The organism is Sphingopyxis italica, from assembly GCF_011926545.1.
GTDB classification, from domain to species: Bacteria; Pseudomonadota; Alphaproteobacteria; order Sphingomonadales; family Sphingomonadaceae; genus Sphingopyxis; species Sphingopyxis italica.
On record NZ_JAATIT010000004.1, the window covers coordinates 1 to 56,703 of the forward strand.

At 65.2% G+C, this 56,703-nt stretch carries 53 protein-coding genes and 1 tRNA gene (1 of these 54 only partly in view); 22 read left to right on the top strand and 32 right to left on the bottom strand.

What is annotated here, in order from left to right; all coding sequences use genetic code 11:
* On the top strand, positions 1 to 489 hold a 489-nt coding region (locus GGR90_RS19295; protein WP_209023784.1), incomplete at its 5' end, for a hypothetical protein.
* Positions 490 to 565: 76 nt separating this feature from the next.
* Here the strand turns inward: GGR90_RS19295 and GGR90_RS14420 are convergent.
* Entirely contained in the window at positions 566 to 2,659 is a 2,094-nt protein-coding gene (locus GGR90_RS14420; protein ID WP_167922174.1) for a RelA/SpoT family protein, read from the bottom strand.
* Positions 2,660 to 2,785: 126 nt separating this feature from the next.
* On the opposite strand from GGR90_RS14420, the gene GGR90_RS14425 reads away from it, so the two are divergent.
* The 4 genes from GGR90_RS14425 to GGR90_RS14440 all read left to right on the top strand — a co-directional run bounded on the left by GGR90_RS14425 (position 2,786) and on the right by GGR90_RS14440 (position 6,281).
* The gene (locus GGR90_RS14425; RefSeq protein ID WP_167922175.1) at positions 2,786 to 3,670 is read left to right on the top strand and encodes a glycosyltransferase family 2 protein; all 885 of its coding nucleotides are present in this window, start codon (positions 2,786 to 2,788) and stop codon (positions 3,668 to 3,670) included.
* A gap of 98 nt (positions 3,671 to 3,768) precedes the next feature.
* Complete coding sequence (locus GGR90_RS14430) at positions 3,769 to 4,287, top strand: winged helix-turn-helix transcriptional regulator (RefSeq protein WP_167922176.1); 519 nt, start codon at positions 3,769 to 3,771, stop codon at positions 4,285 to 4,287.
* A 66-nt stretch (positions 4,288 to 4,353) separates the two neighbouring features.
* Positions 4,354 to 5,478, top strand: a complete 1,125-nt coding sequence (locus GGR90_RS14435; protein WP_167922177.1) for a sensor histidine kinase — start codon at positions 4,354 to 4,356, stop codon at positions 5,476 to 5,478.
* Positions 5,475 to 6,281, top strand: coding sequence for a LytR/AlgR family response regulator transcription factor (locus GGR90_RS14440; protein WP_167922178.1), 807 nt, complete (start codon positions 5,475 to 5,477; stop codon positions 6,279 to 6,281). The genes GGR90_RS14435 and GGR90_RS14440 overlap by 4 nt, the downstream gene beginning before the upstream one ends.
* A gap of 182 nt (positions 6,282 to 6,463) precedes the next feature.
* Here the strand turns inward: GGR90_RS14440 and ribA are convergent, their stop codons facing one another.
* From ribA to GGR90_RS14460, 4 genes are all read right to left on the bottom strand, one after another.
* Positions 6,464 to 7,531, bottom strand: a complete 1,068-nt coding sequence (gene ribA / locus GGR90_RS14445) for a GTP cyclohydrolase II (protein WP_167922179.1) — start codon at positions 7,529 to 7,531, stop codon at positions 6,464 to 6,466.
* Positions 7,528 to 8,322, bottom strand: coding sequence for an exodeoxyribonuclease III (locus GGR90_RS14450; RefSeq protein ID WP_167922180.1), 795 nt, complete (start codon positions 8,320 to 8,322; stop codon positions 7,528 to 7,530). Before GGR90_RS14450 ends, ribA begins: the two co-directional genes overlap by 4 nt.
* A gap of 447 nt (positions 8,323 to 8,769) precedes the next feature.
* Complete coding sequence (locus GGR90_RS14455; protein WP_167922560.1) at positions 8,770 to 9,396, bottom strand: LolA family protein; 627 nt, start codon at positions 9,394 to 9,396, stop codon at positions 8,770 to 8,772.
* 125 nt (positions 9,397 to 9,521) lie between these two features.
* Entirely contained in the window at positions 9,522 to 11,831 is a 2,310-nt protein-coding gene (locus GGR90_RS14460; protein ID WP_167922181.1) for an FtsK/SpoIIIE family DNA translocase, read from the bottom strand.
* A gap of 125 nt (positions 11,832 to 11,956) precedes the next feature.
* Here GGR90_RS14460 and GGR90_RS14465 point away from each other — a divergent pair, with 125 nt between their 5' ends.
* Together GGR90_RS14465 and GGR90_RS14470 are read left to right on the top strand one after the other, a co-directional pair.
* Positions 11,957 to 13,198 (top strand): FAD-dependent monooxygenase, encoded by a 1,242-nt coding sequence (locus GGR90_RS14465; RefSeq protein ID WP_167922182.1) that lies wholly within the window; start codon positions 11,957 to 11,959, stop codon positions 13,196 to 13,198.
* Positions 13,199 to 13,314: 116 nt separating this feature from the next.
* Positions 13,315 to 14,013, top strand: coding sequence for a sigma factor (locus GGR90_RS14470; RefSeq protein WP_167922183.1), 699 nt, complete (start codon positions 13,315 to 13,317; stop codon positions 14,011 to 14,013).
* 7 nt (positions 14,014 to 14,020) lie between these two features.
* On the opposite strand, the gene GGR90_RS14475 is transcribed toward GGR90_RS14470, so the two are convergent.
* Both GGR90_RS14475 and GGR90_RS14480 read right to left on the bottom strand, forming a co-directional pair.
* Positions 14,021 to 14,671: an LON peptidase substrate-binding domain-containing protein gene (locus GGR90_RS14475; protein WP_342449947.1), complete on the bottom strand. Its 651-nt coding sequence runs from the start codon at positions 14,669 to 14,671 to the stop codon at positions 14,021 to 14,023.
* Positions 14,672 to 14,680: 9 nt separating this feature from the next.
* Positions 14,681 to 15,592, bottom strand: a complete 912-nt coding sequence (locus GGR90_RS14480) for a tetratricopeptide repeat protein (RefSeq protein WP_167922184.1) — start codon at positions 15,590 to 15,592, stop codon at positions 14,681 to 14,683.
* Positions 15,593 to 15,782: 190 nt separating this feature from the next.
* Between GGR90_RS14480 and GGR90_RS14485 the strand changes: the two genes are divergently transcribed.
* Positions 15,783 to 15,857: transfer RNA gene (locus tag GGR90_RS14485), tRNA-Gly, on the top strand.
* A gap of 218 nt (positions 15,858 to 16,075) precedes the next feature.
* On the opposite strand, the gene arsH is transcribed toward GGR90_RS14485, so the two are convergent.
* From arsH to GGR90_RS14540, 11 genes are all read right to left on the bottom strand, one after another.
* On the bottom strand, positions 16,076 to 16,834 hold the full coding sequence (gene arsH / locus GGR90_RS14490; RefSeq protein WP_054731800.1) for an arsenical resistance protein ArsH: 759 nt from the start codon (positions 16,832 to 16,834) through the stop codon (positions 16,076 to 16,078).
* A complete protein-coding gene (gene arsB / locus GGR90_RS14495; protein WP_054731799.1) occupies positions 16,831 to 17,907 on the bottom strand; it encodes an ACR3 family arsenite efflux transporter in 1,077 nt (358 codons plus the stop codon). The genes arsH and arsB overlap by 4 nt, the downstream gene beginning before the upstream one ends.
* Before the next feature lie 9 nt (positions 17,908 to 17,916).
* Positions 17,917 to 18,348 (bottom strand): arsenate reductase (glutaredoxin), encoded by a 432-nt coding sequence (arsC, locus tag GGR90_RS14500; RefSeq protein ID WP_054731798.1) that lies wholly within the window; start codon positions 18,346 to 18,348, stop codon positions 17,917 to 17,919.
* Positions 18,345 to 18,866 (bottom strand): arsenate reductase ArsC, encoded by a 522-nt coding sequence (locus GGR90_RS14505; RefSeq protein WP_054731797.1) that lies wholly within the window; start codon positions 18,864 to 18,866, stop codon positions 18,345 to 18,347. Before GGR90_RS14505 ends, arsC begins: the two co-directional genes overlap by 4 nt.
* A 30-nt stretch (positions 18,867 to 18,896) precedes the next feature.
* A complete protein-coding gene (locus GGR90_RS14510; protein ID WP_054731796.1) occupies positions 18,897 to 19,226 on the bottom strand; it encodes an ArsR/SmtB family transcription factor in 330 nt (109 codons plus the stop codon).
* A gap of 55 nt (positions 19,227 to 19,281) precedes the next feature.
* Positions 19,282 to 19,878, bottom strand: a complete 597-nt coding sequence (locus tag GGR90_RS14515) for a cation efflux transmembrane domain-containing protein (protein ID WP_054731795.1) — start codon at positions 19,876 to 19,878, stop codon at positions 19,282 to 19,284.
* A 116-nt stretch (positions 19,879 to 19,994) separates the two neighbouring features.
* Positions 19,995 to 23,156 carry an efflux RND transporter permease subunit gene (locus GGR90_RS14520; RefSeq protein WP_167922185.1) on the bottom strand — a complete coding sequence of 1,054 codons (3,162 nt, stop codon included), beginning with the start codon at positions 23,154 to 23,156 and terminating at the stop codon, positions 19,995 to 19,997.
* 17 nt (positions 23,157 to 23,173) lie between these two features.
* Entirely contained in the window at positions 23,174 to 24,436 is a 1,263-nt protein-coding gene (locus tag GGR90_RS14525) for an efflux RND transporter periplasmic adaptor subunit (RefSeq protein WP_054731794.1), read from the bottom strand.
* A complete protein-coding gene (locus tag GGR90_RS14530) occupies positions 24,433 to 25,656 on the bottom strand; it encodes a TolC family protein (protein ID WP_245198714.1) in 1,224 nt (407 codons plus the stop codon). The genes GGR90_RS14525 and GGR90_RS14530 overlap by 4 nt, the downstream gene beginning before the upstream one ends.
* Before the next feature lie 77 nt (positions 25,657 to 25,733).
* On the bottom strand, positions 25,734 to 26,072 hold the full coding sequence (locus GGR90_RS14535) for a hypothetical protein (RefSeq protein ID WP_054731792.1): 339 nt from the start codon (positions 26,070 to 26,072) through the stop codon (positions 25,734 to 25,736).
* A 49-nt stretch (positions 26,073 to 26,121) separates the two neighbouring features.
* Positions 26,122 to 26,502, bottom strand: a complete 381-nt coding sequence (locus tag GGR90_RS14540; RefSeq protein ID WP_054734101.1) for a DUF3703 domain-containing protein — start codon at positions 26,500 to 26,502, stop codon at positions 26,122 to 26,124.
* Positions 26,503 to 26,940: 438 nt separating this feature from the next.
* Between GGR90_RS14540 and GGR90_RS14545 the strand changes: the two genes are divergently transcribed.
* The 12 genes from GGR90_RS14545 to GGR90_RS14600 all read left to right on the top strand — a co-directional run bounded on the left by GGR90_RS14545 (position 26,941) and on the right by GGR90_RS14600 (position 42,123).
* Positions 26,941 to 27,303 (top strand): hypothetical protein, encoded by a 363-nt coding sequence (locus GGR90_RS14545; RefSeq protein WP_054731791.1) that lies wholly within the window; start codon positions 26,941 to 26,943, stop codon positions 27,301 to 27,303.
* A gap of 188 nt (positions 27,304 to 27,491) precedes the next feature.
* A complete protein-coding gene (locus GGR90_RS14550; protein ID WP_234715994.1) occupies positions 27,492 to 28,676 on the top strand; it encodes a TolC family protein in 1,185 nt (394 codons plus the stop codon).
* Between the two features lie 109 nt (positions 28,677 to 28,785).
* A complete protein-coding gene (locus GGR90_RS14555) occupies positions 28,786 to 29,955 on the top strand; it encodes an efflux RND transporter periplasmic adaptor subunit (RefSeq protein ID WP_054731789.1) in 1,170 nt (389 codons plus the stop codon).
* 3 nt (positions 29,956 to 29,958) lie between these two features.
* Positions 29,959 to 33,201, top strand: a complete 3,243-nt coding sequence (locus tag GGR90_RS14560) for an efflux RND transporter permease subunit (protein ID WP_137890098.1) — start codon at positions 29,959 to 29,961, stop codon at positions 33,199 to 33,201.
* 12 nt (positions 33,202 to 33,213) lie between these two features.
* Positions 33,214 to 33,558: a DUF190 domain-containing protein gene (locus tag GGR90_RS14565; protein ID WP_054731788.1), complete on the top strand. Its 345-nt coding sequence runs from the start codon at positions 33,214 to 33,216 to the stop codon at positions 33,556 to 33,558.
* 81 nt (positions 33,559 to 33,639) lie between these two features.
* The gene (locus GGR90_RS14570; RefSeq protein ID WP_054731787.1) at positions 33,640 to 34,110 is read left to right on the top strand and encodes an SRPBCC family protein; all 471 of its coding nucleotides are present in this window, start codon (positions 33,640 to 33,642) and stop codon (positions 34,108 to 34,110) included.
* A gap of 181 nt (positions 34,111 to 34,291) precedes the next feature.
* The gene (locus GGR90_RS14575; protein WP_054731786.1) at positions 34,292 to 36,832 is read left to right on the top strand and encodes a heavy metal translocating P-type ATPase; all 2,541 of its coding nucleotides are present in this window, start codon (positions 34,292 to 34,294) and stop codon (positions 36,830 to 36,832) included.
* 44 nt (positions 36,833 to 36,876) lie between these two features.
* Complete coding sequence (locus tag GGR90_RS14580; protein ID WP_054731785.1) at positions 36,877 to 40,056, top strand: efflux RND transporter permease subunit; 3,180 nt, start codon at positions 36,877 to 36,879, stop codon at positions 40,054 to 40,056.
* Between the two features lie 13 nt (positions 40,057 to 40,069).
* Complete coding sequence (locus GGR90_RS14585) at positions 40,070 to 40,555, top strand: SRPBCC family protein (protein ID WP_054731784.1); 486 nt, start codon at positions 40,070 to 40,072, stop codon at positions 40,553 to 40,555.
* Positions 40,552 to 40,986 carry a disulfide bond formation protein B gene (locus GGR90_RS14590; RefSeq protein WP_082396002.1) on the top strand — a complete coding sequence of 145 codons (435 nt, stop codon included), beginning with the start codon at positions 40,552 to 40,554 and terminating at the stop codon, positions 40,984 to 40,986. The genes GGR90_RS14585 and GGR90_RS14590 overlap by 4 nt, the downstream gene beginning before the upstream one ends.
* On the top strand, positions 40,983 to 41,627 hold the full coding sequence (locus tag GGR90_RS14595; RefSeq protein ID WP_054731782.1) for a DsbA family protein: 645 nt from the start codon (positions 40,983 to 40,985) through the stop codon (positions 41,625 to 41,627). Before GGR90_RS14590 ends, GGR90_RS14595 begins: the two co-directional genes overlap by 4 nt.
* Before the next feature lie 190 nt (positions 41,628 to 41,817).
* Positions 41,818 to 42,123 (top strand): hypothetical protein, encoded by a 306-nt coding sequence (locus GGR90_RS14600; protein WP_054731781.1) that lies wholly within the window; start codon positions 41,818 to 41,820, stop codon positions 42,121 to 42,123.
* Between the two features lie 27 nt (positions 42,124 to 42,150).
* On the opposite strand, the gene GGR90_RS14605 is transcribed toward GGR90_RS14600, so the two are convergent.
* From GGR90_RS14605 to GGR90_RS14620, 4 genes are all read right to left on the bottom strand, one after another.
* Positions 42,151 to 42,810: a class I SAM-dependent methyltransferase gene (locus tag GGR90_RS14605; protein ID WP_054731780.1), complete on the bottom strand. Its 660-nt coding sequence runs from the start codon at positions 42,808 to 42,810 to the stop codon at positions 42,151 to 42,153.
* Between the two features lie 46 nt (positions 42,811 to 42,856).
* Positions 42,857 to 43,546 carry a helix-turn-helix transcriptional regulator gene (locus GGR90_RS14610; protein WP_054731779.1) on the bottom strand — a complete coding sequence of 230 codons (690 nt, stop codon included), beginning with the start codon at positions 43,544 to 43,546 and terminating at the stop codon, positions 42,857 to 42,859.
* Between the two features lie 418 nt (positions 43,547 to 43,964).
* The gene (locus tag GGR90_RS19645) at positions 43,965 to 44,279 is read right to left on the bottom strand and encodes a GDCCVxC domain-containing (seleno)protein (RefSeq protein ID WP_483414529.1); all 315 of its coding nucleotides are present in this window, start codon (positions 44,277 to 44,279) and stop codon (positions 43,965 to 43,967) included.
* On the bottom strand, positions 44,185 to 44,442 hold the full coding sequence (locus GGR90_RS14620) for a mercuric ion transport protein, MerT (protein ID WP_234782530.1): 258 nt from the start codon (positions 44,440 to 44,442) through the stop codon (positions 44,185 to 44,187). Before GGR90_RS14620 ends, GGR90_RS19645 begins: the two co-directional genes overlap by 95 nt.
* Before the next feature lie 174 nt (positions 44,443 to 44,616).
* Here GGR90_RS14620 and GGR90_RS14625 point away from each other — a divergent pair, with 174 nt between their 5' ends.
* Positions 44,617 to 45,018, top strand: coding sequence for a MerR family transcriptional regulator (locus tag GGR90_RS14625; protein WP_054731776.1), 402 nt, complete (start codon positions 44,617 to 44,619; stop codon positions 45,016 to 45,018).
* A gap of 245 nt (positions 45,019 to 45,263) precedes the next feature.
* On the opposite strand, the gene GGR90_RS14630 is transcribed toward GGR90_RS14625, so the two are convergent.
* Both GGR90_RS14630 and GGR90_RS14635 read right to left on the bottom strand, forming a co-directional pair.
* Entirely contained in the window at positions 45,264 to 47,210 is a 1,947-nt protein-coding gene (locus tag GGR90_RS14630) for a cytochrome c/FTR1 family iron permease (protein WP_054731775.1), read from the bottom strand.
* Between the two features lie 5 nt (positions 47,211 to 47,215).
* A complete protein-coding gene (locus GGR90_RS14635; RefSeq protein WP_054731774.1) occupies positions 47,216 to 47,866 on the bottom strand; it encodes a cation efflux transmembrane domain-containing protein in 651 nt (216 codons plus the stop codon).
* A gap of 105 nt (positions 47,867 to 47,971) precedes the next feature.
* On the opposite strand from GGR90_RS14635, the gene GGR90_RS14640 reads away from it, so the two are divergent.
* A complete protein-coding gene (locus tag GGR90_RS14640; protein ID WP_054731773.1) occupies positions 47,972 to 48,385 on the top strand; it encodes a MerR family transcriptional regulator in 414 nt (137 codons plus the stop codon).
* A 100-nt stretch (positions 48,386 to 48,485) separates the two neighbouring features.
* Here the strand turns inward: GGR90_RS14640 and GGR90_RS14645 are convergent, their stop codons facing one another.
* The 8 genes from GGR90_RS14645 to GGR90_RS14680 all read right to left on the bottom strand — a co-directional run.
* Positions 48,486 to 48,857 carry a copper-binding protein gene (locus tag GGR90_RS14645; protein ID WP_054731772.1) on the bottom strand — a complete coding sequence of 124 codons (372 nt, stop codon included), beginning with the start codon at positions 48,855 to 48,857 and terminating at the stop codon, positions 48,486 to 48,488.
* A complete protein-coding gene (locus GGR90_RS14650; RefSeq protein WP_054731771.1) occupies positions 48,854 to 51,988 on the bottom strand; it encodes an efflux RND transporter permease subunit in 3,135 nt (1,044 codons plus the stop codon). The genes GGR90_RS14645 and GGR90_RS14650 overlap by 4 nt, the downstream gene beginning before the upstream one ends.
* Positions 51,985 to 53,217 carry an efflux RND transporter periplasmic adaptor subunit gene (locus GGR90_RS14655; protein WP_054731770.1) on the bottom strand — a complete coding sequence of 411 codons (1,233 nt, stop codon included), beginning with the start codon at positions 53,215 to 53,217 and terminating at the stop codon, positions 51,985 to 51,987. Before GGR90_RS14655 ends, GGR90_RS14650 begins: the two co-directional genes overlap by 4 nt.
* Positions 53,214 to 54,440, bottom strand: a complete 1,227-nt coding sequence (locus tag GGR90_RS14660) for a TolC family protein (RefSeq protein ID WP_054731769.1) — start codon at positions 54,438 to 54,440, stop codon at positions 53,214 to 53,216. The genes GGR90_RS14655 and GGR90_RS14660 overlap by 4 nt, the downstream gene beginning before the upstream one ends.
* A 63-nt stretch (positions 54,441 to 54,503) precedes the next feature.
* Positions 54,504 to 54,770, bottom strand: coding sequence for a hypothetical protein (locus GGR90_RS14665; RefSeq protein ID WP_054734095.1), 267 nt, complete (start codon positions 54,768 to 54,770; stop codon positions 54,504 to 54,506).
* 62 nt (positions 54,771 to 54,832) lie between these two features.
* Entirely contained in the window at positions 54,833 to 55,198 is a 366-nt protein-coding gene (locus GGR90_RS14670; RefSeq protein ID WP_054731768.1) for a hypothetical protein, read from the bottom strand.
* A 129-nt stretch (positions 55,199 to 55,327) separates the two neighbouring features.
* Positions 55,328 to 55,786: a YybH family protein gene (locus GGR90_RS14675; RefSeq protein WP_054731767.1), complete on the bottom strand. Its 459-nt coding sequence runs from the start codon at positions 55,784 to 55,786 to the stop codon at positions 55,328 to 55,330.
* A gap of 53 nt (positions 55,787 to 55,839) precedes the next feature.
* Positions 55,840 to 56,703 carry the 3' end of a heavy metal translocating P-type ATPase gene (locus GGR90_RS14680; protein ID WP_054731766.1) on the bottom strand. 1,458 nt of this gene lie beyond the right edge of the window, so 864 of the gene's 2,322 nt are visible here — the last part of the coding sequence; the start codon falls outside the window, past its right edge — the gene reads right to left on this strand; its stop codon occupies positions 55,840 to 55,842.

A 56,703-nucleotide genomic window follows, 5' to 3' on the forward strand; every position in this document is an offset into this window, starting at 1 on the left:
TCGTTGTGCCGCCGAGTAATAAATCCGCTGACGCTGCTTCATCCTCACACTCCTCCTCAAAGAATGAAGTGTTGCGGCGATCCGTTGAACCCACCATCGATTGCGGACATTGGCCCTTCATTTTTTGCTCGCTATAGTCGATCTGGGTATTCGGGAGTGTTACAGATGGGCTTGTCCCGAGCGATAATTGACTGGACGGACGGTATCGCGGCCCAGGGAGTCAGTTCGAGGGGGCTTTTATTTTTCCCGATGCTTCCTTGGATGCTGGTCGCTGCTCACCGAAGTATGATGACCATCATAGTCGCAAGCATTTTGTCACTGGCGACGCTCGCCTTTGTCACTTGGCGCTATTTTGTCGTGATGAAGGCGCAAGCGGTCAAAAATGACCGTGCATACGACGAAGATGGGAAATTCAAGTTGGCATCCGAATATCACCAGTCCGAAAGTGCAACGGCGGCGGCCGAAAGGAAACGCGAAGGGCGACATTAGGTTTGCCGCCCGCGGTCTCAGCAGACCGGCTACTTCCGGATGACCGCTTCCCACCCCAAAACGGTCGCTGTCCCGCCTAAAGCCGCTCGGCCTGCACTACCGTGTCCGACGCGCGCAGCGCCGACAGGATGCGCATCACATGCTGAACGTCGCGCACCTCGACGACGACGTCATAGGTGTGAAAGCCGCCCTCGCGGTTCGACAGCCGCAAATTTGTTATGTTCGCCATATTGGCCGCGAGGATCCCCGACATTTCGGCGAGCGTGCCGGGCTCGTTCAATATGACGATGCACAGCCGCGCATTGCCGCCCTCGCTATCCTCCTGCCATCGAAGGTCGATCCAGTCGGCGTCGATGCCGTCGGCGAGGCTGGGGCAGTCGATGACATGCACCTCGATCCCCTCGCCCGGCCGCGCGAGCCCGACGATGCGGTCGCCGGGCACCGGATGGCAGCAATCGGCGAGCTGATAGGCGACGCCGGGCGTCAGCCCCGCGATCGACACCGCCGCGCCCTGCACAAGCTTGCCGGGCTTGGTCTTCATCTCGGCGGTGATGCCGGGGACGAGCGCCTCGAGCACCGCATTGTCGGTGAGCCTTTGCTTGGCGATCGCGACATAGAGCGCGGCATCGTCGTCGAGCTTCAGCCGTTCGCGCGCCGCGGCGCGGGCCTTGTCGCCGACCTTGTTGGGCAGGCGGGCGACCATCTCGTCATACATCGTGCGGCCCAGCGCGGCGAGTTCGACCTTTTCCTTCGAGCGGACATGGCGGCGGATCGCGGCGCGCGCCTTGCCGGTGACCGCGAAGCCGAGCCACGCGGGCTGCGGTGTCTGTTTGTCCGACGACAGGATTTCGACGGTGTCGCCGTTCGACAGCTGGGTGCGCAGCGGGACGAGCCGGCCGTTGACCTTCGCGCCGACGGTGCGGTCGCCGAGCCCCGTATGCACGGCATAGGCGAAATCGACCGGGGTCGCGCCCTTCGGCAGCTGGTGCAGGCTGCCCTTTGGCGTGAAGGCGAAGATGCGGTCCTGATACATCGCGATGCGCGTGTTTTCGAGGAACTCCTCGGGATCGTGCGTCTGTTCGAGGATTTCGATGAGGTCGCGAATCCACCCCGCCTGCCCGTCGGGCGCGGAGCCCCCCTGCTTGTACGCCCAATGCGCGGCAAAACCGAATTCGGACTGCTGGTGCATGCCGAGGCTGCGGATCTGGATTTCGATCCGCATATTCTGCTGGTGCATGATCGTCGTGTGCAGCGACTTGTAGCCGTTGCGCTTCGGCGTCGAGATATAATCCTTGAAGCGGCCGGGGACCATTTTCCATTTGCGGTGGAGCAGCCCCAGCGCGGCATAGCAGTCGGCATCGGTCGGGGTGACGATACGAAAGGCGATGATGTCGGTCACCTGCTCGAAACTGACGTGGCGCTCCTGCATCTTGCGCCAGATCGAATAGGGATGCTTCTCGCGCCCCGACACTTCGGCCTCGATCCCCGCGCCGGCGAGCAGCTCCTTGAACTCGCGGCTGATCGCCGCGACCTTGTCCTTGCCGCCCGCGGTCAGCTTGGCGAGGCGGCCGGTGATCGTCGCATAGGCTTCGGGCTCGAGCTCGCTGAACGCGAGCAGCTGCATTTCGCGCATATATTCATACATGCCGATCCGCTCGGCGAGCGGCGCATAGATATCCATCGTCTCCTTGGCGATGCGGCGGCGCTTGTCGGGATTCTTGATGAAGTGCAGCGTGCGCATATTGTGCAGCCGGTCGGCGAGCTTGACGAGCAGCACGCGGATGTCGTCCGACATGGCGAGCAGGAATTTGCGCAGATTTTCCGCGGCGCGCTCATTCTCGGTCTGCGCCTCGATCTTCGAAAGCTTGGTCACGCCGTCGACCAGCCGCCCGACGTCGGCGCCGAACAATCGCTCGATCTCCTCGGGCGTCGTCAGCGTGTCCTCGAGCGTGTCGTGGAGCAGCGCGGTGACGATCGTCTCGCTGTCGAGGTGAAGATCGGTCAGGATGCCCGCGACCTCGACCGGATGGCTGAAATAGGGGTCGCCCGACGCGCGTTTCTGGCTGCCGTGCTTCTGGACGGTGAAGACATAGGCGCGGTTGAGCAGCGCCTCGTCGACGTCGGGATCATAAGCGCGCACGCGCTCGACAAGTTCATATTGCCTCAGCATCGGGTCCAATGTCGTTGATGGCAGGCTAATTGCAATGCGAAATTTGTGTGCGCGGCGCCGAAGTCGTTAGCAACTTTGGTAAAGCCCGTTGGAAGCATCGTTCGTCGCGGGTAGGACGGCGCCAAGATGGGGACCGAAACGCTCGATTCGACCACGCCGCCGCGGGTGTCGATGGTGATGCCCGTGCACAATGGTGCGCGCTGGCTTGCCGAGGCGATCGAGTCGGTCCTGACGCAGGATTTCGGCGATTTCGAGCTGATCCTGGTCGACGATGCGTCGCTCGATGGCTCGCCCGCGATCATGGCCGACGCGGCCGCGCGCGACCCGCGCGTGCGGCTGTTGCATCTCGACACCAATGTCGGCCTGCCCGCCGCGCTCAATCACGGCTTTGCGGCGGCGCGGAGCGAGCTGCACAGCTGGACCTCGGACGACAATCTGCTCCGGCCCACGATGCTGGCCCGCCTTGTCGCGGCGCTCGACGCGCGGCCCGATGCCGACATCGTCCATGCCGATTTCCTGTTGATCGACGATGCGGGCAATCAAATCGGCCGCACGCGCGTCGGCCCGGTCGATCGGCTGCTTCATGGCAACAATGTCGGCGCCTGTTTCCTCTATCGCGCGCGCGTGACCGAGGCGCTCGGCGGCTATGACACCGGGCTGTTCGGGGTCGAGGATTATGATTTCTGGCTGCGCGCCGCGCGGCAGTTCACCTTCGTCACGTTGCACGAGGATCTCTACCTCTATCGCAAGCATGGCGGCAGCCTGACGAGCCGGCGCGCCGAACATATCCAGGCGCTGACCGCCGCGATCGTCGAACGCGCGCTTCCCGACGCGCTTCCCGTGCGCAGCCGCAGCGAAATCCTGCTCGGGCTCGCGCTGCGCAGCCAGCACCGGTGGCGGTTCGACCTGGTGCGCCGGGCGTTTCGCGCCGATCCGGCGCATGTCGCGGCGCAGCTGCCCGCGATCGCGCGCTGGTCGCTCGTCGTTGCGCGCAACCGCATCGCCGCCTGAGCGGCGCACCGAAACGCCCTGCGCATTTGCGTTGCGAAATGCAACGGAGGCTCTATATTTTTTTGGCACGCGGGGGATTTTACGTTAGGGCATCGGTTATGGGAAAATTACGCGAACTTCTGAACGACCTCGAGGGGGGCAATTGCGCCCTGCCGCTCGCGCTGGAGGCGATGGGCGAGCGATGGTCGTTCATGATCCTGCGCGCGGCGTTCAACGGCGTGCATCATTTCGAGGAATTTCAGCAGGAACTGAACATCGCGCGCAACATCTTGTCGAACCGGCTGTCGAAACTGGTCGACCATGGCATCATGGCGCGCGAGGTGATGGCCGAGGACCGGCGCAAGGTCCGCTATCAGCTCACCGAAAAGGGCATCGAACTGCTGCCGGCGATGATCGCGCTGCGCCAATGGGGCGAGAAATGGGGCGCGGGCGTGCCCTCGACCCCGGTGCTCGTCGATGCGCGCGACGAACAGCCGATCGGCCCCGTTACGCTCACCGCGCACGACGGCCGGGTGATCGGTTACAAGGAATTGCTGTGGAAGCATCGTTCGGAACTGCAACCGCTGGGGCAGGCGCGCGTGCGCGCGGACAATCCGGCGGCGGTCGCGGCCGAATGACGCCCCCCACCGCCGTCCGCGATCATGCGCGCGGCCACTGACATCGCCAAAAACGCACGGACTCTCATGCCGCTGTTTCGCCTGACGTCGCCGGGGCCCTTTTTTGATAATAAGGTCCGCGCCTTCTGGAATCTGCAGATATTGGGCTGGGCCGCGTGGCTCGGGCTGCGCGGGGTGTCGGGGCTCGCCAATGGGCAGGCCTTCACCTTTTTCATTCCGCAGACGATTTCGGCGATCACCGGCTTTTCGCTGACGCTGATCCTGTCCGTCTGTTACCGCACGCTGATCAGTCGCCGCCCGCTCTTGATGTGGGGGGTCAGCTTCGGCCTCGCCGGCGTCGCGACCGCGCTCTGGGCCTTTATCGACGCGTGGGTCGCGCAGATCCAGAACCCGGCGAGCGAGGCGGGCTTCACCAGCCTTCTGCTCGGCGCGATGTATATCGACGCGACCTCGCTCGCGGCCTGGTCGGCGCTCTATTTCGCGATCAACTATTTCCTCCAGCTCGAGGAACAGAATGACCGCGTGCTGCGGCTCGAGGCGCAGGCGGCGTCGGCGCAGCTCGCGATGCTGCGCTATCAGCTCAACCCGCATTTCCTGTTCAACACGCTCAACAGCATTTCGACGCTCGTGCTCCTGAAACAGGCCGAGCCCGCCAACGCGATGCTGTCGCGCCTCTCGGCGTTCCTGCGCTACACCCTCGCCAACGAGCCGACCGCGCAGGTGACGCTGGCGCAGGAGATCGAGACGCTGAAGCTCTATCTCGACATCGAGAAGATGCGTTTCGAGGAGCGGCTACGCCCCCATTTCGCGATCGACCCCGCGGTTTCGCGCGCGCGTTTGCCGTCGCTTCTGCTCCAGCCTTTGATCGAAAACGCGATCAAATATGCGGTGACGCCGCAGGAGGACGGCGCCGATATCACGATTTCCGCACAGCTGGCCGGTCAAAATGTCCGGATCACCGTGTCCGACACCGGCGCGGGATTGTCAGCCGACCCCTCGGACCCCACCACTGGCGTTGCAACGGAATCGACCGGTGTGGGTTTAGCCAACATCAGGGACCGGCTGGCGCAGGCTTTTGGCGACCAGCAACGGTTCGACGTCCATATGGGCGCTGATGGCGGATTCACGGTGGTGATCGAGTTTCCGTTCCAGCCCGACGGGCAAATGACGATTGGAACCGAACGCACATGACGATCAGAACCATCCTGGTGGATGATGAAAAATTGGCGACCCAGGGCCTGCAACTCAGGCTCGAAGCGCATGGCGATGTCGAAATCGTCGACACCGCGCAGAACGGCCGCGAGGCCATCAGAAAGATCAAGACCCACAAACCCGACCTTGTTTTCCTCGACATCCAGATGCCGGGGTTCGACGGCTTTTCGGTGATCCAGGGGCTGATGGAGGTCGAGCCGCCGCTCGTCGTCTTCGTCACCGCCTATTCCGACCATGCGATCCGCGCGTTCGAAGCGCAGGCGGTCGACTATCTGGTGAAGCCGGTCGAGCCCGAGCGGCTGGCCGACGCGCTCGACCGTGTCCGCCAGCGCCTCACCGAAAAGCGCGGCGCCGCCGAGGTCGAACGGCTGAAGACCGTGCTCGCCGAAGTCGCGCCCGAAGCGGTCGAGGATTATGACGCCGAGACGCAGCCCGACGCGCACGCCGCCGACCGCTATGAAAAGATGATCAACATCAAGGATCGCGGCCAGATCTTCCGCGTCGACGTCGACAGCATCGAACGGATCGACGCCGCGGGCGACTATATGTGCATCTATACCGCCGACAACAGCCTGATCCTGCGCGAGACGATGAAGGACCTGGAAAAAAGGCTCGACCCGCGCAATTTCCAGCGCGTCCACCGCTCGACGATCGTCAATCTCAGCCAGGTCAAACAGGTGAAGCCGCACACCAACGGCGAATGCTTCCTCGTGCTGGGCTCGGGCGCGCAGGTGAAGGTCAGCCGCAGCTATCGCGACGTGGTGGCGCGTTTCGTGCATTAAGAAATCGGCTCGCACGAAGGCACGCCCCTTTCCAAACCCCGTTTACCCTGAGCTTGTCGACGGGCCGTTCTTTCCTTCGTGACGGCAAAGGAAGGACGGTGCTTCGACAAGCTCAGCACTAACGGGATGAGAGGGTTCTTTGTGGCTTCGTGGCTTTGCGCGAGTCCAATCAGGAAGCGTATCTAAAGCTGGTGCCCGGTCCTATCGCGCTTTGTCGCGAGATATTGTTCGTTATATTTGTTCGTCGGCAGCGCGAGCGGGATGCGCTCGACCACCTCGACGCCTTGCCTTTCCAGCCGCGCGACCTTTTCGGGATTGTTGGTCATCAGCCGGATGCGCGGAATCGCCAGCAGGTCGAGCATCCGCCCGGCGATCGCGAAATCGCGCGCCTCGACCGGAAAGCCGAGCCGCAAATTGGCGTCGACCGTGTCATAGCCCTGATCCTGCAACGCATAGGCGCGCAGCTTGTTGACGAGCCCGATCCCGCGGCCTTCCTGCCGCAGATAGAGCAGCACGCCCCACGGCGCGTCCCCCATCGCATGGAGCGCGGCGTGGAGCTGCGGCCCGCAATCGCATTTCAGGCTGCCGAGCACGTCGCCGGTCAGGCATTCGCTATGCAGGCGCACGACGGGCGGGCTCGCGTCGCGCTTGCCGATGATCAGCGCGACATGGTCCGACGCTTCCTCGGGCGAGCGGAAGGCGACGATTTCGGCGCTTTCGCTCGCTTCGACGGGTAGACGCGCGCGCGCCGCGACTTCGAGCCGCGCGGGATCGAGCAGCGCGGCGACGTCGCCCGCGCTGCATTCGGTCTCGGCATCGCCGGCCGCTTCGCGCACGAAGAAGGCGGGGAGCAGCCCGGCGTGGCGCGCCATCGTCATCGCCGCCGTCGCCGCCGCGTCGCCGCCGGTCGCGATCGTATGAAAGGGCCCCTTGAGCGGATTGGCGAGATCGAGCGCCGGGTCGGCGATCGCGAGCGCCGCGGCGACCGTGCCGCCCGCGCCCGCGAGCCGCACCGGCCCCGGCGTCGCGGCGACGCGCTGGTTGGTGAGCTTGAGCGTCACCGCGCGCTCGCCCGAGAGGAGCATGTCATGGCCGGCGAATTCGGCGAGCGCCGCATCGCGCGCGCTTTCGACCGCGAGCAGGTCGAGCGCGCCTCCCGCGCCGCTCACCCGGAAGGGCCAGCCGCGCCGCAGCGCATCGATCGCGCGCGCCGCTCGCCGGGCGCCGCGATCCTCCGGCGCATCGCTCAAAAGTCGAACTCGGTGATCAGCGGGATATGGTCCGACGGCCGTTCCCAGCTGCGCGCCGGCTGGACGATGCGGTGCGACACCGCTTTCGTCATCAGGTCGGGGGTGACCCACATATGGTCGAGCCGGCGCCCGCGGTTCGACGCCTGCCAATCTTTCGCGCGATAGCTCCACCAAGTGTAGAGCGGCGTCGGCGCTTCGATGAAATGGCGCCCGAGATCGACCCAGTTCGACGCCGCCTGAAGCCGCGCGAGCGTTTCGACCTCGATCGGCGTGTGGCTGACGACGTCGAGCAGCGCCTTGTGGTTCCACACGTCGCTTTCGAGCGGCGCGACGTTGAAATCGCCCGTCAGCACGGTCGGCGTGCCGTTGAGCGCCCCCGACCATAGGGTCATGCGGCCGAAGAAATCGAGTTTCTGGCCGAATTTGGGATTGAGATCGCGGTCGGGAATGTCGCCGCCCGCGGGAATATAAACATTGTCGAGCCGCACGCCCGACGGCAGCGTGACCCCGACGTGGCGCGCCTCGCCATTCGCCTGCCAATCATATTTGCGCACCTCGGCCAGCGGCAGCTTGCTGACGATCGCGACGCCGTGGTGCATCCGCTGGCCGTGGGTGACGATATGCTCATAGCCCAGCCGCCGGAACATTTCGGGCGGAAACAGGCCGCATTCGACCTTGGTTTCCTGAAGGCAGAGAATGTCGGGAGCTTCTTCGCGCAGGAATTTCTCGACGATGCCGATGCGGGCGCGAACGCTGTTGATGTTCCACGATGCGATGCTGGTGCGAGTCATGCGGTCGGCTCTATCGGCGCGGAAGATTGTTCGCAATGCGATTGCGGCACCAGCCCGCTCCCCCACCCAGCCTCCCAACAGCATATCCTGAAATGGGAGGCTGGGTGGGGGAGCGGGCTGGTGCCGCCTGCCGCGTCAGCGGCAGAAAACGACACCGGACAAATTAAACCCCCGTCCCAGGGGCGGTGGAACGGGGGTTCAAGGTCAGCGTTCGTCACGCTCTTGAATGAAGGTGCCGGGCAGCCCGGGAGGGGCAACAGGGGGAAACCCAAATCCGGGAGCCGTGTTGGCGCCTTCGAGAGTTGGAATAGACGGTCTTCCCTGTCGCCAAGCTGAACAAATGGCCGCCTTGAGCACCGCCCTTGCAGTTCGTCGATAGACGGCGACGGTTGGTCCGGAAAGTGGCGCCGCCCCTCGCAACGAGCGGCGCCCATGCCGGCGAGCCGCTTAGCGACCGCGCCGTTTCGGGCGGGGGTCGGTCCAGCGGAACGCCGAATCGGCGACCGCGACGTTGAACTTCTGGTTCGACAGGTCGATCCGCGTGCGGTTGTTCTGCGAATCGAGCGCGACCCAGCCGCGCAAACGCAGCCCGCCGGGCGCCGCGCCGTCGCGGACGAACACCATGGTGATCGTGCCATATTCGGGGCGCTTCGGATCCTTGACCTCGACGCTCAGCACATCGTCATTCCCCGTCGGCAGGACCTTGGCATATTTCGACAGGTCGCGATCGGGGTCGAGCAGCGCGCCGAGCGGCGAATTCTTCACCGGCCAGCTCTGCACCTGATTGACCTCATAATCGATCATCGTCAGCCGGCTGCCGTCGCCGACGATCAGCAGCGGCACGCCTTTTTGATATTGGAAGCGGATCTTGCCGGGGCGTTTGAGGGTCAGCTTGCCCGACAGCCGCTGGCCGTTGCGGTCGGTCTGCACGAAGTCGGCGGTCATCGAGCTGGTCGATTTGAGGTGCGACTGCACCGACGCCAGCGCGTTCGCCGACTGGGCGATCGCAGGCGCGCCGATCGCAAAGCCGACGGCGGCGACGGGGGCGAGCGTCCAGGCGGCAAGGCGGGTCATCGTCTTTTTGGTCATTTGGCTCTCATTCTCGTTTTTGCAGCCGGCTTTTCGCATCCGGGCATTGAACCCGCGCTGAACCCGGCCGTTAGACGCTGTTCAAGTCGCTGCCCGGACAAAAGGTTCCGTCAACGCTGCTGCCCATATTGGTCGGTGAGCACGTCGCGGCGGCCGACATGGTTGGGGGGGCTGACCAGTCCTTCCTCCTCCATCCGCTCGATCAGGCGCGCGGCGCTGTTGTATCCGATGCGCAATTGCCGCTGCAGCCAGCTCGTCGAGGCCTTCTGGCTTTCGACGACGATCTGGCAGGCCTTGGCGTACATGCGGTCCTCGGCGCTGTCGCCGCCGGCGGGGGCGCCCTCCATCGCGAAACCGCCGTCCTCGGGATCCTCGGTGACGCTTTCGATATAGTCGGGGCGGCCCTGACCCTTCCAGTGATCGGCGACCGCGCGCACCTCGTCGTCGGAGACGAAGGGGCCGTGGATGCGCGTGATCTGCTTGCCGCCGGGGACGTAAAGCATGTCGCCCTTGCCGAGCAATTGTTCGGCGCCCGCCTCGCCCAAAATCGTGCGGCTGTCGATCTTCGACGTGACGTTGAAGCTGATGCGCGTCGGCAAATTCGCCTTGATCACGCCGGTGATGACGTCGACCGACGGGCGCTGTGTCGCGAGGATCAGGTGGATGCCCGCGGCGCGCGCCTTTTGCGCCAATCGCTGGATCAGGAATTCGACCTCCTTGCCCGCGGTCATCATCAGGTCGGCAAGCTCGTCGACGACGATGACGATTTGCGGCAGCGGCGCATAGTCGAGCGTCTCTTCCTCATAGACCGGCTGGCCGGTATCGGGGTCGTAGCCCGTCTGAACGCGCCGCCCGAGCGATTTGCCCTTGGCGAGCGCACCGCGCACCTTGTCGTTGTAGGACGCGAGGTTGCGCACCGACAGCGACGACATCATCCGGTAGCGGTCCTCCATCTGCTCGACCGCCCATTTCAGCGCCCGGATCGCCTTCTTGGGTTCGGTGACGACAGGCGCGAGCAGATGCGGAATATCGTCATAGACGCTGAGTTCGAGCATCTTGGGATCGATCATAATCATCTTCACCTGGTCGGGACCCAGGCGATAGAGGAGCGAGAGGATCATCGCGTTGAGGCCGACCGACTTGCCCGAGCCGGTGGTGCCCGCGATCAAGAGGTGCGGCATCGGGGCGAGGTCGGCGATCATCGGATCGCCGCTGATATTCTTGCCGAGGATGATCGGCAGTGCGCCGGTCTGGTCCTGGAACAGCGCGCTGCCGATGATTTCGTGCAGCACCACCGACTCGCGCTGCGCGTTGGGCAGCTCGATGCCGATGACGGTGCGCCCCGGGATCGGTGCGATGCGCGCCGACAGCGCCGACATGTTGCGCGCGATGTCGTCGGCGAGGTTAGAGACGCGGCTCGCCTTGGTCCCCGGCGCGGGCTCGAGCTCGTACATGGTGACGACCGGGCCGGGGCGCACCGCGGTGACGACGCCCTTGACCTGAAAATCCTCGAGCACCGATTCGAGCAGCCGCGCATTGCGTTCGAGCGCCGCCTTGTCGATCTGTCCCGCCGGCCGGTCGGGCGCGGGCGCGAGCAGGTCGATCGAGGGCAGCTGATAATTGGTGAACAGCTCGGTCTGCGGCTTGGGCCGGGGTTTCGAGGGCGCGGTGCGCTGCGCGGGGTCGGCGATCTCGGGCGGAGCGCGGTCGACCGGCTCGGCCACGGCGCGCGGCCGCACGGTGGGCTCCATCAGGGTCGGCGCCCGTTCGTCGCGCGCGGCGCGCGCGGGCTCGACGATGCGGCTGTCTGTCGCGGCGGGCAGCCTGAACCGCGACGCCCAGCCTTTTTCGAGCCGGAGCGCGCGCCACGCGAGCCAAAGCCCGAGCCCGACGAGCAGCAGGATCGTCGCGAAGCGGATCAGCGCCGCGGCGGGCTCGCCCGCCTGCGCGAAGAGGGGTGCGATCGCGCCGCCGAGCAGCAGCGCGATGATCCCGCCCCAGCCTGCGGGCAGCGGCGCGTTCGTCGCCGGCGACCAGAGTTCGGCGCCCAGCCCGACGAGCAGGATGCCGATGAAGCTGTAGGCGAGCTGGCGCGGCCAATAGGGCTGCGCTTCGCCGATCCACAGCCGCCACGCGATGATGCCGAGCAGCGGCACGAGCAGCGCGACGCCGACGCCGCCGATCGACAGGCCGAGGTCGGCGAACCAGGCGCCGGCGCTGCCCATCCAGTTGGCGGCGGTGCCGTGCGCCGCGGTGTTGAGCGCGGCGTCGGTGCTGTCATAGGTGACGAGCGCGAGCGCGAGGAACAGCGTGAAAAGGCCGAGCGCCACCGCCGCCGCGATCACCAGCGATCGCGCGATGCTTTGGCGGAAAACCGTGCGCCAATCGGCCTTTGCGGGTGCGGCCTTGCGGCTTGCCATGCTCTTTGTCCGGTCCCTGTCAGTTAACCACGGCGATATGCGCATGGGGCGGACTCGCCGTCAAGCGCGGCTCCGCGCGTGCCCACAGCCTTTCCAACCGTCCTGCCGCGCGCTAGGGCGAAGCCATGAGCGAAACGCTGCGCAGCGATGTCCTGATTTCGGGTGGCGGCCTGGTCGGCCAGGCGCTCGCCCTTGCCCTCGCCCATCACGGCCTGTCGGTCCGGATCGTCGATCCCGCCGATCCGGTGGCGACGATCGCCCCCGGCTTCGACGGCCGCGCCTCGGCGATCGCGAGCGCGACCTGGCAAATGTTCGAGGTGCTGGGTATCGCGGGCCGTCTCGCCGGCCACGGCTGCCCGATCCGCGCGATCAAGGTGGGCGACGGTGCGCCCGACAGCGGGCGCGGCGGCGAGCTCGACTTCGTCACCGCCGATAGCGACCCGCCGCTCGGCACGATGGTCGAAAACCGCCAACTGCGCCTCGCGCTCGCCGCCGCGCTCGCCGATGCGCCGCTCGCCCGGCTTTCGATGCCCGCCACCGTCGTGTCGCGCGCGATCGACGCGCATGGCGTCACGCTGACGCTCGCCGACGGCACGCGGCTCGCGGCGCCGCTGCTCGTTGTCGCCGAAGGCCGCCGTTCGCCGACGCGCGATGCGACGGGGTTCAGCATCGCGAACTGGTCCTACCATCATCATGCGATGATCGGCGCGGTCGCGCACGAAAAGCCGCACGGGAAAGTCGCGCACGAAATCTTCTATCCGTCGGGGCCCTTCGCCTTGCTCCCGCTCGTCGACGACGAACAGGGGCGGCACCGCTCGGCCTTCGTATGGACGGTATCCGAAAGGGACGGTCCCGGCTTTGCCAAGCTCGGGGAGCGTGGCTTCGTCGCCGAACTGCAAAAGCGCGCCGGCGGCGTGCTGGGCGCGATGGAGCTGGTGGCGCCGCGCATGACCTATCCGCTCGGCTTTCATCACAGCGCGTCGATCGTCGCCGACCGCATCGCGCTCGTCGGCGACGCGGCGCACGGCATTCACCCGATCGCCGGACAAGGCCTCAACCTCGGCCTCCGCGACGTTGCGGCGCTGACCGAAGTGCTCGTCGAGGGGGCGCGGCTCGGCCTCGACCTTGGCGATGCGGCGCTGCTCGCGCGCTATCAGCGCTGGCGCGGGCTCGACAATATGATGGTCAGCCTCGCGACCGACGGGCTGACGCGGCTGTTCGGCATCCCGGGGCGCACCGCCGCCGCGATCCGCCGCACCGGGCTCGGCGCGGTGCAGCATATGCCGATGCTCAAGCGCTTCTTCATGGACGAGGCGCGCGGCGAGGCGGGCGACCTGCCGCGCTTGCTCGCGGGGACGGAAATCTAAGGTCGGCCTTCCCCGGTAAGTAATAATGCGTAGGTGGCCGGCAGCCCGCCGCTAAGCATGACCTCCTATCCCGGAACGCGCGGCAACGATGCCGCGACTGGAGGGGGGCAGGGGTCATGTCGGCGAAAAGCGATGCGCTCGAAACGGCGGTGACAGACTATATCCGGGCGCGCACCGCGCTCGACGGGGCGCCGGGCGCGCGGGCACGGGCGCTTGCCGATCGCAGCTTCGCGCGCCTCGCAGCGCTGGCGGCGCCGCGGATCCGCTATTTCACGCGCAGCTACGGGCTCGCCGACGTCGCCGACGATGCGGCGCAGGTGTGCGCGATCGCGCTCCACCGCGCCGCCGAACGCTATGATCCGGCGCGCGCTCGCTTCACCACCTATGTGAACTGGCAATTCCGCGCCGAGCTGCAGGCGCTGCGCCACCGTCTTCACGGCGACCAGCGGTGCGCGGGACGGCGCCACGTCACCGCGACGCTGTCGCTCGATGCCTTGCAGGCGGAGGGGGCCGAGGACTGGCTGGCCGATCCCGCCGCCGAAATCGAAACCGAGCAGGGGGCGGCCGACAATCTGGCGGCGCTGCTGGCCGACCGGCTGGTCGAGGACTGGGCGGCGCGCCGCCGCGCCAGGCTATCCGCGCCGCGCGGCGGCGAACGCGGGCGCGATGCGCGGCTCGCGGCCGAGAAGGCGCTCGTTCGTCATCATCTGACGGTGAGCGATGCCGCCGCGCGCCTGCGCGAAAGCGACCGGCATATCGTTCGCCGCGCGCTCGCCGACATCGTGCATCACGCGTCGGCGCGCAAACTTCACTGAGCGATGCTTATTGCAGCGTCGCGCGCCCGTCGTCGCCGTCGAAGCGGCCGAAGAATTGCATCAGCTGGACGACCAGCTCGGCGCGCGCGTCGATCGGGGTCGCTTCGAGCAGCGCCTGTTTCGCCGCGGCATCGAACGGTGCGACCTGCGCGATGCCGTTGACCAGCGTCGCGTCGTCGAGCTGGCCGACCGAATCCCAGTCGACGACATAGCCCTGCCGCGCCGCAAAACGCTTGGCTTCGCGCTCGAGGCTGGCGCGCTCGATGCTTGCGAGCACGGCATCGCGCTCGTTTTCGACCTCGATTTCGGCCTCGACCTGCCGGAACGGCGTCGTGACGTCGAGTTCGCGGCGGACGCGAAAGCGCGCGACGCCTTCGAGCACGAGGTTGAAGCGTCCCTCGTCGAGCGCCTCGACATCGACGATGCGCCCGACGCAACCGACGTCGTAAAGCGCCGGCGGCTCGCGGTCTTCCTCGCCGGGAAGCTGGCGCGGCTGGATCATCCCGATCTGCCGGTCGCGCGCCAGCACCTCCTGCACCATCGCCGAATAGCGCGGCTCGAAAATGTGCAGCGGCAGATGCAGCCCGGGAAACAGCACCGCGCCGGTGAGCGGAAAGATCGCGATCCGCTGGATGGTCAAAGGCGCGGTCTGGCCCACGGCCTATCCTTAGCCGAACAGGATCAGCGACAGGCGGCGGCGCTGGCCGGCGACCCAGGCGTCCTCCAGCCCGACGGCTTCGAACAGCGACAAGAGCTTCGCGCGCGCGGCATCGTCGTTCCATTCGCGGTCGGCGGCGACGATGTGGAGCAGATTGTCGGCGGCCGCATCGCGCTGCCCCGCGCCGATCTGGGCGCTTGCAAGGTCGAATCGCGCCTGATGGTCGTCGGGGTTCGCCGCGACCGCGGCTTCGAACGCGGCGAGTTCGCCCGCGTCGGGTGCATCGGCGGCGAGCGCGAGCGCGCTCTTGGCCTGCGCGATTGCGGGGTCATCGGCGAGGTCGGCGGGGACGGCGTCGAGCGCCGCCTGCGCGCTTTCGGTATCGCCCGCGAGCAGCAGCGCGCGAATCAAGCCGCCATGCGCCGCGGCATTGTCCTTTGCCATATCGAGAATCTGCGCAAAGATGCTGGCGGCGCGCGCGCCGTCACCTTCGGCCAGCACGCTCTCGCCCATCTCGATCAGCGGCGCGATCTCGACCGCGCGCGCCGTCGCTTCGCTCTCGATCGGCAGCTGCGCCAGCAGCTGGTCGAGAATTGCCTTCAGCTGGCTTTCGGTGCGCGCATTGGTCAGGTTGGCGACCGGCTGCCCCTGAAAGATCGCATAGACGGTCGGGATCGACTGGACCTGGAACTGGCCGGCGATGAAGCGATTCGTATCGACGTCGACCTTGACCAGCGCGACGCCCTTGTCGGCATAATCCGCCGCGACCTTTTCGAGCACCGGGCCGAGCTGCTTGCACGGGCCGCACCATTCGGCCCAGAAATCGAGGATGACGAGGCGGGTCATCGACGGTTCGACGACGTCGCGGCGGAAGGCTTCGACGGCTTCCTTTTCGGTGGGATTCAGACCGAGAGTGGCCACGCAAACATGCTCCTGTTTTGATTTGCCGTCGCTTCTGCGCCGGCGGAAAGACTCTTGCCCGCTTATGTGGGATTTGCCGGCGATATGCCAACCCTTCGGAGAAAATGCGCAATCAGGGGTTGCCGAGTCAAAAAGCCGGTGCTAATCGCCCGCCTCACCCGCTGGAACCGACCGGTTTCCAGCCGCCAGAGCGGGCGTAGCTCAGGGGTAGAGCACAACCTTGCCAAGGTTGGGGTCGAGGGTTCGAATCCCTTCGCCCGCTCCAGTTTTCCGAATAGTTTTAGTCACTTACGCCGAGAGGCGGCGTAATATGGTCTGTTACGCGGGCGCGAATTTCGCGCTGCGTAATAAGGACGTAATATGTTCTGCGCGAGCTGCGGGTGCCTTCTGGCGAAGCTACGGCGGCGTTGAGTCCGCCATAAGCTATATTTTGCTGCTTCCGAGAGCCACACAGGGCAGGCGGCCAATTCTTGAGTGAGCTGTTCAGCTGGCGCCTGGGATGCCTGCCAGTTCGGCGGGCGTGATGACGGGTTCCCGTCGATCCTTCCGCTCCGAATAGCGGTCGACGAGCTGGTCGGCATGGCCGCGCGTCAGCACGGTGAAGCGCACCAGCTCTTCGGCGACGTCAACGATCCGGTCGTAATAGCTCGACGGCAGCATCCGGCCCCCCTCGTCGAACTCCTGATAGGCCTTGGCGACGCTCGACTGGTTGGGAATGGTGATCATCCGCATCCAGCGACCAAGGATGCGCAGCGTGTTGACGCTGTTGAACGATTGCGATCCTGCCGACACCTGCATCACCGCGAGGGTCCGACCCTGCGTCGGACGGAGCCCCTTATAGGCGAGCGGCAGGTGATCGACCTGCGCCTTCATGATGCCGGTGATCTGGCCGTGCCGCTCGGGGCTGCACCAGACCTGACCTTCGGACCAGATGGAGTGCTGCCTCAGTTCCTCGACCGCCGGATGGTCGTCGTCAACGATCTGGTCGGGCAGCGGGAGGTCGGACGGATCGAAGATGCGCGTCTCGCAGCCGAAAAGCTGGAGCAGGCGCGCTGTCTCTTCCACGACGAGCCGCGAGTAGGACCGTTCGCGTAAAGACCCGTAGAGGAGAAGGATGCGCGGCGCAGGATCGAGCGGCCCGAGACCGAGCGCGGGCTGCGTGCGGAGATATTCAGGGCTGAGCGCCGGCAGATGGTCGGGATCGGTAAGCGTGCGCAGGCGGCTGTGGGTCTGTTCTGTCATGATACTTGAGCTTGTGAAGGAACGGTCGCGGGAAACCAGCGGCGTCCGAGGCGGAAAGCGACGCTGACGAGCAGGATGAGGACGGGAACCTCCACGAGCGGGCCGATCACGGCCGCGAAGGCGACCGGCGAAGCGAGCCCGAAGGCAGCGATAGCCACCGCGATCGCGAGCTCGAAATTATTGCCCGCAGCGGTGAAGGCGACCGCGGTCGTGCGCGGATAGTCGGCCTCGATGAGCTTGCCCATCCAGAAGCTGATGAGGAACTGGACGACAAAATAGATGGAGAGCGGGATCGCAATCCGGATGACATCGCCGGGGATGGTGACGATCTCGCCACCCTTAAGACTGAACATCGCGACGATGGTGAAGAGCAGGGCGACTAGGGTGATCGGCGCGATCTTCGGCAGGAAGTGCGTCTCGTACCACTCATTTCCTTTCGCCTTCGCGAGGAACTTGCGGGTGAGGTAGCCGGCGAGGAAGGGAATGCCGAGATAAATGAGAACCGCTTCGGCAATCGTCCAGAAGCTCACGTCGATCACGCTGCCTTCGAGGCCGAAGAGCGGCGGCAGCACGGACAGGAAGAACCAAGCATAGACGCTGAAAAAGAGAATCTGGAAGATCGAGTTGAAGGCGACGAGCGCGGCGACATATTGATTGTCACCCTTGGCGAGTTGGTTCCAGACGATCACCATCGCGATGCAGCGCGCGAGGCCGATGAGGATCAGGCCGGTCATATATTCGGGCTTGTCCGAGAGGAAGGTGACCGCGAGCGTGAACATCAGCACCGGCCCGATGACCCAGTTCTGGATCAGCGAAATCGCCAGTACGGGCTTGTCCTCGAAGACGCGTGGAAGCTCATCATAGCGCACGCGCGCGAGCGGCGGATACATCATCAGGATGAGGCCGATCGCGATCGGGATGTTGGTCGTGCCGACCGACAAGGCGTCGATCGCGGCGGGCAGCCCCTTGAAGACCGACCCCAGCACCACGCCCAGTCCCATGGCAAGGAAGATCCAGAGCGTCAGATAGCGGTCGAGGAACGACAGGCGTTCGCGTTTTGCTGTGGCAGTCACGTCGATCTCCTAGGCCTGAACGCGATTGCCGGCGGCGTCGACGACCTGTTCACCGTCTTCCTTGGCGAAGGCGCCGAGTTGGCGGGCCGGAAGAATGTCGAGCACGGCTTCGGACGGGCGGCAGAGCTTGACCCCGAGCGGCGACACCACGAGCGGGCGATTGATAAGGATAGGGTGGGCCATCATCGCCTCGATGAGCGCGGCGTCGCCGAGGCTCTCGTCGCCGAGGCCGAGGTCAACATAGGGCGTGCCCTTCTCGCGCAGCAGGTCTCGCGGTGGGATCCCGGCGCGGTCGATGAGTTGTTCGAGCAGCGCGCGCGACGGCGGCGTCTTCAGATATTCGACGACATGCGGCTCGATCCCCGCCTTGCGCATCAGCGCGAGCGTGTTGCGCGAGGTCCCGCATTCGGGATTGTGGTAGATGATGATGTCGGCGGTCATGCGCCCGCCTCCTGTCCGCCAGTGGCGCCTTGGGTGCGGCCGATTTCCTTCAGCTGCCGCTCCATCGCCATCTCGTCGATGCTTTTGTGCGGGAGCGCGAGAAAGAGCGCGATGCGGTTCGAAAGATAATGGAGCGCATGTTCGAAAGCCTCGCGCTGGCCGGGGCCTTCGACCGCGGCGGGATCCTCGATCCCCCAATGCGCGTTCTTCGGCTTGCCCGGCCAGATCGGGCAGGTCTCGCCGGCGGCATTGTCGCAGACGGTGAAGATGAAATCGAAGACCGGGGCATCGGGGCCGGAAAACTCGTCCCAGCTCTTCGAGCGAAGGCCCTCGGTCTCGAAGCCAAGTTCGCCGAGAAGCGCGAGAGCCTGCGGATGGACCTCGCCTTTGGGGAAGCTGCCCGCGCTGTAGGCGCGGAATCGTCCTTTGCCGTCGCGGTTCAGCAAGGCCTCGGCAAGGATCGAACGGGCGCTGTTGCCGGTGCATAGGAACAGCACGCTATAAATCTTGTCGGTCATCGAAAATCTCCTTCGGTGCGGTCGCGGCGTTCAGCAGCAGGCAAGTTCGGCGAGGAGGGGCTCGCAGAGTTCGGCGCGGCCCAGACAGCAATCCTTCGCCAGAAAGAGCATCAGCTCTCTGAGCGTGTCGATGTCGGCTCGCTGTATTTGCTGCCGGCCCAGCTTTTCTGATTTTACGAGACCGGTCTTGACCAGTACAGCGAGATGGGTCGAGAAAGTGCTTTGCGTGAGACCCGATGCGTCGACAAGCTCCCCCGTCGACAGGCCTTCCGGCTCATGCCGGACGAGCAAACGGAAGGCCTCGAGACGCGTCGGATGAGCGAGGGCGGCGAGAGCGGGAAGCGCGGTGTCAACGTTCATTCATCGGAATTATCCGATGTGTTTCATTCTGTCAAATCACATCGGAAAAACCCGATTAGACGGGCGACTTTTTAGTCTCGGCGCGAGCATCGCGAAGAATTTCGATGCCGCCCTTGATCGCGATCAGCGCAGTCGCAAATCCAACCAGAAGGTCCGGCCAGTTCGTACCGAGCCACCAGACGAGGACACCCGCGATGAGGATGCCGCCGTTCGAGATGAAGTCATTGTAGCTGAAGGTTGTCGCGGCTCTGAGGTTGACGTCCGGATCCTGAATGCGCTGCAAGAGCTTCAGACAAGCATAGTTCACCACCGCAGCGACGGCCGACATGATCATCATCGTCGGACCGATCGGTTCGCTGCCTTCGAAATAACGGCGTCCCACATCGAACAGGACGCCGGCTGCGAAGACCAGCAGCATGACGCCCGATGCCGTTGCAGCACGGGTTTTCCATTTCAGGCCATGGCTGAGCGCAACTAGGCTCAACGCATAAACCGCGGCGTCGGACAGATTGTCGAGCCCGTTGGCGATGAGCGCGCTCGAATCGCCGAGCGCGCCGGTTACAAGGAAGGCGATCGCGATCGCGGCGTTCAGGACGAGAACGATCTGGAGCGTTCGCTTTTCGCGTTCGCTCCCGGATGCTTTTTCTTTCATTGCAAGCTCCTCAATCCTCACCATCCCTAAAAGGAGGCGGAACCCGCTTGGGTTCCGCCTCAGTCAGCACTCCCGGTTGCCGCCGACAGGGGGAATGGCGGCCATCCGGGAGGGTCTCAGCCTGCGGGGCTGGGGACGCCGCTCGGGCGCCCCAACTCTTCCTCTTCGGCCTTCGCGGTCCGTCGATGGACCAGGAGGTAAAGCGCAGGCAGCACCAGGAGCGTCAGGATCGTCGACGAGATGATCCCGCCGATGACGACGGTCGCCAACGGTCGCTGCACCTCGGATCCAGCCCCGACATTGAGCGCCATCGGTACGAACCCGAGCGACGCCACCAGCGCGGTCATCATCACCGGCCTGAGGCGGGTCAGCGCGCCTTCGCGGATCGCATCGACGAGCGCTTTTCCGCGTTCGCGCAGATCCTTGATGAAGGATAGCATCACCACGCCGTTGAGCACCGCGACCCCGGAGAGCGCGATGAACCCGACGCCCGCCGAGATCGAGAGCGGAATATCGCGAAGCGCCAGCGCCGCGACGCCTCCCGTCAGCGCCAGAGGCACGCCCGAGAAGACGATCGCAGCATCGCGAACCGACCCGAACAGCATGAACAGCAGGCCGAAGATCAGCAGCAGAACGAGCGGCACCACGATCTGGAGGCGCTCGGTCGCCGACTGCAGCTGCTCGAACGTCCCGCCATATTCGATATAATAGCCGTCGGGCAGCACGACATCGGCTTCGACCTTCTGGGTCAGCTCGTCGATGAACGAGCCGAGATCGCGACCACGGACATTCGCCGTGATCACCGCGCGGCGCTTGCCATTTTCGCGGCTGATCTGGTTCGGCCCCGCCGCCAGCGAAATCTCCGCCAGCTGCGAAAGCGGCACGAAACCGCCAGCCGGAAGTGCAACGGGAAGATTGCCGAGCGACGCGAGATCGGTGCGAATGGCCTCGGGAAGCCGGACAATGACGTCGAAACGCCGGTCGCCCTCGAAGAGTTCGCCCGCCTGCCGGCCCCCGGTTGCGGTCGATACCGCATCCTGGACCGTCTCCATGCTCACGCCATAGCGCGCAAGCTTGTCGCGATCGGGCGTGACCGAAAGCATCGGCAGGCCAGTGACTTGTTCGAGCTTCACGTCCTGCGCGCCCGCGATCCCGCCGGCCACTTCTTCGATCGCCTGCCCGGATTCGAGCAATTGATCGAGATCGTCGCCGAACAGCTTGATCGCCACGTCGGCGCGAACGCCGGCAATGAGTTCATTCATCCGCATCTTCACCGGCTGGGTGAACTCATAATTATTCCCCGGCACTTCGTTCACCGCCTTGTTGAGCTCGGCGACGAGCCGGTCGCGCGTCTTTCTGGGATTGGGCCACTCCTTCCGGTCCTTCAGCATGATGAAATTGTCGGCGACCGATGGCGGCATCGGATCGGTCGCGACTTCGGGCGTGCCGATCTTCGCGAACACCCGTTCGACTTCGGGGAACTGCCTGATCCTCTTCTCCAGCGCCTCCTGCATCGCGATCGACTGGGTCAGGCTCGTTCCCGGAATGCGCATCGCGTGCATCGCGATATCGCCTTCGTCGAGGTCCGGGATGAACTCGGACCCGAGACTGGTCGCCGCTACGCCGCTGAGCGCGACGAGCAGCAGCGCGCCCGAAAGCGCCGCCTTCGGCCAGTTGAGGACGCGGTCGAGCATTGGGCGATAGCCCTTGCCGAGACCGCGCATCAGCCAATTTTCCTTCTCTTCGACCTTGCCGGTCACGAACAGCGCCACCGCGGCCGGAACCAGCGTGAGCGACAGCAGCAGAGCGGCGGTAAGCGCGAGGACGACGGTGATCGCCATCGGATGGAAGGTTTTACCCTCGACGCCCTCGAGCGCGAAGATCGGCAGATAGACGGCGGTGATGATGATGATGCCGAAGATGCTCGGCTTGATCACCTCTGCGCTCGCCGAGGCGACGAGACCAAAGCGTTCGTCGCGATCGAGCAGGCGTCCGAGCCTGTGCTGGGCCTCGCCGAGCCTGCGGAGGCAGTTCTCGACGATGATGACGGCCCCATCGACGATGAGGCCGAAGTCGAGCGCCCCGAGGCTCATGAGGTTCGCCGATGTCCGCGTCTGGAGCATGCCCGTCAGCGTCATCAGCATCGCGACCGGAATGACCGCCGCCGTGATCAGCGCCGCCCGGAAATTGCCGAGCAGCAGAAAGAGGATCACGATGACGAGCAGCGCGCCCTCGGCGAGGTTTTTCTGCACCGTCGAGATCGTCCGCTCGACGAGCGCGGTGCGATCGTAGAGCGGCTTGGCAACGACGCCCTTCGGCAACGCACGCGAGGCTTCGACGAGGCGTTCGGCCGAGGCTTGCGCCACCACGCGCGGATTCTCGCCGATCAGCATCGAGACCGTGGCAAGGACGACTTCCTTGCCATTTTCCGTCGCGGCGCCTGTGCGGAGCCCCGAACCGATCGCGACATCGGCGACGTCGGCGATCCGGATCGGAACCCCGCCGCGAGTGGTGACGATGATCTGCGACAGGTCGCGCTCATTGTTGGCCTGACCCGGAACGCGGATCAGAATCTGCTCGCCGCTGCGCTCGACATAGCCGGCGCCGCGGTTGGCATTATTGGCCTCGAGAGCGGTGACGACATCGTTGAGCGAGAGATTGAGCGAGGCGAGCGAGGCCGGGTTCGGGGTCACATGATATTGGCGGGCATAGCCGCCGATCGTGTTGATCTCGGCGACCCCCGGAATCGTGCGCATCTGCGGCCGGATGACCCAGTCGGACATCGTCCGGAGGTCTTCCGCCGTATAGGGCGTGCCGTCGGGTTTTCGCGCGCCCGGTTCGGCCTCAATCGAGAACATGAAGATCTCGCCGAGGCCCGTCGAGATCGGGCCCATTTCGGGCTCCATTCCGGGTGGAAGCTGGCCGCGCGCGGCCTGGAGCCGCTCGTTGACCTGCTGGCGCGCGAAATAGATGTCGGTCCCGTCCTCGAAAACGACAGTGACCTGGCTGAGGCCGTAGCGCGAGATCGACCTGGTATAGTTGAGGTTCGGGATCCCCGCGATCGCGGTCTCGATCGGATAGGTGATGCGCTGCTCGGATTCGAGCGGCGAATAGCCTTCGGCCTTGGTGTTGATCTGGACCTGGACGTTGGTGATGTCGGGAACGGCGTCGATGGGCAATTTGGTCGCGCTCCACGCGCCGATCGCGCACAAAAGCGCGACGACCGCGAGGACGAGCCATCGCTGCCGGATCGAAAAGCCTATGGTTCTGGCTAGCATATTATCCTGCCCCCCGATCAATGGTCGTGGCCCGCGCCGGACTTCTCGATGTCGGCGCGAACGAGGAAACTGCCCTTGGTGACATAGGGGGTGCCGGGCTTGATGCCCGACAGGACCTCGGTCCATTCGGGTGACGAACGGCCGAGCTTCAGCATCCGGACCTCATAGTCCTGCCCGAAATTGGCATAGACCACCTTGAAGTCGCGGAAGGGCTGGATCGCCTCGGTGCGCACGGCGAGCGGCACGATGACGGGGTTGACCATCAGGCGGCCGCGCAAAGCCATGCCGGGGCGCAGCGTTCCCGAGCGGTTGGGGATGGTCGCGCGGATGAGCGCGGTGCCCGCCTCAACATTGCCGTCGGGCAGGAACTGCCCGAGCGGCGCAGTCGCGATTTCGGCGCCGTCCTGCGTCTCCACGGTCACCCGCATGCCCGGGCGAATAATCGCGAGGTCGCGGGGGAAGATGTTGAAGACGACCGTGGTCTGCGCGGGGTCGGTGACCACATAGAGTGCGCGCCCGTCGGTGACGTCGCCGGGATTGGCGTTGCGCTCGGCGATCACGCCGCCGACCGTCGCATATACCGGATAGACCTGGAGGCTCTCGCTGGACTCGATGCGCGCGAGCAGGTCTCCGCGCCGGACGCTGTCGCCCACCGCCTTGGTCACCGAGACGACGCGGCCGGGGAACTGGCCGCGAATTTCGGAGCGGGCGGTCGGCGACAATTGGACGGTGCCGTAGAGTTCGCGCATTTCGCCGACGGTCGCCGGTCCGACCACCGCGGTTTCGATGCCTCCGGCCTTCGCGGCGTCAGCCGCGATCCGCGTGCGCCCTTCGGGGTTCGCATATTTCCAGACGTGCCGCTTGCCGCCCGTCACCGCGACAACCTCGACATCGAAGCTGTGCGGTTCGGTGACGACACCTTGGCCCGCGAGGAATTTGCCTTGCGGGCGGAAGGTGAAGCGATCGACGTCGCCGCCAAGCCGCGTGAGCGTGATGGCGAGCTGGACATCCTTGGGGTCGACCGCCTTGCCGTCCCGCGTCGCGAAAACGCGGAATTGCGGCTCGGTGCCATTCTCGAAGATTATGACCTCGACCGCGAAATCGCCATTCTTGAGCAACTTGCCACCGTTCGGGCCTTTGGCATCTTCCTCGCCTTCGCCCTCGGCGTGGCTTTCGCCTTCTTCATGCTTGTCTTCGCCCTCGGCTCCGCCGCCGCAGGCAGCGAGAGGCACAGCAAGGAACAGCGCCGCAGCCGCGGCGGGAAATGGAAACTTCTTCATGGAATATTCTCCGCAAGGGGAGCCGCATCGAAGCGGCCGGTCAGGCGATCGATCTCCGCGAGCAAATCGCGGTAGCGCGTCATGGCCTCGGCCCACTGACCCTGGATCTGGATGATGACGTCGGCGGCATCCTGCACATCGGCGAACAGGAACCCGCCGCGGGCATAGCCTTCGCGCACCTGACCGAGCGTCTTGACCGCTTTGGGATAGACGTCGTTCATGATGCCCTCGGCCCGAACCCTAGCGGCGTCGGCGTCGGCGCGAAGCGTGGCGAGGCGCCGCAGCCGCTCGAGCCGGCTTGCTTCCGACTGATACTCGAGTTGGCGCCGTTCGGCCTGCGCCCGGGCGATATTGCCCTGGTTGCGGTCGAACCGTCCGAGCGGGATCGAGATGCCGCCGAGAACGGCGACATCGTTGGTCTCGCGAAGAAAGCGCGTGCCGCCCGAGACCGTATAGTCCTGGTGCGCACGGCTCTGCTCGACGACGACCTGCGCGCGGGCCCGGTCGACGGCGGCGTCGAAGACCGCCGCGTCGGCTTCGGCGAGCGGCGGATCGCGCGGATCGGGTTTCTCGATCCCCTCGGCGATAACGAGGCTGTCAGGCGTGCCGCCCCAGAAGGAGGTGAGCAATGCGCGTGCGGACTGCCGCTTCGCCTGGGCTTCCTTCAGTGCCAGTTCGGCTTCGAGAATGCGGGCATCGGCGCGCGTCTCGACGAACAGAGGATCCTTGTAGCCGCGCACGCGGCGTATGGCCTCGGTGCGCATCTCCTTTTCGAGTTTTACGCGATCCTCTGCGATCCAGACCATCTGCTCGGCGATCTGGACGTCAATATAGGCGCGCTGCACTTCCTGGGCGATGTCGAGCCGGACGAGCCGCCACTGCGCCTCGGCGAGAACGACGCCGCGCTCGGCAAGTGCCATCCGCGCCTCGCGCTTGCCCCCGCGTTCAAGCGGCTGCGAATAGGTGACGGTGAGTTCCGATTGCCGGAACAGGCCGTAGCTGCCCGTTCCGACGCCATTGTCCATGTCGACCGATATGGTCGGATTGGGACGGACGCGAGCTTGCAGCTGGTCGGCGCGCGCAGCGTCGACCCCCGCTTCGCCCGCTCTAAGCTCGGGCGATGCAGCGATGGCCCGCTCGACCGCCTGGTCGAGCGTTAGCGGCTGGGCCCAAACGGACCCCGCCACCAGCGCAGCCCCGGCCAACAGGGCGGCGCGCATATGGATATGCATGAATGATCACTCCTGAACGGTTCGACTGAGCGCAGGCCGAAAAGGGGCCGCGCGGCAGGCGTCGTTCAGGCGAGGGGAGGGTTCAGGGGAGGTGCGAGCGCGCGCGAAGCGAGGCGCGTCGCGGGCAGCGCAAAGTGCAGGCCGCCGGAAAAACAGGACAGATCGTCATGACCCGAAAGGGCCTGATCGGATGCGACCGGGCAATTATGGTGGCTGCCGTGAAGATCGGCGTCCTGCTGACCTTCTTGCGTGTCCCTGTCCGACGCATGGCCAGGTTCCACATGGTGGGACAGATGCGAATCGGTCGCGTGGTGCGTCATGCCCGCCATCGCCGGCGCAGCATTGTGGAGCCCGCTGAGCAGCAGGATGAACACAAGCAACAGGCGAAGGGGGGCGCCGGACATGGCCGCGCCCCTAACAGCGAATGACCTGTTCCGGAAGTCCAAAACCGGATCAATCAGTTCGCGCAGCGCCGCTCTCCGTCGATCGGGCCGTTTCGATCAGCGCTTCCAGGGCGTTCGGCATCGGCATCGGCTCGAAGGCGCTCACCCGCGCGCGGCCATTATTCCCTGCGGGGAGGCGGCCGGTCAGCGAACCAAGCGGGACGAGCAGGAACCGCATCGCCTGACCGGCAGCCTCACGGGCATCTCCGAGCTCGATCGCATAGCGAAGCATGTGCCAGTGGGAGGCGAGATGCGCGCCCATATAGGGCTGGCTCAAAATATGTTCCCATTCGAGCGCCTGCCACGCCGCCGCTTCATCTCCGATTCGGCGTGATTCGCAAAACAGGCGATATTGATCGCGCAGCAGCGGCTCGATGACGGCCTTGCTCACGGGTTTTGCTGTCGGCGGCACCATCCTCTTCCCCTTTTTTGTCCACCGAAGGCTTTTGCACCCTGTAGTAGATACAGGGTCAAGCCCTGATGTTCCGGCAGGACGCTGTGCCGCTCGGCTTCCGATTTACCCTCTCGTCTCACGGCAAGCATATCGCTCGAATGTCGTCCCGAACAAAGGGGGCGGAAGCCAATAGCGAAGCGATAGAAATAAGAGCAAAAGACGATCATAGAATTATTGTGCTTAACGCGCGATTGTTCGGCGGATATCCTGTTTCTTTAGACGCTTCCGCAAATATAGAGGGGCAAGATGCACTGCTCCCTTACCGCCATGAGATAATATTACGGAGCCGGTTCGGGGGCTCGAAGAGTGCCGCCGAAGTTGATTGAAAATCTTCTACTTTTCACCGCGCCGTTTCGATGCTAGGGGCCGGTTTCAATGCGACGGGTGATCCTCTTCCTCCTGACCCTTCTCCTTGCATCCGGAACGGTTGCGGGGTCGCTCGCACATGCGACCGAGGATCGAGCCGAGGCGAGCCTTTTTGTCGCGGCGATCGAAGCCGGCTGCGTTTCCGCACCGGCGATCGAAAGCGCCGAAGTCGACAAGAAAAAATCCTCTCCCGGCGAAAAGCAGCAGGTGCCCGCCGCCGCTCATGGTTGCCACGGCCACCATTCGGGCGTCCCGGCGGAAACGCTGTCGGCAGCGACCGAAACGCCTGCCCCTGAAGCGCATACGCGCATCCTGACGGCCGCCTTGCCGCCCGTCGCCTATATCGGGACGTTCCGCCCTCCAATCGCCTGACGCTCTAGGTCTGCGCGCGCCCTTCGCGTGCGCTTCTCCCTGGAAACGTCAGGAGTCTCTTTTTCATGAAATCCATAGTTGTCGCCGCGAGTCTCGTGGCGCTCGTTGCAGGCGCAAATTCCGCGCCCGCCGCTGCCCAGTCGGCAGCGTCGGAGCTAGTGGGACCGCCTTCTTCCGCAGGCGAGGCCGTGCGTACCGGCCCGCTTCCCGCTCGATTGTCCCTCGCGCAGGCGATGGAGGAAGCCGACGCGCGCTCGCCGCGCGTGGTTGCCGCCGAAGCCGAAGTGGAGGCCGCTCGCGGTCGCCAGCGTCAGGCGGGCTATCGCTACAATCCGACGCTCAATGTCGATGTCGAGAATTTCGCGGGAACCGGTCCCTATTCGGGCCTGAACGGTCTCGAAACGACGGTGTCGGTCAATCAGCGTCTCGATGTCGGGGGCCGGCGCCGTGCGCGCATGACGCTCGCCGACGCCGAGTTTCTCGCCGCGCAATATCGGCTCGAAATTGCCCGTGCGGATCTCGCGCTAGAGGTTCGCAACCAGTTCGCGACCGCGCTCGCGGCCCGCGACAGTCTGGCGCTCGCGCGCGAGAATGAAGTGCGTGCCCGCGAACTCGTCCGCGTGGCACAGGCCATGGTCGATACCGGCAACGAGCCGCCGCTCCGCGCGTTCCGCGCCAATGCGGCTCTCGTTCAGGCCACCGCCGAGCTACGCACAGCCGAGGCCGAAGAAAAAACCGCCCGGCGTTCGCTCGCGGCGCTCCTCGGAAGCTCGGTCCCGCCTGCCGAGTTGATGGAAGGCGATATGTGGGTGGCACCGGAGACGGTGGACTCGCTCGCGACGCTCGACGTTCGCTTGGCAGAAACCGAGAAGCTGATTGCCGAAGCGCGGCTCCAGGGGCAGCGCGCCGATGGCCGGCTCGATCCGTCGGTCGGCTTCGGGGTGCGTCAACTTCGCGACACCGGCGATCGCGCATTGATCGCCAATGTTTCCGTGCCGCTCCCCGTCTTCGACCGCAACCGCGGCAACATCTCGGCGGCCAAGTCCGATGTCGCCGCCGCCATTGCGCGGCGCGAGAATGCAGTGGTCAATGCTCAGGCGGAGATCGCCAATGCGCAGGCCGAACTCGAAGCCGCAGAGGCCCGCCTCGCGGCGCTTGAGGGCAGCGGCATCGAGCAGGCGCGCGAAGGTGTCCGGCTCGCCGAGCTCAGCTACCGCGCCGGCAAGTCCTCGCTCGTCGAATATATCGACGCGCAGCAGGCCTATGCGGCGACGCAGGCCGAGCTGATCGCGGCGCGGCAGGCCCGGGCCGAAGCTCGCGCCATCCTCTCGCGCCAGGCAGCCGCCGACGGCGACGCGGATCATCAGCCATGAGCGCGCCGAGCCTTCCAGTGGACGGGGGCGCGTTCGCCGCCGTTCTTCCAAGTCAACAGGGGTGCGCCGCCGGTCGGCGCGCGAACCGCATCAACAGCGGAGATAGAATATGATCACCAAGGACAAGCGTCTCCTCGGCACTGTCGCGGGCGCCATGATACTCGCCGCCGTCACGGGCTTCGGCGTCGCACGCTGCAGCGCCGACCCGGCCGCCGCGCCGACTGCAGAAGGCGATAAGGAAGCGGCGAGCGAAGCCCTTCCGAGCAGCCTCGCCATCACGCCCGAAGCGATCAAGGCCGCCAAGATCGGCGTCGAGACGATCGGCGCCGGCGGACTCGGTTCGGAAATCATCTCGCAAGCGACCGTCACCGCCGCGCCGAGCGGCGAGGCCATCGTCACCGCCCGCGCGGGCGGCGCCGTCACCCGTCTCTTCAAGCGGCTCGGCGATCCGGTCAGCGCCGGTGAGACGATCGCGATCGTGCAAAGCCGCGACGCCGCCCAGATTGCGGCCGAACGGATTGCCGCCGATGCGCGCTCGACGCTCGCGCAGAAAAATCTCCACCGCGAGAAGACTCTGTTCGACCAGAAGGTGTCGGCGCGGGTCGATTATGAGCAGGCGCAAGCCGAAGCCGCGGCCGCCGCGGCCGAAGCGCAACGCGCGCGTGCGGCAGCGAGCGCCGCGCAGGTCACGCGCGATGGCAGCAGCGTCATCGTGGCAAGCCCGATCTCGGGACGGATTACGGCCGAGAACGCCAGCCTTGGCGCCTTCGTCCAGCCCGAAACCGAATTGTTCCGCGTTGCCGATCCGAGCAAGGTGCAGATCGAGGCCGCAGTCGGCCCGGCCGATGCACAGCGGCTCTCGCCCGGAGACCGTGCGATCATCGAACTTCCCGACGGCCGGACGATCGATGCCCGTGTGCGGGCTGTGACCCCCGGCCTGTCGGGCGACACACGCTCGGCAACCGCCGTACTCGATGTGACCGGTGCGCTGCAGCCGGGCCTTGCGGTCCGGGTGCGTCTGCTCCCGAGCCGCGGCGCCGAAACCGGTGGGCCGGTACGGATCGTGATCGCTGACGAAGCCCTCCAGACGCTCGAAGGCCGCGACGTGGTCTTCGTCCGCACGAAGGAAGGATTCCGTGCGCAGACGGTAACCGTCGGCCAGCGCAGTGCAGGCCGCGTCGAAATCCTCTCTGGGCTGAAGCCCGGCCAGATCGTCGCGACCAAGAACGCTTTCCTGCTCAAGGCCGAACTCGGCAAGGGCGCGGGCGAGGAGGAATAAACCGTGATCGCGAAACTGATAGCGTTATCCGTCCGCGCACGCTGGGCGGTTCTCTTCCTTTTCCTCGTAATAGCCGGACTCGGCGTCTGGCAGCTGACCAAGCTGCCGATCGACGCAGTTCCCGACATCACCAATAAGCAGGTGCAAATCAACACGATCGATCCGCGTCTTTCGCCGGTCGAAATCGAGAAACTCGTTACTTATCCGATCGAAATCTCGCTGGCGGGCATTCCGGGGCTCGAGACGACACGCTCGATCTCGCGCAACGGTTTCAGCCAGGTGACGGCGATCTTCACCGATGAAACCGACCTCTATTTCGCGCGCCAGCAGGTGGGCGAACGGCTGCTGCAGGCGGGCGAAAATCTTCCCGACGGGGCCCAGCCGCAGATCGGTCCCGTGACGACGGGTCTCGGCGAGGTCGTCATGTATACCGTCGGCTATAAATTTCCCGACGGGAAGGGCGCCAAGAAGGTCGCGGGCCAGCCAGGCTGGCAACCCGACGGCAGCTATCTGACCCCCGAGGGCGATATCCTCACCGACGAGATTGCCAAATCGGGCTATCTTCGCACGGTGCAGGACTGGATCGTCAGTCCGCAGCTCAAGTCAGTTGGCGGCGTCGCCGGCGTCGACTCCATCGGCGGCTACGCCAAGACCTTCGTCGTCGAGCCCGATCCGACCCGTCTCACCAGCTACGGCATTTCCTACAGTGAACTCGGCGAAGCCCTCGAACGCGCCAATCTCGCGGTCGGTGCCAACTACTACAACCGGGCAGGCGAGGCCTATCTCGTGCGCGTTGATGCACGTGTCCGCTCGGTCGACGAAATCCGCAACGCGGTCGTCGCGACGCGCGGCGGCGTCCCCGTCACCGTCGGGCAGCTTGCCAATGTGAAAATCGGCGGCGACCTCAGAACCGGTGCGGGCAGCATGAACGGCAAAGAGGCGGTGATCGGAACCGTGCTCATGCTGATCGGGCAGAACAGCCGCACCGTTGCGGAAGACGTATCGGCGAAGATCGCGCAGGTGTCGAAGACCCTGCCGCCCGGCGTCGAAGTGAAGGTGGTGCTCGACCGTGCCAAGCTCGTCAACGCGACGGTCGGCACGGTGGAGAAGAACCTGACCGAAGGCGCACTGCTCGTCGCCGCCGCGCTCTTCTTCCTGCTCGGCAACTGGCGTGCCGCGATCATCGCGGTGCTCGTCATCCCCTTCTCCTTCCTGATGATGGCGATGGGCATGAACGCGTTCCGGGTCCCCGGTAACCTGATGAGCCTTGGCGCGCTCGACTTCGGTCTGATCGTCGACGGGGCGGTGATCATCATCGAAAACTGCCTCGCCAGACTGGCGCACCGGCAGGAACATGAAGGGAGATTGCTCAATCTTCGCGAACGTCTCGAGGAGACGATGCGCGCCAGCCAGGAGATGATCAAACCGACAGTCTTCGGGCAGGCGATCATCCTGCTCGCCTTCGCACCGCTGCTGATGTTCACGGGCGTCGAGGGCAAGACCTTCTCGCCGATGGCCATCACCATCATGCTCGCGCTCGTGGCGGCTTTCATTCTCGCGATCACGCTGGTTCCGGCGCTTGTCGCGCTGATGATCCGCGGCAAGGTTGCCGAGAAGGAGGTGTGGGCGATCCGCAAGTCGAAGGAGCGCTATCTCCCGCTACTCGACAAGGCGCTCGCAAAGCCCTGGGCTTTCATCGCCGGCGGCTTTGCCTTCTTCGTCCTTGCCATCCCGGCATTCGGACTGCTCGGCTCGGAATTCATTCCGCAGCTCGACGAGAAGAATATGGCGCTCGCCTCGACGCGCGTGCCTTCGGTGAGCCTCGAACAGTCGCTGGCCATGCAACTCAATGTCGAGACGGCGATTTCGAGCCTGCCTGAAGTCGAACTGATGTTCTCGAAAACCGGCACTGCCGAGGTGGCGACCGACCCGATGCCGCCGAACATCTCGGACGGCTTCATCATCCTGAAGCCGCAAGATCAGTGGCCGGCGGGCGTCGATTCCAAGGCCGATGTCGTCGAGCGTATCGAGAAGGCCGCTGGCGGCCAACTCGGCCAGCTCTATGAAGTCAGCCAGCCGATCGAGCTTCGCTTCAACGAACTAATCGCGGGTGTCCGCGGCGACGTCGCCATCAAGCTCTACGGCGACGACCTCGACAAGATGTCGCTCGCCGCGAACGAGATGGTGCGTGTGCTGCAGGGCATCCCGGGTGCGGGAAGCGTCAAGGCCGACCAGGTTGGCGGCGCTCCCATGCTGGACGTGCAGCTCGATCGCAATGCGATCGCACGCTACGGACTGTCGGTCCAGGAAGTGGCCGACACTGTGTCGGCGGCGCTCGGTGGGCGGGAATCAGGTCTCCTTTACGAAGGCGACCGCCGGTTCGACATTACCGTCCGCGTGCCTGACGCGACCCGTGTCAATCTCGACGACATCCGCGCGCTTCCTGTCCTCCTGCCCTCAGAAGGCGGGAACCGCGGACAGATACCGCTCGCCCAGGTGGCGCAGATCCGGCTGACCGAAGGGCTCAACCAGATCAGCCGCGAAAATGGCAAGCGGCGCGTCGTCGTGCAGGTGAACCTCGAAGGCCGCGATGCGGGGTCCTTTGTAGCCGAAGCGCAGGCGAAGATCGCCAATGTGAAGCTCCCCTCGGGCTATTATCTCGAATGGGGCGGGCAGTTCGAAAGCCTGCAGGCTGCGTCGAAGCGGCTCTCCATCGTGGTTCCGCTCTGCTTCGCCGGTATCTTCATCCTGCTCTACATGGCGCTCGGCACCTTCGGACGCGCGACCGCTGTGTTCCTTGCGGTGCCGCTGGGCCTCGCGGGCGGGGTGTTCACCCTCGCGCTTACGGGCATCAACTTCTCGGTCTCGGCGGCTGTGGGCTTCATCTGCCTTGCCGGCGTCGCGGTGCTCAACGGTCTCGTCGTCATGACGGCGATCCGCGAGCGGCTCGAGAATGATGTCCCGCTCACGGAGGCAATCCGTGAGGGCATGACCGAGAAGATGCGCGCGGTGATCATGACCGGTTTCGTGCCCGCGATCGGCTTCGTGCCGATGGCGATCGCGACCGGCACGGGTGCCGAAGTGCAGAAGCCGCTCGCGACGACCGTCATCGGCGGCCTCATCGCGGCGACGATCCTGACGCTGCTCGTTCTCCCCGCGATCGCAAAGGTCGTTCTCGGGGCGGACTGGCAGCCGAAGTTCCTGAAGCGGAAAGCGGAGCCGGCGGTCCAGCCGGTCACGGAATAGGGAGAGACTGTCATGACAAAAGCATCCAAGCTCTTGCGCATCTACACCGATGAATCCGCCTTCTTCGGCGATCAGCGGGTCTTCGAGTTCATCTCCGAACTCGCTCGCCAGCAAAAGCTGGCAGGCGTTACGGTGCTCGAAGCGGTTCTTGGTTTCGGTCGCTCGGCGCATCTCCACCGCAAGCATGCGCTGGAGAATGACAGGGCGGTCGTGGTCGAGATCATCGACGAGGAGCAGCGGCTCCGCGACTTTGCGGCGCAGCTGACCGAAATATCGGACATCGGGCTCATCACGCTCGAAGCGGTCGACATCCTCGGCGGGAAATCCGCCGCGGAGCCCCCCGATGTTCAGAGCTGACCGGCATCTTGCCGGTCTACACCGCGGCGCAGGTCCCCGGCCTGCGTCGCGGACCAGCTTGCCGGAGCGAGGAGCTCGCCGATGTTCTCGGTAGGAACCTCGCTCCGCCTGCCGGTCCCGATCGGACGGGTCTGGCGGCTGCTCGTCGATATCGAGCGGTACGGCGACTGGCATCCGACGCTCCGCTTCACCGATCGTCCGGGTGATGAAGAGCGCGTGGACTATGTCTACTCGCCGCGCGGACCGCGCGGGCCGGAACTGTCGGCCGAGGGCCGGATCACCTGTCTCGACTGGCTCTCGGGTTTTTCCTGGCGGACGGGCATGCGCGGTCTGCTCGTCATCGAGGAAAGCTACCGACTCGAAAAGCTCGGTCAGGGTGTCGAGGTGACGCACCGGCTCGACTGCCGGGGCTTCTTCTCGTGGCTCGGCTACCCATTTCTACGTCGCGCCTGCTCGGTGTTCCTGCGCCGCTCGAACGCTGCGCTCGAAAAGCATTTCCGCCGCACGACCGTCCAGTCCCGCTACGCGCGGCCGAGCGGGCGTCGCGCATGAATTTGAACTTGAAACCTGGCCGTCGGAGGCCCCTCTCATTCGCCCCCCACCACGGGCAGGGATCTCCGGCGGTCAGGGAGGTGCGGGAGATCACTTCCCGGTACTCCCGCACCTCATCCTGCCGGGCGTTGAACATAGGCGCCGAACGCATTGCCGGTTGCCAAGAGAAAAGGATGGCATCATGAGTGACCAGTTGCGGCTCGATATTCCGCTTCTCCTCCCCGAAGTCGCCGATACCGCCGACCGCTGCGTCGCGCGCCTGATGGGCGAACTCGAAGGACGCGACGGCGTCGACAAGGTGCATGTGGTCCGCTCCAGCGACGGCTCGCCGCCGCAGCTCTGCATCCATTACCGTCCGGATATTCTCCCGCTCGAACGCGTGCGGCAGCTCGCGCGCAGCGCCGGCGCCGAGCTCACCGGCCAATATCAACATCTCTTCTGGGACGACCTCGAAGGCGTCGGCCACGCCCGGCGCGCGCGGACGATCGGACTCAAGCTTCGCGAAATGCCGGGCGTGATCGAGGCCGAAGTCGGCGCCGCGGGGACGCTGCGCGCCGAGTTCCAGCGCTCGGAAACCACCATCGAAACGATCAGAAAGACACTCTCGGATATGGGCGTCACACAGAAATCGGCTGCCGTCGCTGCGGCTCGCCCGGCACAAGCCCCCCACAAGCATGGCGATGATGGCCATGACCATGGACCGGATCATGCGCATGGGCCTGATCACAAACATGGCCACACGGGTGAGGACAACCACGACCATGGCCATGATCATGGCGGCATTTTCGGCGAGCGGACCGAACTGATCTTCGCGCTGCTGTGCGGTCTCGTCCTCGGCATCGGCTTTGCCATCGAAATGCTCGCCGCGGCACCGGAGTGGGTGCCGCTCGCATTCTATATTGCCGCTTATGGCTTCGGCGGCTGGTTTACGGTCCGCGAAGCCATCGAGAATCTGAAGCTCAAGCGCTTCGAGATCGACACGCTGATGCTCGTCGCCGCGGCCGGCGCCGCAGCGCTCGGTGCATGGGCCGAGGGCGCACTGCTCCTCTTCCTCTTCAGCCTCGGCCATGCGCTCGAACATTATGCCATGGGCCGCGCCAAGCGCGCGATCGAGGCGCTCGCCGAGTTGGCGCCGCAGACCGCGACGGTGAAGGATGCCGACGGGACGGCGCGCGAAGTCTCCGTCGAGCAGCTGGCGATTGGCGACACCGTCATCGTCAAGCCCAATGAGCGACTTGCTGCCGACGGCTTCGTCGTCGTTGGCCGCACGGCGGTCAACCAGGCCCCGGTTACCGGCGAGAGCGTCCCCGTTGACAAGGAACCGGTGGCCGATCGCGCGCAGGCTGCGGCAAAGCCCGACGCACTCGACGGGAAATATCGTGTCTTCGCGGGCACCATCAACGGCTATGGCGCGATCGAGATCGCGGTAACCCGTCTTGCCGCCGATACGACGCTCGCCAAGGTCGTGAAGATGGTGAGCGAAGCGGAGACGCAGAAATCGCCGACCCAGCGCTTCACCGACAAGTTCGAGCGCATCTTCGTGCCGAGCGTGCTCGCGCTCGTGTTCGTCCTGCTCTTCGCCTGGGTCGTTGTCGACGAGCCATTCCGCGACAGCTTCTATCGCGCCATGGCGGTCCTCGTCGCGGCAAGCCCGTGCGCGCTGGCCATCGCGACGCCGAGCGCCGTCCTGTCGGGCGTTGCGCGTGCGGCGCGCGGCGGCGTGCTGGTCAAAGGCGGTGGCCCGCTCGAAAATCTCGGCTCGCTGACCGCGCTGGCGTTCGACAAGACGGGAACGCTCACCGAGGGAAAGCCGCGCATCACCGACGTCCTGCCGGCCAACGGCGTGCCGAAGGAGGAACTGCTGCGCATCGCGGTGGCGGTCGAGCGGCTGAGCGATCATCCGCTTGCCGCTGCCATCGCGCGCGATGGCGAGGCCATGCTGACGTCGACGCGCGTACCGGTAGCGGACGACCTCAACAGCCTGACGGGTCGCGGCGTCACGGCGAAGGTCGAGGGCGAGACCGTCCTCATCGGCAAGGCCGAAATGTTCGGTGCAGACGGCATCGCGCCGATCGGCGGCGAAGTGGCGACGGCGATCGCAGGCCTCCGCGAGCAGGGACGCACGACGATGGTGGTCCGTATGGGCGACCGCGATTTGGGCGCGATCGGCTTGATGGACACGCCGCGCGAGGCGGCGCGCACGGCGATTGCCAAGCTCCGCGAGCTCGGAATCGGACGGATGATCATGATCTCGGGCGATCACCAGAAGGTCGCCGAATCCATCGCCGCCGAGGTCGGGATCGACGAGGCCTGGGGCGACCTGATGCCCGATCAGAAGGTCGACGCCATTCGCGATCTCAAGGCCCAGCAGCCGGTCGCGATGGTGGGTGACGGTGTCAACGATGCCCCGGCCATGGCGAGCGCGACCGTCGGGATCGCGATGGGCGCCGCCGGGTCGGACGTCGCGCTCGAAACCGCCGACGTTGCGCTCATGGCCGACGATCTTGCTCACCTACCGTTTGCAATCGGCCTCAGCCGCCAGACGCGGCGGATCATCCGCCAGAATCTCGTGGTGAGCCTCGGCATCGTCGTCGTGCTTGTCCCGGCAACGATCCTCGGTCTCGGCATCGGCCCCGCGGTGGCCGCGCATGAGGGCTCGACGCTGGTGGTGGTCGCCAACGCATTGCGGCTGCTCGCCTATCGCGACCGCAGTGCCGGTTGAACCGCAGACGCGGCGGGCGTGGAAGACCGGAAAGGGGAGAGAGGATGAATTTCAAGAATATCTCGGCCTGGTCCATCCGGAACCCGATCCCGCCGCTCGTCATGTTTTTCGGCCTGACGGTGGCGGGCATCGTCTCCTTCCTCATGATGGGGGTTCAGAGCGATCCCGACATCGATTTTCCGGGGGCGATCGTCATCATCGCGCAGCCGGGCGCCGCACCCACCGAACTCGAGACCCAGGTCACGCAGCGTGTCGAGGCGGCGGTGCGGACGATCGAGGGGATCGACGAGCTCAATTCGACGGTCACCGAAGGCCAGTCGCAGACGTTCGTCCAGTTCGCGATCGGCACGCCGATAGACCGGGCGGTGACCGATATCCGCGACAAGATCACCCAGATCCGCAGCAACCTGCCGAACGGAATCCTCGAGCCGCAGGTCATCCGCCTCTCGACCTCGGGCAACACGCTCGCTTATTGGTCGGCCTCCGCCACCGACATGACGCTCGAGGAATTGAGCTGGTATGTCGACAATGTCGTCGCCAAACGGCTGATCGCGGTCCCCGGCATGGGCGACGCCTATCGCCGGGGCGGCGTGAGCCGGGAAATCCGCGTCATCCTCAACCCCGAGCGGATGCGCGCCTACGGCCTCACCGCCGCCGCGGTGAACACCCAGCTCGTCCAGCTCAACATCAATGCTGCGGGCGGCCGGATGGAGGTCGCGGGGTCCGAACAGGCGGTGCGCATCCTCGGCAATGCGAGCAGCGCCAACGCGCTCGGCGAGACCTTGATCTCGGTCGGCACGAACCGGACCGTGCGCCTTGCCGATATCGCCGAGGTCAAGGATCTCTACGCCGAGCAGCGCTCGGTCTCGAAGCAGGACGGGCGGCAGGTGCTGACCTTCGGATTCGAGCGCGCGAAGGGCGCCTCCGATGTCACCGTTTACGACGCGGCGGTCGAGGAGCTGCGAAAGCTCGAGAAGGAAAACCCCAAGGTCAAATTCACCGAGCTGTTCAGCGATATCGAATATACCAAGGGCCAATATCATTCGGCGATCAATGCGATGGTCGAGGGCGCGATCCTCGCGGTCGTCGTCGTCTTCCTCTTCCTGCGCGACTGGCGCGCGACGCTGATATCCGCGCTCGCCATCCCGCTGTCGGCGGTCCCGACCTTCCTGTTCATGGACCTCATGGGCTTCTCGCTCAACATGATGACCTTGCTCGCGCTCAGCCTCGTTGCCGGCGTGCTGGTCGACGATGCGATCGTCGAGATCGAGAATATCGTGCGCCACATGCGGATGGGCAAATCGGCCTATCAGGCCTCGATTGACGCCGCGGACGAGATCGGGCTCGCAGTGCTCGCGACGACCATGACGATTGTCGCGGTGTTCCTGCCGGTCGGGCTGATGCCGGGCGTCGCGGGGCAGTATTTCAAGAATTTCGGGCTGACGGTCGTGGCCGCGGTGCTGATGAGCCTCGCGGTCGCGCGCATGATCACGCCCATGCTCGCCGCCTATTTTCTCTCTGCGCAGGGCCCGCAGAAACATGGCGAGGGCCCGCTGATCGACACCTATATGCGCATCTTGCGCTGGAGCCTCGATACCAGCGGGGCCGCTGCCGCGCGTGCGCGCGGCGGGCGCTGGAAATGGCTCGCCTATATCAAGGACCACCGGCTCTGGGTGGTCGGTATCGGGGTGCTGGCGCTCTTTGCGACCATTTTCAGCTTCTCGCTGCTCCCGATGACCTTTCAGCCTTCGATCGATTCCGACACGAGCCGCGTCGCCATCCAGCTCGCACCGGGTGCAACGCTCGAACAGACCGAGACGGTTGCCGACGAGGTGACCGATCTCATGAAGCGCGATCCGCTCGTCCAATCCGCTTTGTCGCGGATCGATGTCGGCACGGCGACGGTCTATCTGAAATTGCGCAAAGACCGCGACCTCACCTCGACCGAGTTCGAAAAGGACCGCGCGCCGCGGCTGGCTGAGGTTCCCGATGCCCGCATCAACTTCCAGTCGCAGCATGGCGGTGGCGGCGGGAGCAGCCGTGACATCTCGATCACGCTCGGCAGCGACGACCCGAAGAAGCTCGAAGATGTCGGCAACCGGTTGCTTGCTCAAATGGCACGCGTGAAGGAAATCCGCTCGCCGCGTGTCGAGGGCAATCTCCAGCGCCCCGAGATCGTCATTCGCCCGCGCTTCGCGCTCGCGGCGCAGCTCGGCGTGACGACACAGGCGCTTAGCCAGTCGATCCGCGTCGCGACATTGGGCGAGATTGACCAGAACAGTGCAAAATTCTCGCTCTCCGACCGGCAGATACCTGTGCGCGTCGCGCTTGCGGAAACCGCGCGCGAGCGGCTCGATACGCTTCGCAACATGCCGGTTCCGACCCGGAACGGGGGAACGGTGCCGCTCTCGGTCGTGGCCGAGATCGGCTTCGGCGCCGGCCCGACCCAGATCAATCGCACCAACCAGGTGCGCCAGCTCACCATCGGGGCCGACCTTGCTCCGGGTCTCGTGACCGGTCAGGCGATGGAGAAAGTCGAAGCGCTGCCGGCGCTCAAGACGCTGCCCGCCGGGGTCACGCGGCTGGTCCTCGGAAGTGCCAAGTGGCAGGCCGAGATGCTGCGCAACTTCGCAATCGCGGTCGTATCGGGGATCTTCCTCGTGCTCGCTGTGCTGATCCTGCTCTATCGCAAGATCATCCCGCCCTTCGTCAACATGGGCTCGCTTCTGCTCGCCCCGCTCGGCGGGGCGATCGCGTTGCTCTTGACGGGCTACCCGCTCTCGCTTCCCGTGTTCATCGGCGTGCTGATGCTGCTCGGTATCGTCGGCAAGAACAGCATCCTCCTCGTCGATTTCGCGATCGAGGAAATGGCATCCGGGGTGCCGCGCGACGAGGCGATCGTCGACGCCGGGCACAAGCGCGCGCAGCCGATCCTGATGACCACGGTCGCGATGGTCGCGGGCATGATCCCGACCGCGCTGTCGCTCAACGGCGACGGCGCATGGCGCGCGCCGATGGCGGTCACGGTGATTGGCGGGCTCATCCTTTCGACGATGCTGACGCTGCTGATCGTGCCGGCGTCCTTCAGCCTCGCGGCGGGCTTCGAACGCCGGATGGCCCCGCGCCTGCGCCGCTGGTTCACAACGGGCGGTGCGCACGCCGACCCATCGCCTGCGGGTGTCACCGACATCGGCGCGGGGCAAAGCCCGGCGGCCGATCGATAGAGGAGTGAAGCTGATGGAGTTCGAGCGGGAGCATGACCTCCCCTATAGTCCGGAACAGATATGGGCGGTCCTCGGCGATTTCGAGAACCACCGGATTTGGAATCCCTATGTCCGGATCGAGCGGCTTGCCGAGGATCCGATCGCGATCCGCTATTCGATGCGCATGGATCCGCACAAACCCAAGTTTCTTGAAGTGTCCGCGACGGTCCTTTCCGCGCGCGCCGGCGAGGAGCTGATACTCGACGTGAAGCCGAGCTTCATCCTCCAATTCGAGGAGAGCTATATCCTGACCCGGACGCCGGAAGGGACCAGATTCCTCCATCGCTACCGCTGCCGCGGGCCCTTTGCCTGGCTCCGGCTTCCCGGCATCAAGACGAGCTTTCAAAGGATGCTCGCGTCGATCGACGGCATCCTGGTCAGCTACCTCAAGTCCAAATATAGCAAGCCGCAATCGCCGCCGCGACGGCCCAAGTCCAAGTTCAAAGGCGGTCGGCGATGATGAGCTTTCCGCTGCTCGCGCCGCACAAATGGCGTCCGCTCGGCGCGGCTTGGGCCATCGCCCTCCTGTCGAGCCTTGCCGTTCTCTTCGTCGGCGAGGTCATGGGCCAGGCGCCGTGCGACCTCTGCTGGTTCCAGCGCGCCTTCATGTTCCCGCTGGCGATCATTCTCGGCATCGCGGCGTTCAGGTCGGACCGCGCCGTCGTTCCTTATGGACTGGCGCTGGCTTTCGGCGGCGGCCTCGTCGCGCTCTACCATAGCCTGCTCTACGTCGGTGTCATTCCGGCTCCGATCGTCCCTTGTACCGGCGGCCCGTCGTGCTCGGGTGAGAGCATGGCAATCGGAGGCGTGCCGCTGCCCCTCCTGTCGCTGGCCGCATTCGCGCTCATCCTTACCCTCTTGCTCAACTTCCAAAGGAGACTGAAATCATGAACAGACGTATCGGAGTGGTGGCCACGCTTGTACTCTCGGCACTCGCCTTCACCGGGGGCGCGATGCTCTACAGCGGAACCGCCGAGGGCGAACCCACGAAGAAGGTCGTGGCGGGGCCCGTCGACAGCCTCATTCGCCCGCACTCGCCGATCATCGGCCCGAAGAATGCCCCGGTCACGATCGTCGAATTCTTCGACCCCTCGTGCGAGGCCTGCCGTGCCTTCTATCCGACGGTGAAGGGCATCGTCGCCAAATATCCCAAGGATGTGCGTCTCGTGATGCGCTACCTGCCGCTGCACCCCGGCTCGGCCGAGGCGATCGTGATCCTCGAAGCAGCGCGCGTGCAGGGCAAGCTCGAACCGGTGACAGCCGCGCTGCTCGAGGCGCAGCCCGACTGGCATGACGGAAAGATGGACGGGGCCTGGGCCGCGGCGGAGAAGGCCGGCCTCAATGTCGCGAAGGCGCGCGCGATGCCGACCGCCGATGCGATGGCATGGATGGAGCAGGACATTGCCGACGCGCGAGCGGTCGGCGTCAAGGGCACCCCGACCTTCTTCGTCAATGGCGAGATGCTCGTCCAGCCCAGCCCCGAACAGGTCGAGGCCAAGGTTCAGGCCGCGGTCGCGGCAAAGGGCAAATGAGGGCCGCACCCGTCCCGCTTCGTCCACGTGGGACGGGTGCCCACCATGCAGCGCGACGCCGTCTCTCCCGCCATCGGCCTGCCGCATGGAGACGCCGGGTCACCGCCCGATCGGCGGCATCGGAGCCAATATTCACAGCGCATTCAACCATGAAGGGGGACTTTGAACGCCACGAAAAGGAGAGACTGACATGCGAAAATTTCTGACGATCGCGGCTGCGATGCTCGCCTTTGCGGTCCCCGGAATGGCCCTTGCCCAGCACCATGGCGATCGCGGGGGATATAATCGCGGCCATGATGCGCCGCGGGGCCATGACCGCGACTATCGTTCCTCCCGTCATGGCGTACCCAATTACGGCTATGACCGGGGCTATCGCGGCTATGACCCTTATTATCGCGGCTACGACCGCCGCTACGAACGCCGGGATCGCTACGAACGACGCTACCAGAAGCGCCGGATGCACCACCACCACCGCGGGCGTCACTGGCGCGGCTAGTCGATATCCGGCGGGCAGGGCGAGCGGCTACCGCTTCGCCCGATAGATTGAAATCGAGCCGGTCGGCGTCGGGATGACCTTCACCTCCTCGACCGCCTCGAACCCTGCGGCTGCAAGGATCTCCGGAACACAGCCCTTCGCATTGGGTTCGGTAAATTCGAACCCGTCGAGCAGCTGTATCTGGCGAAACAGCATGCGCATCAACAGTGAGCGTTGCTCGCCATAATCGGCGATGAAGAGCGTGCCGCCCGGCTTCAGGAGACTGAACATCTGCGCGGCGATCGCTTCCTTCACGTCCATCGGGCACTGGTGGAGGACGAGGCTCGAGACGATCTTGTCGCATTGCTGGAGGGCGTCGATGGCGTCGAGTTCGTCGCCCATCGCCTCGAACCATTGGATATTTGCGCCCGCGACATCTGCCTTGGCGCGCGCGATCTCGAGTATGGCCGGGTCCGGGTCGACCGCCAATATCTCGCTTTCCGGCGCTGCGCCCTTGAGCGCGATTGCGAACGTGCCAGTGCCGCAACCGATATCGACGATCCGCTCGCCCGGTTGGGGTGCCACTAGCTTCAGCAGATCGCTTCGCCACCTCTTCTCGCGCGTCATGAGCGCGATCGCGGCGTCATAGCGGTCGAGCGAGCCGCTCTTCCCAAGCGCGGGTATAAAATCTCTGTCGGTGCCTGTCATGACCCCTGCCTAGCAAAGCTGCCATGTCCTCGCTTGAACGGAGCGGCTACGGCTCGATGAGCAGATCGCTTGCCCGGATACCAAACATGGTCTTGATCGTGCGTGCAAAATGCGGGCTGTCGCTGAACCCGGCCAGGTGCGCCGCTTCGGTTGCGCTGTAGCGCGCCTCGATTGCCTCAAAGGCGATGAGCAAGCGGCGCCACAGCACGTAGCGCTTGAACGGCATACCCACTTCGGCGGCAAACAGATGCCGGAAGCGTCCAAGCGAAAGGTCACAGTCAGTCGCTGTGTCGGCGAGCCGTACCAGACCTGTCGAGATCAGACGATCGACCGAAGCGGCAGCCCGCGCGACGCGCGGGTCGAGCGGACGGCGGATATCTCTCGTCAGCCAGCTCTCCCAGAACGATGCACGTGCCCTCTCCGCGACAAATACAGCATCGCAGCCGAGCAGCCGTCTTCTCAATTCCTCCGGCGGCCCAAAACCGACCGTCGGCTCGACAAACCATAGTTCCGCCGTTGGCGCGGGAAGCAAGCGGTGAAGTGTATCGGGTTCGATAAGTATGCACTGCCCCGACAAATGGGCACCGCTCGCGTCGATCGCGGTAAGCTTCTCGTCGCTGAAGACCGCCTGCGCTGCGAAATGACGATGGGAGGCCGCGTCGCCGACGGAGCCCGACCAGCAAGCATAATAATCGCTGAGGCGAAGCTGGCCTTTCCAATGGGACGTTCCCGACATCGGCTACCCATAGCAGCCTTTCCCTGTCTTCGCACGGACACCCGATGAATCCTCCCTAGGCCGGCGCGTATGGGGCGCCATCGACGGATCCATTGGATCAGGAAGGTCGTCACAATGACTTGCGCAAGATACTCTTGCGCGGAGGTTTCACCGTTGCGGTGGCTTTGCTGACGTTGCTGTCAGTGGCCAAAGGGCCTGACCGCTCGCCGCGCCGCTTTCATTGCAAAGATGGGGAATTAGAAAAGCCGCATGGTGAAGCCGGATCACGTCGAAATTCGCGTTTGGCTCATCCATGTCCGATCACGGACTGTTTCCTATAGCCCTCAGGTCAAGAACAGTGTTGCGGAAACGGGCGGATATGATGGCCCCGCCCAGCCCTCTGACACGCAAGGAACGAATGACCGGCAGCTCGACCGGGTCAGCCGCAACAGGCCCCTTTGCCGCCCTCGACCTGCACCGGTGGACAGGGCATCGTCCCATAGGAACAATAGACGCAGCAGTCTCCCGGCAGCGGCTTGAGTACCGCGCCGCATCCCTTGCAATCGTAGAAATATTGGCATGCGTCGGTGGGCATGATTTCGTCTGCGCCGTGCCCGCAGAGCGGACAAGTCAGCGTCGATCCGAGATTCGGCGACGATTCAAGCATAGCGATAGCCCAGCCACAGCAGAACGCCGCCGACGACCAGGCCGACCAGTGTCGCGGCGCGCAGCGCCGTCGGCACGCATCGACCATCCGCTCCGCAGCGCGCGGCGCGTGCCTGCTGGCGAGCGAGCAGGATTCCGCCGGCCACAAGCGAAATCACTCCGAATGCGACGAACCAGAGCCGGTAGGGCGCCGCTGGGACCGCAATGCCGACGAGCCAGGCGGACCCGATTCCCGCCGAGGCAAGCAACATAGGAAGGGCGCAGCAAGTGGCTGCGATAAAGCCCGACGCGATCCCCCCGAGCGTCAGCGAAATGGCCCCAATTCCTTTCGGGCGCCTTAGATCTCCGGTCAAAATAGAACTCCTTGTTTCGCGGTAGAGGCAAGTCTAGCATCTGTAGCGACTACAGACGCAAGCGGAATCGCAATGCCCCCTTCCAGCACCATCCCGATTGGCGAAGTTTCCCGGCGCACCGGCTGCAACATCGAGACTATTCGCTACTATGAGCGCATAGGCATCCTGCCTGCACCTGTCCGGCGAGGCCGGTTTCGCCGCTATGATTCTGCCGACGTTAGACGTCTCGCGTTCGTGCGTCGCGCCCGCGAGCTCGGTTTCCCGCTTCATACCATCCGGACTTTACTCGCTTTAGCCGAAGGTGGTGGCCATTCCTGCGACCAGGCCCGCCAGATGGCCGAGACACAGCTGTCGGATGTTCGTGCCAAGCAAGCGGACCTCGAGCGCATGGCCGTGGTGCTGGATGAGCTTGTTCGGGCATGCGGCGCCGGCGACGCCAGCGGCTGCCCGCTCCTCGAAGCTCTGTCCGACTAGGTCCGCGCGGAGCGGTTGGGTTTGCGTGCCGCGGAGAAGAGGGCTTTTGCCCCGAAAGTACGAAGCGTGCCAGTTTTTCGGGCCCCTTGTACCCGCGCGCAGAGGGCGGTGTTTCGAAACCGGATCCTAGTCGAAAATCTCGTTCCGACTGGCTCCCCGCCGCGAAGCTGAAGCAATGGGCCGCGTCGGACAATCGCGCGCGGACGCTCGACGCGCCGGCGATGATGCGGCCGCCGCGCACTCCGCTATTGGCCCCGCGTCACCTCCATCCGGCGATGCTGCTGGCTGTTGTAGCGATAGCCGATCCAGAGGATCGCAAGCGCCAGAAGCTGGAGCAGCAACGGTTCGAGCGAAGGAAAAATCCCGACCGCCGGGAAGCGGGGGAAATGGGCGAGCGGTGTAATGCCGAGGAGTCCGGCTTCCTGCAGGGCGCCTGCTCCCTTGCCGGAGAGAACGACCGCTAGGACCGCGATCAGGGCGGAACTATAGGCGAAGAATTTCCCGATCGGCAGAACGCGGCTGTAGCGAAGCATCACCCACGCGATAACGGCGAGGATTGCCAGCGCTGTTCCCGCTCCAGCCGCGATGGCCCCGCTGCTCCCTTGCGTGGCGAGCGCCGCGAAAAACAGGATGGTTTCGAAGACTTCCCGATAGACGACGAGAAAGGCGAGCCCGAACAGGAACCAGGCCGAGCGGCGCGAAAGCGCCTTGCCCATCGCCTCGCGAATATAGCGCTGCCAGCTCTCGGCATGCGACTTGCCATGCATCCAGATGCCGACCCAGACCAGAACCACCGCCGCAAATAGAGAGCCGAAACCTTCGGTCAGTTCGCGGCTCGCACCGCTGACCGAAATGGCATAGGTCGCGATCGCCCAGGTCCCGCCGCCGGCGACGAGCGCCGCGATCCAGCCGCCATGGACATAGGGCAGGACTTCGGGCCGTTCGGCCTTTCGCAAAAACGCGATCATCGCCACGACGATCAACAGGGCTTCGAGCCCTTCGCGCAGGAGGATGGTCAATGCTCCGACGAAGGTCGATGCGTCGCTGGCGGCACCGGGAGCCAGCGCGGTCTCGGCATCGGCGAAAAGTGCTTCGACCGACGCCGCCTTGCCTGCCACGGCCTCGACCGGCAGGCCGCGACCGATCGACACGCGATAATCGGCCATGGCGGATTCGATGTGCGCCATCAGACCCGCGTTGCGGGTGGTCAAAATCGGCTCGAGCGGCTCGAATCCGTCAAGATAGGCGGATAGCGCGAGACGCTCGGCCTCGTCGCGGTTTCCGTTTCGATAGGCGGCGAGGCTTTGCGCAAGCTTGTCCCGCGCCACGGCGAGCGACGTGGGCGTGGCCGCGCTCAGCGCCTTGGGGTCGGCGCGCAAATAAGCGGTGACCGCATCGGCAGGCCCCTGTCCGAGCCCGCGGCCGAGCGCTTCCGGGCTTAGGCTGGTAAAGGCTTGCAGGTCGGACATCTGCCCGCGAGCGGACGGATCGCGCTCCCAGATGCGCTTGCCGGCCGCGGCATCCTGAAAGGCAAAACTGCCGGCATAGGTTGCCACCGCCCAACGGTCGTCGGAAGACAAATGAGCAAAACTGGGCATCGACGTGCCCTCAAGCCCCTGTCCTATGACTTGGTAGAGCGCGAACAGGCTGCGCTTGCGGGCGCGGTCGGCATCGGTGAAATCGATCGGCGCCGGGTCGAGCCCCATCGCCTGAGGCCCTTTGCCGTCACCGCGCGTACCGTGACAACTGGCGCAATTTTCGAGATATATCTGGGCACCGCGCCGGGGATCGGGGGCGTTGCGAGGCGCAAGGGGCACGGGGTAGGCGGCGAGCAAGTCGGTCGCGACCTTGCGCGCAAGTCCGGCCACCTTGGCCGGGTCCGACCTTGAGGCGATGGCCGCTTCGAGCTGCCCCGCTTCGGATGCGAGGCGCGCGCGCGCCGAGGTCGCCGGAAGCGCCGCGATACCCTTGCGAACCGTTGCCGAAAACTCGGTCATCTCGGCATATTCGACTGGGCTGGTCACCTGGCCATTTGCGACGGCACCGGCATAGTCGACGGCGACATAATCCAGCAGGCGCCAGATGGTCTGGACCTCGTCGGCGTCGCTGCGGGCCTGTGCTGCTTGCGCGGCGAAGCCGGCGATGACGGCGAGCAGGATCAGCAGAAAGCGAAAGCGGGGAGCGGGCGCCATCGATCCTATCCGGCCGCAGCCGACAATTCGCGCAGCTCGGTGCGCGCGCCGCGGAGGATTTCATAGGCCGAGTGGAGGAAGAGCGCAGCGATGATCGCGGCAACCGCGAGATCGGGCCAGGCCTCGCCAGTCCAGGCGACAAGGCCCGCCGCGAAAATAACCGCGACATTGGCGACCGCGTCGTTGCGACTGAACAGCCATACTGCGCGGACGTTGGCGTCGCCTTCGCGAAACCGCGAGAGGACGGCGGCCGAGGTCAGATTGACCAGCAGTGCGGCAATGCCGATCGCGCCCATCAACTCGGCTTCGGGCGGAACGGCGGTCAGCGCGCGCCACAGCGCGACGCCGATCACGCCGAGACCCAAGGTCAGCAGGAACAGGCCCTGGGCGACGGCGATGCGTGTGCGCGCCAGTGCGGTCCAGCCGATCGCCACGAGCCCGGCGAGCGTGATCGTGCCATCGCCGATGAAATCGAGCGAGTCCGCCTTGAGCGCCTGGCTGTTGGCGATGAACCCGCCGACGATCTCGATCGCGCCGAACCCGAGATTGAGGAGCACGACGATCCACAAGGCGCGGCGATAGGCCGGATCCTTTTCCGCACGCACGGGGTCGCCCGTGCAGCCGCATGCGTCCCCGCTTTCAGACCCTTCCGTCATCGCGTCTTCATCTCCATGCTGCCGCCTCGGCGCCCTTTTTGCTGTCTTCAACTTCGGACATGGCCAGCCTATACAATCTCCAGTCACTGGAGGATCAAGCGAATTATGACCAAGCGGCTCGCGATCGGCGATCTGGCCCGGCAGACCGGCACCAAGGTCAATACCATCCGCTTCTACGAGGAAATCGGGCTGCTACCCGAGGCGCTCCGCACAGCCTCAGGCCGGCGAACTTATGATACGGCCGATCTGCGCCGCCTTGCCTTCATTCGCCATGCGCGGCAGCTCGGCTTTTCCATCCCCGAGATTCGGTCATTGCTGGCGCTTTCGGACCAGCCCGATCGCGATTGCGCCGAAGCCGCGGCCATTGCGCGCGAGCATCTTCACGATATCGGCATTCGCATCGCACGGCTCGAAACATTGCGCTCGGCGCTGACCGATGTCGCGACCTCCTGCGAGGGCGGCCGGGTCGCCGAATGCCGGGTGATCGAGGCGATCGCCGGAACCGAGCTCGCGCTCTAATCCGATCGGTCGCTCCGCGCTGACGCGCCTGGGTTCGAGCAAGGACGTGAGTGATCGCGCGCGGTGTTCGGCTGAATCTCCGCGCGCGATGCTGAGTCTCTTATGGCGCCTTGTCGAGCTTGGTGATCGTTCCAGCCTTGCCATCCCAATCGAGCTCGAACGCGACCTTGTCGCCGACCTTGATGTCCTTGAGCAGGTCCGGTTTCGCCGCAAAGCCCATCGTCATCGGAGGCCATTCGAGTTCGACGATCGCGCTATGATCGAGCGTGACCTGGCCCTTCGCCGTATCGATTGCGGTCACGGTTGCTGTGCCTTTGCCATGCTTGGTTTCAGCCGGCATCGCCATGGTCCCGGCATCATTGGCCGCTGCAGCGGCCTTTTCGTCGGCTTTGGGCGCCTCACTTTGCTTGCCGCAGCCGGCAAGTGCCACGCTGAGCGCAAGACTCAGTGCGATACCAATGGATGCCTTCATGTCTTTTCTCCTTCTGGTTGAACGGGATGTGCCGCGCGCCGCCGCATGAGCAGATAGGCGGCGGGAATGATGAGCATCGACAAAAGCGGCGCGGTCAGCATGCCGCCGATCATCGGCGCCGCGATACGGCTCATCACCTCCGAGCCGGTGCCGGTTCCGACCAGGATCGGGAAAAGGCTGGCGAGGATGACCGCGACGGTCATCGCCTTCGGCCGGACACGCAGCAGCGCGCCTTCGCGAACCGCGGCCAATATGTCGCCGTCGCTGCGATCGGCGAGCGCATGCTTGAGATAGATGAGCATAACGACCCCGAACTCGGCGGCGACGCCCGCGAGCGCTATGAACCCGACCGCGCTTGCGACCGACTGGTTGTAGCCGAGCAGATAGAGCAGCCAGAGCCCCCCGGTGAGCGCGAAGGGCAAGGTCGCCATGATGAGCAACGCCTCATCCCAGCGGCGGAAGGTGAGATAAAGCAGGACGAAGATGATCGCGAGCGTGACCGGTATGACTATCTTCATTCGTTCGGTCGCGCGGATGAGAAACTCGAACTGCCCGGTGTAGGAGATGCTGATGCCCGGAGGCAGATTGACGTCGCGCGCGATCGCCCGCTGGATGTCCTGCACCAGGCCCTGCAAGTCGCGGCCCCGGCTATCGACATAGATAAAAGTCACCGGGCGAGCATTTTCGCTGCGCAGCATTGGCGGGCCATCGCTGACCTTGACGCTGGCGACGGTGCCGAGCGTTATCTGCTGGCGAGAAGGCGTCAAGACCGGAAGGCTGGCCAGTTCGCCGATACTGTCGCGCAGTTCGCGCGGATAGCGCACGCTGATCGGATAGCGGGCGAGCCCCTCGACGGTCTGGCCGATCGTCTCGCCGCCGATCGCGCCGGCGACGATCTCCTGGACGTCGGCGACATTGAGGCCGTAGCGCGCCGCCGCGGCGCGATCGATGTCGACATCGATATAGCGGCCGCCGGTCAGGCGCTCGGCCAGCGCCGACGCGACGCCGGGCACGGTCTTGACGACAGTTTCGATGCGCTTGGCGGTGCGATCAATCTCGGCGAGGTCAGATCCCGCGACCTTGATGCCCACCGGGCTCTTGATCCCGGTCGCGAGCATATCGATGCGGTTGCGGATCGGGGGAATCCAGAAATTGGCGAGCCCCGGAACGCGGACGCGCGCATCGAGTTCCTCGACCAGCTTTTCCTCGGTCATGCCGGGACGCCATTGCTCTTTCGGTTTGAAGCGGATCGTCGTTTCGAACATCTCTAGGGGCGCCGGGTCGGTCGCGGTGTCGGCGCGCCCTGCCTTGCCGAACACGCTCTCGACCTCGGGCACCGTCTTGATTAGCCGATCGGTTTGCTGGAGCAGGCTCGACGCGCGCGCCGCCGAGATGCCGGGAAGCGCCGAGGGCATGTAGAGCAGGTCGCCTTCGCGCATCTGCGGCATGAACTCGCCGCCGATCTGGATCATCGGCCACAGGCTGGTGGCGAAGACGACGCCGGCGATCGCGAGCGCCTTTTTGGGGCGGGCCAGCACCCAGTTGAGTGCCGGCCGATAGGCGTGGGTCAGCCAGCGATTGATCGGATTAGCCTGTTCGGCGGGAATCCGGCCGCGGATCAGCCAGCCCATCAGTACCGGAACCAGCGTGATCGAGAGTATCGCCGCCGCGGCCATCGCATAGGTTTTGGTGAAGGCGAGCGGCGCGAAGAGCCGCCCTTCCTGGCCCTCGAGCGTGAAGATCGGGATGAAAGAGAAGGTGATGATGAGGAGGCTGAGGAAGAGCGCCGGCCCGACTTCGGCGGCGGCGTCGGTGATCACGCGCCAGCGCTCGGCGCCCTTCAATTCCTCGCCGGGATGATCGCGCTCCCAATGTTCGAGATGCTTGTGGGCATTCTCGATCATCACCACCGCGGCATCGACCATCGCGCCGACCGCGATCGCAATCCCGCCAAGCGAGAGGATGTTGGCGTTGAGACCTTGCAGCCGCATGATGATGAAGGCGATGAGGATGCCGAGCGGCAGCGTCAGGATGGCCACCAGCGCCGAGCGCGCGTGCCAGAGGAAGAGCGCGCAGACGAGCCCGACAATGATGAACTCCTCGACGAGCTTCGAGGTCAGATTGTCGACCGCGCGGTCGATCAGTCCCGAGCGGTCATAGGTGGTGACGATCTCGACCCCGGGTGGCAGGCTGCGCTTGAGCTCGGCGAGCTTGGCGCGCACGCCGTCGATGACTTCGCGGGCATTCTTGCCTTCGCGCATCACGATGACGCCGCCCGCGACTTCGCCCTCGCCATTGAGTTCGGCGATGCCGCGCCGCGTGTCGGGGCCGATCTGGACCGTCGCGACGTCGCCAACCGTCACCGGGATCCCGCTGCCGGCCGTGCGGATCGGGACCGCGCGGAAGTCGTCGAGCGATTTGAGATAGCCGCTCGCGCGGACGATATATTCGGCCTCGGCGAGTTCGAGGCTGCCGCCGCCGCTTTCCTGATTGGCGCGCTTGAGCGCGTCCGCCACCTCCGGCGCCGTCACGCCGAAGGCGGCAAGTTTCTGCGGATCGACGATGATCTGATATTGGCGCACCATGCCGCCGATGCTCGCGACCTCGGCGACGCCGGGGACCGACTTGAGTTCGAAGCGCAGGAACCAGTCCTGGAGGCTGCGCAGCTCGGCGAGATCGTGGCGGCCGCTCTTGTCGACGAGCGCATATTCATAGATCCAGCCGACGCCCGTTGCGTCGGGGCCAAGGCTCGCCCGCGCCCCCTCGGGGAGGCGGCTTTGCACCTGACTCAGATATTCGAGCACGCGGCTGCGCGCCCAATAGGGGTCGGTGCCGTCGTCGAACAGCACATAGACGAAGCTGTCGCCGACGAAGCTATAGCCGCGCACGACGCGCGCGCCGGGCACCGAGAGCATCGTCGTCGTGATCGGATAGGTGACCTGGTCCTCGACGATCCGCGGCGCCTGGCCCGCATAAGTCGTGCGGATGATGACCTGCACGTCCGACAGGTCGGGGAGCGCATCGACCGGTGTCGTCCGCACCGCGGCGATGCCGAGCAAGGTGAGGATGAGGGCGGCCGCGACGACGAGGCCGCGCGCCGCAACCGAGGCGCGGATGATCTTTGCAATCATTGCGCGGCATCCAGCGGCCGAACCGCAAGGCCGGTCAGGCTCGCCTCGGAATCGAGCAGGAACTGGCCCGACGCGACGACCTTCTCGCCGGGCGCGAGACCGCGCAATATCTCGGTCTTTCCGCCGCCTTCGCGCCCAGCGAGCACTTCGGCCGGGTGATACCGGCCATCGCCCCGCTCGAGCATCACGATGCTGCGCGTGCCGGTGCGGATCACTGCTTCGCTCGGCACCAGCAGCGCCGGCTTGGCATCGCCGCCGAGCGCGACGCTGGCGAACATGCCGGGGCGCAGGCGTCCGCCGCGGTTGGCGAGTTCGATGCGCACGGTCAGCGTCCTGGTGTCCGCCGCCGCGGCCGGGAGGATCGCGACGACTTTGCCGGCGAATGGCTCGCCCGGAAAGGCGGTGAGCTTCGCGGTCGCGCGCTGGCCGACCTGCACGAGCCCCGCCTGCGCTTCGGGGAGCGCGGCATTGAGCCAGACGGTGCCGAGCCCGGAGATTTCGGCGAGCGTCTGCCCAGCGGCGAGCGTAACGCCCGCCCGCGCATTCAGCGCCTGGACAACCCCTCCGATCGGCGCGCGGACAGTCATCCGGCCGCCGGTGCGCCCCGTCCGATCGACTTCGGTTATCACGCCTTCGGGCATGCCCATCAGCCGCAGCCGCTGCCGCGCCGCCGCGGTGAGGTCGGGGCGTCCGAGCTTCTTGACGCTCAGATATTCGGTCTGCGCACCGCCCCATTCGGGCAATTGCAGGTCGGCGATCGGGGTGCCGGCGCCGATGACGTCGCCGGGCGCGAGGCGATAGACGCGCTCGACGAAGCCGCCCGAGCGCGCCTGGACGATCGCGACATCGCGCTGGTTGAAATCGACACTGCCATTGACGTTGAAGGTCGCGGCGAGGCTGCCCATTTCGGCCGCGACCACGCGGATTCCGAGGCTCTGCCGCGCGGCCGGGTCGACCGTTATGCCGGGGCCGGTGCCAGAACCACCCGCTTCATCGGCATATTTGGGCTCGAGCTGCATATCCATGAAGGGCGACTTGCCGGGCTTGTCGAACTTCTGGTTCGGGAACATCGGGTCGTAATAATAGAGGATTTTGCGGCCGCCGGCCGTGGCTTCGGCCGGCGCCTGACCGTCCCCGCGCTGTCCCAGCCAATATCCCCCGCCGCCCGCGATCAGCACGGCAGCCAAAATCCCGGCGCGCCACCGCGCCGCTGATGTCGCATCGGTCATCGCCCTGTCTCCCCATAGATATAATTGATCCGGATCGCGTCGCGCGCGACGTCGGCTTCGCGCGCGAGCGCATCGACTTCGGCTTCGGCCAGCGCGAGCGTCGAGAGCAGCGCGGTTCCGAGGTCGAGCTTCCCGGCGGCGTAACTGGCGAGGTCAAGTTCGGCGCGCTTCTTTGCAAGCGGGACCAACCGCGACCGTGCATTGCCAAGCTGCTCGTGATGCATGCGATGGTCGGCGAGATCGGCGTCGAGCGCCGCGGCGATGTCGCGCTTCGCCGCTTCGCGGTCGAGGCGCGCGCGCGTCGCTTCGCTGGCGCGCGCCGCGATCTTCGGGTCCTGCCGCTTCTTCGAGAAGAAGGGCAGGTCGATCGTGACGCCAAGCGTGACGAGGTCGCCATAATTGGGTTCGCGCCGCCCATAGGCCGCATTGACGCTCCAGTCGGGACGCTTGTCGGCGCGCGCGAGGCCCGTTTCGGCGTCAGCCGCAAGCGCGCGCGCATCGAGCGCGCGCAGCCGCGGCAAGGCGTCGATGCCGGCGCGCAGCGCGATTTCGTTTACCATCGGCGGCGGCGGGTCGCCCGCCGTGTCGGCGGCCGGATCGCCCGTGAATCGCGCAAGCTGCGCCCTTGCCCGGGTGATTTCGGCGGCGAGCGCGCTGCGGCGATCGCTGACCGCCGCGCGAAGCTGTTCGGGTTCGAGCGCCTGCGCCGGGCGTGCCGCACCACTCGCGAGCCGCGCGGTCACGGTCGCTTGCAGATCCCCAAGACCGGCGTCTAGCATCTCGAGTTCCTTCAGCCGCTTCTTGGCATAGAAGAGATCGACCCACGCGAGCGCCGTCGCGAGCCGGACGTCCTGCGCGGTAACTGCCTCGTCGGCGCGGGCGATTCCGATGTCGGCCTGCGCGCGCGTCGCGCGCGCGCGTCGCTTGGCGGGGTTCGGGAAATCCTGACTGATGCCGATGACCTGCATCGTGAAGTCGTCGCGGTTGAGCCGGCCCGCGTCGGGACCGGTGACAGGGAAATCCTGCAGGACGATATTGAGTTTCGGGTCTGGCAGCCGGTCGGCGGCGATCGCCGCCGATTGGGCGGCATCGAGCCCGGCTTCTCGGGCTTGTAATTCGGGCGCTCGCGTTTCCGCCAGTCGAAGCGCATCATCGAGCGACATGGGTTCGGTGTGCAGGGCCGTGGGCAGCGCAAGCACGGCTGCCGCAAAGAAAAGGCGCATGATTTCCCCCTTTTTGAATCGGGCGAGGCCATCCCCGGCGCATAGGCGCCGGGGATGGAGATATTACGCCGCGGGGTGCGCCATGTGGCTGCCGGTCATTTTTTTCATGCAATCGGCCGGATCGGCCTTCATCATGTCGCAGTCGCAGTTGGCCATCTGGGCGGACTTGTCCTTCACCCAGACGCGGACCCGCGAGCTGGTATTGGACTTGTTCGGTCCCGGCACCTGGCGGGTCTGCCATTCATAATGGCCGCCCGGTGCTTCCTGTGCGAAAACGGGAGCGGCAAGCGTTGCTGCCGCGAGCGCGGCAACGGCAAAAATCGGTTTCATGTCGAATTCCTCGGTTGAAAAGCTTGGGAACACGCCGAAACAGTCGGCGCGCATCGTGCAGTTCAGCCGAGGACTAGGGGTGGGTCAGGTTCGGGACCGAATGTTCTGCCAGCGAGCCGCCGGACAGGAAGCGGATCTAGCAAGCCCGGGACATGCGCTTTCGCCTCGATCGGCGTGGCCGGCGATACGACGGCGGGCGGAAGCGCGCAGCCCATCTTCGCGATGCAGTCGAGCGTGAGGCCTTGGCAGGGCTCTTTGTTCTGTGACTTTTCGATGCCCATCATTTCCGCGCATTCGTCACTCATGGCTGAGGCCGCAATCGCGGTGTCCGCGATAGGCATTGCCGGCGCCGACGCGAACGCAGCTTCCTGGGCCAGAAGGCCCAGCACAGCTCCGAAGAGCAGCAGCAGAGAAAGCCAGCGTTTCACGGTCGAAGCATGTTCCTTGTCAGTCTTGGCGTCAAACTGAAATTGCGGCGCCTGGACCGCCGAGCTGTTCGCGGGTAGCCCCGCCGCGGTTACACCCGGGCCAGATAATCCCTGTCCCGCCTGCCACCATCAGGACTTCGGTTTGCGCGAAGAACTGTGCAGGTTGATGATCCGCCATTTGCCGTCTGTCCATTTGAGTACGCTCGTCGCAACGCCATCGCGTTCGACCGTTTCGCCACTCGCGAGTATGATCGTGTAGGAATAGGTCTCGGTCGCGATCGCAACCTCGCCTTCGCCCCGCACCGAAACCTTATAGCCCTTGAAGGCGAAGGACTTGAACGCCTTGAGCTCGGGCGCGAGGTGGTGGTCGCGATAATGGACGAAATTTCCTTCGACACCGCCCGACTCGAAGATCTGGGCGTCGGGCGCGAACAAGGCTTCGACGCCCGACAGGTCGCGGCTCTCGATCGCCTGCTTATATTGCGCCAGCGTCGCCGTCGCCGCCTGATAATCAGGGGTTGGCACCGCGTGGGCGGGAACCGCGATGACCAGCGCCAGCCCGAACATCGCCTGTTTGATACCTCTCATCCCTATTCTCCCTTTCTGTACGCTGGCGGCATCCGTCCGCCGTGATGCTTCGATCAGATTTTCACGAACCGGAGCCGCAGCGAATTGGCGATGACGCTCACCGACGAGAGCGCCATCGCGGCGGCGGCGATGATCGGCGACAAGAGCAGCCCGAAGACCGGATAGAGCACACCCGCTGCGACCGGAATCCCGGCGACATTATAGGCGAAAGCAAAGAAGAGATTCTGACGGATGTTCGCCATCGTCGCATGGCTGAGATGCCGCGCGCGCACGATGCCCAGCAGATCACCGCGCAGCAGCGTCACACCCGCGCTTTCGATGGCGACGTCGGTTCCCGAGCCCATCGCGATGCCGACGTCGGCGGCGGCGAGCGCGGGGGCGTCGTTGACCCCGTCGCCGGCCATCGCGACGATCCGGCCCTCTTCGCGCAGCCGCTGGACGACCGCGCTCTTCTGGTCGGGGAGGACATCGGCCTCAACGTCGTCGATGCCGAGGCGCCGCGCGATGGCTTCCGCGGTGACGCGATTGTCGCCGGTGAGCATGATGACCTTGATTCCGGCTTCGCGCAGCGCCGCGAGTGCCGCGCCCGTCGTCTCCTTGACTGGATCGGCGATGGCGATGACGCCGGCCGCCTTGCCGTTGACCGCGATGTAGATCGCCGTTGCGCCGTCTCCGCGAAGCCGGTCCGCCGCCTCGGTGAGCGTGCCCAGATCGACGTCATATTCTTCGAGAAAGTTCGCATTGCCGAGGACGATCGCCTTTTTATCGACGACCCCGACGATGCCCTTGCCGACCGGCTGGTCGACGCCCGATGGCTCGACGAGCGCGAGGCCGCGGTCTTCGGCCGCCTTGACGATCGCGGCGGCCAATGGATGTTCGCTGCTGCGCTCAAGGCTCGCGGCAATCCGGAGCAGATC

Coding starts and splice junctions, on each gene's coding strand:
- GGR90_RS14420 (WP_167922174.1), bottom strand. CDS start 2,659: ATGCTGAGGCAATATGAACTTGTCGAGCGCGTGCGCGCTTATGATCCC.
- GGR90_RS14425 (WP_167922175.1), top strand. CDS start 2,786: ATGGGGACCGAAACGCTCGATTCGACCACGCCGCCGCGGGTGTCGATG.
- GGR90_RS14430 (WP_167922176.1), top strand. CDS start 3,769: ATGGGAAAATTACGCGAACTTCTGAACGACCTCGAGGGGGGCAATTGC.
- GGR90_RS14435 (WP_167922177.1), top strand. CDS start 4,354: ATGCCGCTGTTTCGCCTGACGTCGCCGGGGCCCTTTTTTGATAATAAG.
- GGR90_RS14440 (WP_167922178.1), top strand. CDS start 5,475: ATGACGATCAGAACCATCCTGGTGGATGATGAAAAATTGGCGACCCAG.
- GGR90_RS14450 (WP_167922180.1), bottom strand. CDS start 8,322: ATGACTCGCACCAGCATCGCATCGTGGAACATCAACAGCGTTCGCGCC.
- GGR90_RS14455 (WP_167922560.1), bottom strand. CDS start 9,396: ATGACCCGCCTTGCCGCCTGGACGCTCGCCCCCGTCGCCGCCGTCGGC.
- GGR90_RS14460 (WP_167922181.1), bottom strand. CDS start 11,831: ATGGCAAGCCGCAAGGCCGCACCCGCAAAGGCCGATTGGCGCACGGTT.
- GGR90_RS14465 (WP_167922182.1), top strand. CDS start 11,957: ATGAGCGAAACGCTGCGCAGCGATGTCCTGATTTCGGGTGGCGGCCTG.
- GGR90_RS14470 (WP_167922183.1), top strand. CDS start 13,315: ATGTCGGCGAAAAGCGATGCGCTCGAAACGGCGGTGACAGACTATATC.
- arsH (WP_054731800.1), bottom strand. CDS start 16,834: ATGACAGAACAGACCCACAGCCGCCTGCGCACGCTTACCGATCCCGAC.
- arsC (WP_054731798.1), bottom strand. CDS start 18,348: ATGACCGCCGACATCATCATCTACCACAATCCCGAATGCGGGACCTCG.
- GGR90_RS14505 (WP_054731797.1), bottom strand. CDS start 18,866: ATGACCGACAAGATTTATAGCGTGCTGTTCCTATGCACCGGCAACAGC.
- GGR90_RS14510 (WP_054731796.1), bottom strand. CDS start 19,226: ATGAACGTTGACACCGCGCTTCCCGCTCTCGCCGCCCTCGCTCATCCG.
- GGR90_RS14515 (WP_054731795.1), bottom strand. CDS start 19,878: ATGAAAGAAAAAGCATCCGGGAGCGAACGCGAAAAGCGAACGCTCCAG.
- GGR90_RS14520 (WP_167922185.1), bottom strand. CDS start 23,156: ATGCTAGCCAGAACCATAGGCTTTTCGATCCGGCAGCGATGGCTCGTC.
- GGR90_RS14525 (WP_054731794.1), bottom strand. CDS start 24,436: ATGAAGAAGTTTCCATTTCCCGCCGCGGCTGCGGCGCTGTTCCTTGCT.
- GGR90_RS14530 (WP_245198714.1), bottom strand. CDS start 25,656: ATGCGCGCCGCCCTGTTGGCCGGGGCTGCGCTGGTGGCGGGGTCCGTT.
- GGR90_RS14535 (WP_054731792.1), bottom strand. CDS start 26,072: ATGTCCGGCGCCCCCCTTCGCCTGTTGCTTGTGTTCATCCTGCTGCTC.
- GGR90_RS14545 (WP_054731791.1), top strand. CDS start 26,941: ATGCGACGGGTGATCCTCTTCCTCCTGACCCTTCTCCTTGCATCCGGA.
- GGR90_RS14555 (WP_054731789.1), top strand. CDS start 28,786: ATGATCACCAAGGACAAGCGTCTCCTCGGCACTGTCGCGGGCGCCATG.
- GGR90_RS14565 (WP_054731788.1), top strand. CDS start 33,214: ATGACAAAAGCATCCAAGCTCTTGCGCATCTACACCGATGAATCCGCC.
- GGR90_RS14570 (WP_054731787.1), top strand. CDS start 33,640: ATGTTCTCGGTAGGAACCTCGCTCCGCCTGCCGGTCCCGATCGGACGG.
- GGR90_RS14575 (WP_054731786.1), top strand. CDS start 34,292: ATGAGTGACCAGTTGCGGCTCGATATTCCGCTTCTCCTCCCCGAAGTC.
- GGR90_RS14580 (WP_054731785.1), top strand. CDS start 36,877: ATGAATTTCAAGAATATCTCGGCCTGGTCCATCCGGAACCCGATCCCG.
- GGR90_RS14585 (WP_054731784.1), top strand. CDS start 40,070: ATGGAGTTCGAGCGGGAGCATGACCTCCCCTATAGTCCGGAACAGATA.
- GGR90_RS14590 (WP_082396002.1), top strand. CDS start 40,552: ATGATGAGCTTTCCGCTGCTCGCGCCGCACAAATGGCGTCCGCTCGGC.
- GGR90_RS14595 (WP_054731782.1), top strand. CDS start 40,983: ATGAACAGACGTATCGGAGTGGTGGCCACGCTTGTACTCTCGGCACTC.
- GGR90_RS14600 (WP_054731781.1), top strand. CDS start 41,818: ATGCGAAAATTTCTGACGATCGCGGCTGCGATGCTCGCCTTTGCGGTC.
- GGR90_RS14605 (WP_054731780.1), bottom strand. CDS start 42,810: ATGACAGGCACCGACAGAGATTTTATACCCGCGCTTGGGAAGAGCGGC.
- GGR90_RS14610 (WP_054731779.1), bottom strand. CDS start 43,546: ATGTCGGGAACGTCCCATTGGAAAGGCCAGCTTCGCCTCAGCGATTAT.
- GGR90_RS19645 (WP_483414529.1), bottom strand. CDS start 44,279: ATGGTCGATGCGTGCCGACGGCGCTGCGCGCCGCGACACTGGTCGGCC.
- GGR90_RS14620 (WP_234782530.1), bottom strand. CDS start 44,442: ATGTTGCTTGCCTCGGCGGGAATCGGGTCCGCCTGGCTCGTCGGCATT.
- GGR90_RS14625 (WP_054731776.1), top strand. CDS start 44,617: ATGCCCCCTTCCAGCACCATCCCGATTGGCGAAGTTTCCCGGCGCACC.
- GGR90_RS14630 (WP_054731775.1), bottom strand. CDS start 47,210: ATGGCGCCCGCTCCCCGCTTTCGCTTTCTGCTGATCCTGCTCGCCGTC.
- GGR90_RS14635 (WP_054731774.1), bottom strand. CDS start 47,866: ATGACGGAAGGGTCTGAAAGCGGGGACGCATGCGGCTGCACGGGCGAC.
- GGR90_RS14640 (WP_054731773.1), top strand. CDS start 47,972: ATGACCAAGCGGCTCGCGATCGGCGATCTGGCCCGGCAGACCGGCACC.
- GGR90_RS14645 (WP_054731772.1), bottom strand. CDS start 48,857: ATGAAGGCATCCATTGGTATCGCACTGAGTCTTGCGCTCAGCGTGGCA.
- GGR90_RS14650 (WP_054731771.1), bottom strand. CDS start 51,988: ATGATTGCAAAGATCATCCGCGCCTCGGTTGCGGCGCGCGGCCTCGTC.
- GGR90_RS14655 (WP_054731770.1), bottom strand. CDS start 53,217: ATGACCGATGCGACATCAGCGGCGCGGTGGCGCGCCGGGATTTTGGCT.
- GGR90_RS14660 (WP_054731769.1), bottom strand. CDS start 54,440: ATGCGCCTTTTCTTTGCGGCAGCCGTGCTTGCGCTGCCCACGGCCCTG.
- GGR90_RS14665 (WP_054734095.1), bottom strand. CDS start 54,770: ATGAAACCGATTTTTGCCGTTGCCGCGCTCGCGGCAGCAACGCTTGCC.
- GGR90_RS14675 (WP_054731767.1), bottom strand. CDS start 55,786: ATGAGAGGTATCAAACAGGCGATGTTCGGGCTGGCGCTGGTCATCGCG.